Here is a 57,671-nt window from a genome sequence, read left to right as displayed (position 1 = left end):
AAGGGCAGAAAGAGCATCATGCTCGGTATTGAGAATGGTCTTGCCCTGGAGCACGATTTGAGCAATGTGAAGTACTTTGCCCAGCGAGGCGTGGTATATATCACCCTCTGCCATAATGGCGATAATGACATCTGCGACAGTGCCCGTGGCTGCAATACCCACAATGGCGTGAGCAGTTTCGGAGCCAAGGTAATTCAGGAGATGAATCGCCACGGCATCATGGTGGACTTGAGTCATGCAGGCGAAAAGAGTTTCTATGATGCATTGGAAATCAGCCAGACTCCTATCGTATGCAGCCATAGCAGCAGCCGTGCGCTCTGCGATGTACCCCGTAATCTTACCGATGATCAGATGCGTGCCCTGGCAGCCCGTGGAGGTGTGGCTCATACAACGCTCTATCATGGATTCCTGCGCAAGGAGGGCGAGGCAGACATCATGGATGCCATTGCCCATCTGGAACATGCCATCGAGGTGATGGGCATCGACCATGTAGGTCTGGGTACTGATTTCGATGGAGACGGAGGCATCCGCGGACTTGCTGATTCTTCCGAGCTGATTAATTTCACTCTCCAGCTGTTGCGCCGCAAGTACAGTGAGCAGGATATCGCCAAGATCTGGGGAGGCAACTGGCTCAGAGTGATGACGCAGGTGCAGAACTTTAAACAATAATGTTATGACGAAAAAAATGAAGATCATATTAGGTGTGGTGGTAGCTGCCGGACTGGTGGCTGGTACCATCAGCTATAAGAATGCCAGCAGCGCAAGCTCGCCTGATGTTCAGGAGGTAGAGGAAGCGGAGAAGCTGAATCCCGTAGGTCCGGCTTTCAATGCCGATTCGGCATTGGCTTATTGTGCAGCGCAATGCGATTTCGGACCTCGCGTGATGAACAGCGAGGCGCACGATAAGTGTGGCGAATGGATTGTGAGCAAGTTCAAGCAGTTTGGCTGCGAGGTAGAGACCCAGAAGGCAGACCTGAAGGGCTATGATGGCACGATATTGAAGAATACCAATATCATTGCCCATTACAACCCGAAGGCTGAAACCCGTATCTTGCTCTGTGCCCATTGGGACAGTCGCCCTTGGGCGGATAACGATCCCGACAGTACCAATTGGCGCAAGCCTGTAATGGCTGCCAACGATGGTGCCAGCGGAGTAGCCGTCATGTTGGAAATTGCCCGCCAGTTGCAGGCAGACAAGAAGTTGAATCCAAGTATCGGTGTAGATTTCGTATGTTTCGATACCGAGGATTGGGGCGTACCGCAATGGTCTGATGCACAGGATGATGGCAACAGCTGGGCTTTGGGTGCCCAGTATTGGAGCGAGAACAAGCCAGAGGGTTACAATCCTCGCTATGGCATCCTCCTGGATATGGTAGGCGGTCAGGGAGCCAAGTTCTACCGCGAAGGAATGTCTATGCAGTATGCTGGTGGCATCGTGAAGCGAGTTTGGGCTGCAGCCCGTCAGGCTGGTTACGGCAGTTTCTTCCCTAAGAGTGATGGCGGTATGATTACGGATGATCATATTCCGGTAAACGAGAAGGCGAAGATTCCTACCATCGATGTGATAGCCTACTATCCTGATTGCCAGCAGAGCAGTTTTGGTCCTACCTGGCACACCGTGAACGATGATATGGCTCATCTGGATAAGAACGTATTGAAGGCAGTGGGTCAGACTATGATCCAGGTGCTTTACACCGAGGAATAAAAAGGAATGTCCCTAGAGGAAAAAGCAGTTACCTCTAGGGGCATTTCTTTTTTTCATTAGGAGAAATCTCCGTTCAGCGTCGTTGAACGTATGTTCAAAGCTTTTGAACGTACATTCAAAACTTCTGAACGCACATTCAAAACTTATGAACGGAGATTTCTCCTAATAGTATAGACTTTTTCTTCTAATAGTATAGACAAATACTCCTAATAGTATAGCTAAATACTCCTGATAGTATCCACAACTTTCCCTTGTTCCATCAAAAAATACCCTTAGGAATGGAAGCCGTTTCCTGCTATCAGATTACCCGTTTCGATGATGCTCTTTCCCATCTCCTTGGCTATCGGCTGTACCTTTCCTGTCTTTCACCATCGGGGCGAAGGTAGGGGCATCCATATCGACTTCCTTTAGAGGATGATACCCGCCGTCCCCATCCATTGTGGTAACTAAGAAATCTCGAGCTTAAAGCCGATTTTAGGAATTGTTATGATATGAATACTCTTATCGGCAGTAAATATTTTGCGGAGTTGCGAGATGTAGTTGTCGAGACTAGCATCCGAATCATTGCCATCTGGCCAAAGTTTATGCTTTAAAGTTTTACGTGGGATAGTTTCGTGGGGATATTCCAAGAAGAGACGAGTCACTTCAAACTGTTTTGTAGTTAATCTACAAACTCTTTCTTGTCGTAAGAAAAGTTCCCTAGTATTAATGCATAATGAATAATTTCCAAAAGAAACAATTGTTGAGTTATCTTGATGTTTTTCAACCTTTGCAAATCGTTGAATATATGCAGCAAGTTCTTCTATTTCAAAAGGCTTCTTAAGATAATTGACAGCTCCTTCACCCATCGCCCTTGTCAAATATCCTACATCTGCATGAGAAGACATGAATATGACAGGAATATTTGGCGCATAGAGTTTAAGTTGTTGCATTTGGTCGATACCATTATCTTCTCCGATTTCAACATCAAGGATTATAATGTTAGGATTTATTGATTGCACAACAGATTGTAAACCTGCCAAAGAAGTTTGATAGCTAGGCTGCATTCCAAGTGCATCCAAACCAAGTGTAAGCGTTGCGCCAAGTGTGGCATCGTCATCTACGATGAGAACTCTTATTTCGTCCATGATTTTTTGTGATATTTTTTATTTGAAAGGAATATTAAAAATGAATTTACTGCCTTTTCCAAGTTCGCTGTTGACGGTGATATGACCACCATGCGATTCGATGACATATTTTACGAGTGCCAGTCCTACACCATGTCCTCTAGGTCCATGTTCATGTGGAACTCGGTAGAACTGGTTGAAAATCATCTTTTGGTCTTTCTTGCTGATTCCCCAACCATTGTCAGATACGCAAACTTGTAGCTCATTGTTGTATCTTATAACGGAAATATGTACCATGACTCCTTTGTCGGCGTATTTGATGGCATTTTCGATGAGGTTTCTGATTGCGTTGAGCAAGTACATCTTGTCTGCATCAACGATTTGATTTCCTCTAGTTTTATCATCGATAGTAATTGTATGTTCTTTGCTTTCGTAGAGAATATCGACATCTGACTTAGCTAGACTGATTAGCTTCATGATGTTAACCTCTTCACGATTAAGAATCATTCTAGGTTTATTGTTGGCTGTAGATAGAATAGTCTCAATATCGTGTACTAATAGTTTTGCTTTGTCAATTATTTGCCTAGCTAGTATTTTAGTGCTTTCATCCGTAACCTTTAGCTTGATAACTCCCATGAGCGCAATGATGCTATTTATTGGAGCCTTTAAGTCATGAATGATGCTATTGACTGTTAATTCCCTATTTTTTAGTAATTCATCTCTGTTTCTAATCTCTCGTAATTGATAGCCTATGCAAATAGAGGCAATCAATACAAATAGAAGCGACAAGACTAAAGTCCAAATGAATTGGATGATAAACTGGGAAGGGGTGATAAAAACGGCAACTCGAATAAACCGAGGATTGGCGAGGTTGACGGCTATATCCTTGGAATATACCCAATAGCTGGGAATATTCTTTGTGCCAACTGTCTTTATTACATTCTTGTTTTTGTCAACCAATATCATGCTATGCTCATATTGTATGTTGAGATTTCTTGTAAAAATAGTATCAAGTATAGTGATGTCTAAAGGATGGCCTTTTTGTATTTGTTGATCTTGAGATGCAAGCTGGATAAGTTCCTCACTAGAGCTGATAAGCCCTTGTGCTTTTAACAGTTTTACATCATATCCTCTTAGGTCTGTAATCTCTTCTTTAGGAGTTTCCTTTGGAATTTCTTTTGCGATTTTGAAATAACAGTGTTGTTGTCCTAAAGTGTCAGGACTATAATCCCTTCTAGAACGGAGGCTAAGTTCTTCGTCTATTGAAGATTTTAAAGTTGTTGTTATATAATTGGCTTGTTCTTGTGTATAATTCTTGTATTGCAAGTATATATTATAGACTTGCAAACAATCTATCATAATGATAGCTATAATTGATATAAAAAATACTTTTTTCATCGTAATTTATACTATTTGAGTGCAAAAGTAACGAAAATAAATGGAATAGCCAAACTTTAGTAAGATTTTAACCTGAATATTGCGTATTAATTAAAAAATGAAGGTTATTTTGTGTTTGCCCAGTGTGCGTAAAACTTCTTTTGTATGAAATATGCAGGTTAAGCTATTATAATAATGTATAATTGCTTCTAATGAAAATGCTAATAAAATATTAGAAAAGCATTAGGTTTATATTAGAAATCTTTAGCAAAAATGTTTGTACCTTTGCAGCCGTAAAACAAAAACAATTAAAAAGTAGAAAAATGGAAGCATTGGACAAAGAAGGAATGGCAAACATCATGGGAGGTGGATGGTATTATTTACCAGATGGCACAAAAGTATATTTGCCAGATGATGAAGGTGATGATGACGATATTATATTCGTGTAATCGCTAGTTTTAAGAATAGAGTTAATGAACATTTATTAATTTAAAAATAAAAAATATGGTTAAAGAATTGAACAAGTCTATTGATCTAAAGTTCGAGGAGCTTGAGGATCGTTTAGAAATGGCACAGATTGCCGCTAGTGATGTGATCCGTTGCAACTTGGGTGACGTTCAGCGTTAATGTTAACGAAGTAAGTTGAAAGATATGGAAAGAATTTATGATATGATTGAGGTTTCTCATAGAGAACAGCAGTTTGTTGCAGTAGCTAATGGAAAGGCTTACGCTATTAACGAATGTTTCTATCTTATATTATCATCTTTGAAAAAAGATGCAACATTAGAAGAGGCTGTTGGTAATTTGGAGCAATTCTATAATCTAGATTGTAACGATAAGCAAAATATCGTAGATTCTTTCCAGTCTTTTATTAGAAAGATATCTACTACAGTTAGCACTGTGAATAATAGTTATATTAAGTTTCAGCATACCTTGTTGAGAAGTTCATTGGTGGTCGCAGTATCACGGTTGTTTAAGGTGCTATTTGGGGTAAAGATATTTTGGTTAGTTTTTGTACTGGCTTCTATCGTAAACATCCTATTCTTTGTATTGATAGATAAGGATGGGATTAGTTTAAGTTTATTGTCCTTTTCGTTAGGAGACTTCCTTATTTTGTTTATGTTGAGTAATGCCTTTGTCCTTTTGCATGAACTGGGGCATTCCACAGCCTCGCTTCGGCATGGAATACAACCTGGAAAAATAGGGTTTGGTTTTTATTTAATATTTCCTGTTCTGTTTAGTGATGTGACGAAATCTTGGTTGCTACCGAGGCGAAAAAGGCTAGTTGTAAATGCAGGAGGTGTATATTTTCAACTCATTGTTAATGTGCTGCTTATGAGTGGATATGTTTTGGGGGCAAACTCCGCTTCGGAAAACTATTTGAGATACTTAATACTGTCAAATACGTTGGTGATATTGTACTCATTGCTGCCATTTTTTAGAAATGATGGCTATTGGGTGTATTCTGACCTCTTTGACATACCTAATTTGATAGAAAAGGCAGATAATTTTAGATGGAAAGACAAGCAGGGGCGGTTTAGCTTGCCAATTCTGCAATTTGCCATTTTGAATTGGTTCTTTAGAGGGTATATTGCGCTAAAATTATTAGAGTATGTTGTGAGTTTTATTATGGACTTGCATTCTCCATATTTTACGTTGCAATATTTAAAATCTTTTATTGTGAGTGTGGCTTGTTGCTATGGTTTTTACAAGTTAGTTTTGTCAATGTTTAAATTGTGTTCTATGAATAAAATTAAAGAAGGTTATTAGTATGGAAATATTCGAAAAACTAGAATACCTGAATGGGGTCGACACAGATTTGAACCATGTTCAGCGAGAGAATTATTTGCTTTTCTGCTCTAATATAAAGAGGTGCGTAGGAAAAGAAGGAACTGTCGATATGTTTAAGCGGTTGTTTTTTGCAGAGCACGTGGGTGACATGTACGATGCTTGCCATGCTCCAATTATGACTTGTAAAAATGGAAATGTTGAAGTCGGTACGCCCTGCATTTTTGCAACTATGCATTATGGTCCTTACAAGGCTATAGGTCGTTATTTGCTTTCTAGGGGGATAAGTTTGTGTGTTCCTGTCACGCAAAGAGTGTATGATACACAAAAAGATAGTTTCGAGCAATCTTTGTCTGATTTGGTTGACGATAGAACGAATTTAGTATTTGTAAATGTCGAAAAACGTTCTGGGCTTATATCCTTATTTAAATATGTTCGGTTTGGGTATTCTTTGTTGATATACTTGGATGGAAATTCAGGAATAGGGGGAATGAGTCGGAATGATGAAAAGTTGGAGGATTTTCACTTCTTTCATGAGACCATAAAAATACGGAAAGGTGTGCAATTCTTGGCGGATAAATTGTCTTTAGATGTAATGCCAGTCTTGGCGACTTTAGGAGATGTTTGTAATAAAGAACCCTATATAGAACTCTTTCCTGCAATCTCTTCTAGGGAATGTGGAATAAGGAATATGTGGAGTTTTTTTTGTGAGTATATGAAAAATGACATTGCTCAATGGGAAGGTTGGTGTTATGTTAATTCTTTTTTCAAGTATAAGCATAATGAGACTAAGGTTACAACTAGCAGTGAGCCGATTAAGCGTTTTAATAGTGAGCGATATGATTTTGTGATTACAGATACTCAGTATTTATATGATAAGGCAAACTCAACAAAGGTTAAGTTGTCAAAAGGTCTTTTTGATCTGCTTTATACTTTACATAGTCATGATTGCTCAATTGATGTATCTAATATCGGCAAGCCGATGTTGGCACTTGATTTACAGAAAAGTCAAATTTTGATTTAGTTACGTTATGGAAAGTAGTATTAAATATAAAAAATCATTTGCTTTTAAGGGCCAATTAAAAAATGGTTCTTATGAGATGGTAAATGTCATTTCTGGCAAGAGTTTCCGCATATCTGCGTACTTGCATGATTTACTGGAGTTCTGTAGTGATTGGAGACAGAGAGAAACCTTAGTGGAAAGGATGTTGAAGGACTCTTTGGATAAAACGCAGGTAGAGCTAACTTTGCAAAACTTAGTGAATAGTAAGATGATTGTGTCTAAGTTGTCGGATGTTTTTTGTGAATTAGTACCTCAACATCCAACTTTCTTTGGAATAAAAAGTGGATGTTTATACAGCAAACAACATCAAATATCTCTGATAGGAATTCCTTTTGGAGGTGGTAATGATGTAGATGCAAGGTGCAAAGACGCTCCCCGCACATTAAGAAAGGCGACAAGTAGTTTTTTCCCATTAGGGATAAAACACAAAAAAGTCAATAGTTCGTTTTTCCATCAGAGTTTTCTTAGAGATATTTTCTACAACAATATGGAAAAAATGTATGATGTGGGGGATGTTTTTTATGCAACAGGAGATAGTTGCGTGAGTTATTATGATAGAATAACGAATGTTATTTCTAGAGTTGTAGAAATGGGGAATGTTCCTTTTTGTATAGGGGGAGACCACTCGATAACCTATCCCATATTGAAGGGCATTAGTACGAACAATCCATCTTTCTTGGTGCTGCATTTTGATGCCCATTCAGATTTGAGTGATTCTGACTATCTTCAGGTTTATCAAAGTTCTGAAAGTGAGATGTTGAATCATGCAACGGTCATGTCTTTTTGTGCAGGATTGGATAAGGTTAAGGAAATTATCCAAATAGGAGTTAGGGAGCCTTTCTTTGTGGAGAACCCAAAATGCAAGCAAATTTCTTTATCTGAAATGCGATCCGAGAACGCTGCTTGCCAATGTTTGATGGAAAGAAAAGATTATGTCTATCTTTCGTTTGATGTAGATTTCTTTGATCCAAGCATAGCTCCAGGAACAGCTTCTAAAATGATTGATGGAGGATTCTATGAAGAGACTTTTGCATTCTTATCGAAAATATTAAAAAACAAAAAAATATTAGGAATAGATATTGTTGAAACCAATTTATATCTAGATTCGTCATATATGACAACGCAGTTGGTGATGAAACTTATGCTGCATTTATTAGGATTGATAAAACTATAAAATAACATTTGAAATGGAAAAGCGAATTTTTGCAGTACTGTTGATGGCTGTTTTTGTATTACAAGCTATGTCTCAAAATCTGAAGGGTAAGGTCGTTGATAATAAGGGGATACCTATTGCTTTTGCAAATGTACTTCTGATATCCAAGGGTGATTCTGCTTTTATTGCAGGTTCTGTGACGAAAGAGGATGGAAGTTTTGAATTGCAATCTTCTAATAAAGATATGATGTTGAAAGTGTCTTCTATAGGGTATAGAACAATTTATGAAGAGCTGAAAAATTATCAAGGTAAGCCGATTTGCTTGGAAGAAGATGCCAAGATTTTAAATGAAGTCGTGGTGAAAGGTCTTCGTTCTCAATACAAAATGACCAATGAAGGCTTGTTGACCCATGTTGATGGTACCGTGCTCAGCAGAATGGGTACGGCAGAAGATGTATTGAAGCATGTGCCTGGAATTATCAAAAGAGGGGATGTTTATGAGGTGTTGGGAAAAGGTACTCCGCTCATTTATATCAATAACAGAAAAGTGCTTGATGTGAATGAATTGGACAACCTAAAGTCTAGTGCTGTTAAAAGTATAGAGGTTATCCAGGCTCCTGGTGCAATTTATGGTGCTTCTGTCAATGCTGTCATCAAGATAAAGACAATACCAGCGAAAGGTGATGGATTTAGTTTCGATACTCGCTCTCTTTATTCGTATAATAAATATAGTGGTACTATTCAGGAGTTGAATACAAACTATCGTCATGATGGCTTGAATGTGTTCGCAACCTATAAGTTTTCTAATACGAAGACCATACAGGATGCGACTTTTGAGCAAATTACCTATGTTGGTGAAATTTGGAAGCAAAACAATAGTAACTACCAGACACGTCGTTCGGAAAATCATCTTGTTATAGGTGGATTCAGCTATGACTTCAGAGCCAACCATTCTATTGGTGCAAGGTATACATTGAATAGTCCTGGATATAGAAGAACGCATAGTATATTTAATAGTAAAATAACTGTAGCTGAAAAATTCTATGATAACATAGCGACTAATAGTGCTATAGTGAACAAAGACAATCCTGACCATCAGTTGAATTTTTATTATAATGGTCGAGTTGGTAAGACAACCATAGACTTTAATACCGACTTGTATTTTGCAAAAAAACGCATGTATAGTTATTTTACAGAGATAAGCCAAGAGCAAGACTCTCGTCTGATAGATTCCGAGAATAAGGTAGATAACAAGATGGTAGCCTCTAAGTTGGTTTTGACATCTCCTGTATTGGGAGGATGGCTTACTTATGGTGCAGAGTATATCAACACCCATAGAAATGATGACTATGAAGTGAATCGAACGGATTTACTTGCTAATTCTTATGGTAAACTAGAAGAGCAAACAGTAAGTCCTTTCTTGCAATACTCACATCTAACTTCGATAGGTAATGTTACGGTAGGTTTGAGATATGAGGATGTGAGATTCAGATATTATAATGATGGAATCTATCACCCAGAGCAGAGTCGTTCTTTCAATAATATTTTCCCTAGCTTGACTTATGGTGCTAAAATAGGAAAGGCAATGTTGCAATTGAGCTACTCTATCAAGACCAAGCGTCCAACATATTCTCAGTTGAGCAACAACATTGTTTATATGAATCGTCTCACCCTACAAAAGGGTAATCCGCAGCTGAATAATGAAACGAACCATATGGTTGAGGTATCTGGAGTTTGGAAATTTATTCAGTTCATGGTCAACTACAAAGATTCTCGTGATGCCATTATTTATTGGGCAGAACAGATTCCCGACAATGAAGCAATCACTATGGTGAATCATAAGAACCTAAAGAGTGTAAAGAGTGCGACGGCTTATGTCAGTTTGGCACCAAAGTTTGGCTTCTGGTCTCCACAAGCTAACTTGGCAATGTTGAAACAATGGTTTACTCTTCATACAGATGTGGAGTCATATAAACTCAACCGCCCTATTTTTATGGCAACCTTTAATAATGCTTTTAGATTGCCTTGCGACATAGTGTTTAATGTGAATTATCGCTATCAAAGCAAGGGTAATGTACAGAATGTATTTATGGCAAAAGAACAGCATGTATTGGATGTTAGCATCAGTAAGTCTTTTTTGCAGAACGCTCTGACATTGGAATTGCAAGGTAATGATTTGCTATATAAGAATTGGGATGCGGATTTGCTGTATAATCAGAAAATGACTTTGCTGCAAGTTGCGAGAAGAGGAACAAGAAACTTGAATTTGACTCTTCGATATAAGTTTAATTCCACTCGTAGTAAGTATAAAGGTACAGGTGCAGGCAACTCTGAAATCAAACGTTTATAATGAAATTTCCAATAACTCTTCAACATGACAATATGCAATGTGGTATTGCTTGCATGCAAATGATATGTAAGTACTTTGGCAGGAAATACTCTTTGAATTTTCTGTCAAAGTTTTGTTCTGTTACACCGCAGGGTGTTTTTATGCTTGGACTGAATGAGGCGGCTAAAACGCTTGGCCTTCATACACATTGTGCAAGGGCTTCTGTCTTTGAAATGAAGGCTAATGTCCTTCCGTGCATCTTACAGTGGAACCAAAATCATTTTGTAGTATTATATAAAATAAAGAAGGGGCGCAAGTTTTATGTCGCCGATCCTGGCAAGGGGTTGGTAACTTATTCTCGTGCTGAATTCGAACGTCATTGGGCAAGTATGTTGACGGATGGCACGCTTAAGGGGATTGCCATTTTTGTGGAAACTACTCCTGATTTCTTGACTTACAAGATGCCAGAGGAGTGGGAGAATGAGGGGGAGCAGCACTTTTTCCGTTTCCTCTTGGGCTATTTCAAGAAGTATCGCAAGTCTTTTGCATTGATTTTCTTGAGCTTGGTTCTTGGTAGCTTCATTCAGTTGGCTTTTCCTTTCTTTACCCAGTTGATAGTGGACAAGGGCATTAAGTATAAGAGACTCGACTTAGTTTGGCTCATCTTGCTTGGACAGTTGATGCTCGCTGTTAGCCGTACGGTCATTGATTTTATTCGTAGTTGGGTGTTGTTGCGCATTAACATGAAGATCAACATATCCTTGCTCAGCGACTTCTTTAAGAAATTGTTGAAGTTGCCGATGTCGTTCTTCGATACCAAGTTGATGGGCGACTTGATGCAGCGTATGGGCGACCATGACTGTGTCAATAGCTTCTTGACCCAAAAGACGCTCAATGTGGCTTTCTCTCTCATCACCTTCGTGGGCTTCGGTGTGGTGCTCTTCCTTTATGATAAAGTAGTGTTCTTCGTGTTCCTTTTGGGAAGCATCGTATATGGATTGTGGATGCAAAGGTTCTTGCATCGCAGGAAGTTGTTGGATTATGAGTTCTTTGAGCAACAATCCATCAATAAGAACAAAACTTACGAGTTTATTACCTCTATGCAGGAAATTAAACTCCAGGATTGTGAACAGCGCAAATGCAGGGAATGGGAGCATGTGCAGGAAAACCAGTTGGGCGTTGAGGCTAAGTTGCTTAAACTTCTGCAGACTCAGCAGGTTGGAAGCATCCTTATCAACGAGGTGAAGAATATCCTTATTACTGTGGTGGCTGCCACCTCTGTCATCCATGGGGAGATGACGCTGGGTATGATGCTTGCTGTGCAGTACATCATCGGTCAGCTCAATTCGCCAATAGAGCAGTTGATGGTGCTCTTCTATTCACTCCAGGATGTGAATATCAGTTTGGAGCGCATCAATGAGATACATCTCAAAAAGGGCGAGGACGACAAGTCTGGACTTCTTACCTCTATAGAGGACAAGACTGATGGAATGGATCTGTATCATGTGGACTTCAAGTATGAACCTCACTCTAGCCACAAAACCCTTGACGACGTGAGTGTATTCATACCCTATGGACATACTACAGCCATCGTGGGAGAGTCGGGTAGTGGCAAGACTACGCTCTTAAAGTTGTTGCTGGGATATTATCCAGTCTCAAATGGAGAACTTTCCATCGGTGGTACCAACATCAATAGGCTCAACAAGAAGTGGTGGCGCCGTCAGTGTAGCGTCGTGATGCAAGATGGCGTTATCTTCTCAGATACCATCGCTCGTAACATTGCCGTAGGGGATGGTGACGTAGATATGGACAGGGTGAAGGTGGCTGCACGAGTAGCTTGCATCGAAGATTATATCGTGACTCTTCCGCTTGGATATGACACCAAGATAGGTAGGGATGGAGTGGGACTGAGTCAAGGACAGAAGCAGCGTATCTTGATTGCAAGAGCCTTCTACAAAGATTCTTGCTATGTATTCTTGGACGGGGCAACTAATTCGCTCGATACCTTCAATGAACGTATGATAGTTGAGAATCTCCATAGTTTCTACGAGCATCGTACTGTTGTCGTGGTGGCTCACCGACTCAGTACCGTAAGACATGCCCACCAAATCATCGTGATGAACAAAGGCAGGATTGTGGAAGTGGGTAAGCACGAAGAATTGGTCAAATTGCGTGGATACTATTACAACCTGCTAAGACAGCAAATTGAAATCGGAACTTGATTTTTCCTACTAAGATTACTGTTGGCATCAAGCAATGCTCATGGCTTCATGCTCGTGGGCTTTGCTTTTTTCTTTTTATATCTGTCCTGATTCTACCTGTCTCACCACTCTTTCCGTGAGCCTATCCACTCCGTTCGGATCATATTTCTTGTTGAGGCTGGCACCGAAGAGGGCGGCGAAAGCCTGATAGAAGCCGGCACGGATAGGGCCGAGGAATGCCTGGATAAGGTGATAGGAGGATGAATTGCACTCACGATACACCAGTTTGATGCAGAGCTTGCCCTGTGCATAGGTGAGTTTCTTCATTCTCGGTGTATATTCCTGCTTGATGCTTTTCTCCACCAGCTTCATGTGCGCATCCTTCGCCTTCTTGTTGGGCAGGGTTTCCAGATAGTCACCCGTTTCGATGATGATCTTTCTCACCTCCTTGGCTATCGGCAGAACTTTCTTGATGTTATATACCAGACGGTTGTACGCCATTCTTTCCTTGGCGTTCTTGAACACCGGCTGTGGATAAACATACACGTTGTTCACCTGTACATACTGTATGCTGTCGTGGTCGAGCAGCACCTTTCCCACCTTCACCATCGGTTCGAAGGTAGGAACATCCATATCGACTTCCTTGTTTTCAGGCTTGTCGTCATCCGTCTGTGCCATTGTCTGCAGCGTGATGCAGAAGAGCATCGCCAGCAAAAAGAATATCTTCTGTTTCATAAAAATCTTCTTGATCCAATTTAAATAATCCGCTCCCTGTCCGGAGCATCTCTTATATATATAAAGAGGTGTAATCCTCTTCTATTTCTAATTATGCCGCAAAATTACAGATAATTTCCCATTTAGAGAAAGAAAGTTACTCTTTTCTTACTCATTTTCAGAATTTCGCAGTATCTTTGTGGAAATTTAATAATTCTTTTGCCTGTCTATGAAGTATTGGCAACCTATCATCCGCTTTTTGTTGAAACTGTTTCTCATAGGCAGCTCCCAGTTATTCTATGACCCTTCTGTTTGTGCCCAGGACTCCTCTTCCCGGTCGGAAGAAGATAGGGAGAAGCATGTCTCTTCGCGTCCTTGGCAGGAATATCTGATGGAACTCTCGGAGATGGAGGATTTCGAACAGACTGCCTGGGAGGATTATGAGGAGGAACTGGAGGAGCTGGCGCAGCATCCGCTGAATCTGAATACGGCTACCCGCGAAGAGATGGAGCATCTGCCTTTCCTCACCCCTTCGCAGGTAGAGGATATCCAGGCATATCTCTATCGCTATCATGGGATGAAGACGATGGCAGAACTGGCTCTCATCCCCAGTATCAGCTGGTATCAGCGGCAGTTGATGAACAGCTTCTTCTATGTAGCCGACGAGACTCCCCGCCAGCAGTTCCCGAGCCTGAAGAATATCCTGAAGTATGGCAAGCACGAGGTGATGGGAATGGTGAAAGTGCCTTTCTATGAGCGCAAGGGCGATGGCAAGGGAGCCGATGGATACCTGGGATATAAGTATAGGCACGGGGTGCGCTATCAGTTCAGGTATGGCGACTATGTGAAGATGGGATTCGTTGGTGCCCAGGATGCGGGCGAACCTTTCGGAAGCGGCAGGAACAACCTGGGATATGATTTCTATTCCTTCTATCTGCAAGTCAGGAAATTAGGCAGATGGAAGAATATCACTCTGGGCAGGTATCGGCTGCACGAGGGAATGGGACTGATTCTCAACAACGACTTCAGCTTCGGCAAACTCTCGATACTGTCCTCGCTGGGCAGAACCACCAGCCAGATCAAGGTTCATTCCTCCCGCTCTTCTGCCAACTATCTGCAGGGAGCAGCAGCCACCTATACCTTGTTGAAGGGACTTGACCTTACCGGATTCCTCTCTTATCGCAAGATAGATGCCACGCTGAGTGATGAGGGTGGCATCAAGACTATTCTCAAGACCGGTCTGCACCGTACACGCAGGGAGATAGCCAGGCAGGATATAGCCTCCAATACGCTGGTGGGTGGCAATATCAACTATCGCCATCAGGGCTGGCATATTGGAGCCACCGGTTTCTATACCTCTTTCTCCCTTCCGCTGATGCCAGAAAAGGTGCAGTTGTACAAGCGGTTTGCTCCCGAAGGTGATGCCTTCTGGAATGTGAGTGTAGATTATGGCTATATTTCCCATCGCTGGACGATAGGTGGCGAAACGGCAACGGGTGATTGTGGAGCCGTCGCCACGCTCAATGCAGCATCTTATCTGGTTTCCGATCATTTCTCGCTCACGGCTGTGCAACGGTTCTATTCTGCCAGATACTATTCCCTGTTCAGCAACAGCTTTGCCGAGGGAAGCAGCGTGCAGGATGAAAACGGCATGTATGTGGGGGCTACGTGGTCGCCAGGCAGTCGCTGGACCATTACCGCCTATAGCGACTTTGCCTATTTTGCCTGGCCTAAGTATCATACCCGCCAGAGTACGCAGAGCTGGGATCATCTGCTGAATATCCTCTATCTTCCTGCCCGTTTCTGGACACTGGGAGCCCGGGTCCGCTATAAGGAAAAGGCGGGAAACGCTACCGGGCGTCTCCGTTTCTATGCCAGCGTTACCACGAAAAACTGGAGTTCCAAGACGAGTGTGGATTATACGAAGTACCGGGAAGGAAATGCGGGCAGCGGTACCGGGAATGCTTCCAGTAGCGGCACCCAGAATGCTTCCAGCAGCGGTTATCTGCTGAATGAAAACATCGGATATCATTGGCGGTGGCTGAGGCTGCAGGGCAGTTTCGGCTATTTTCACACCCAGGATTTCGACAGTCGCATCTATGCCTATGAGCCGGGCTTGCTCTATCAGATGAGTTTTGGCAGTTACTTTGGCGAGGGCATCCGCTATGCCCTGGTGGCGCGTTCGGAGATCAGCCATCATCTGCTGGTTATAGCAAAGCTGGGCAGCACCGATTATTTCGACCGCACCCACATCTCTTCCGGCTTGCAGGAAATCGCCGGTTCTCATCAGATGGATCTAGAGGTACAGGTGAAGTGGAAGTGGTAAAATCTGGGGTTTATCCTGCTTTCCCAGTCCTTCTTTTCAGGAATATGATGCAAGATTATAAAAAAACTGGCGTTTTATTTGTGTATGTAAGAAAATCGGGGTATTTTTGCAATTGATAAGTATCCATGCTAACGACGAAAAAAAGAAAAGTGATGAAGATATTCATAGTGATTCCTTGCTATAACGAGGAAGCGGTATTGCCGAAGACCCTGGAGGTGCTTGGCAATCTGATCAAGAACATCAAGGTAAAAACAGATGCCGACACGGAGTTGCTCCTTGTTGACGATGGTAGTCGTGACCGTACCTGGCAGATGATTTCCGATGCTGCCAAGGAGCACAGGTATGTACACGGCATCAAGTTATCTCATAACCGGGGACATCAGAATGCACTCTGGGCAGGAATGGAAGCGGCGGTAGATCATTGTGATGCGATGGTAAGTATCGATGCCGACCTGCAGGATGATGAGAATGTCATCATCGATATGGCTCAGCAGGTGCAGGAAGGCAAGGATATCATCTATGGTGTGCGCAAGGAGCGTAAGACCGATACCTTCTTCAAGCGATTCACCGCTCAGGCTTTCTATAAGCTGATGCAGAGCGTGGATAAGGATACGGTGTATAATCATGCCGATTTCCGCATGATGACCAACCGCACGCTGAAGGCTCTGATGCAGTACTCCGAGCGCAATCTCTTCCTCAGGGCCATCGTCCGCCAGTTGGGGTTCCGTGAGGGATTCGTCTATTACGACCGCAAGGCACGCGAGGCAGGTGAGAGCAAGTATCCGCTCACCAAGATGCTGAGCTTCAGTATCGATGGCATCACCTCGTTTTCCGTGGCACCATTGAAGTTTATCACTTTCCTGGGCTTGGCGATGACTTTAGTAGCCTTCATCATGATTATCTTTGCCTTGGTGGAGCATTTCCAGGGCAAGACCATCCAGGGCTGGACCTCCTTGCTCGTTTCCATGTGGTTTATCGGTGGCATCATCACCACGGGTGTGGGCATTACGGGTGTCTATATCGGCAAGATTTATACCGAGGTGAAGCGCCGTCCTCGATATTTTATAGAAGAAAGAGTATAATCTTATCGAAGAAAGAAAATAAGAAGAATATCAATTTGATAGATACAAAAAAGCATCGGGATTATGAGTTCCGATGCTTTTTTTGTATCTAATCACTAATAATTAATCACTACTCACTAATCATTTGTTCTGTGCGATGTTGGCACTTGTCTTCACAAACTGATAGAAGCCTACCGGATGATGCCATTCTACGAGTCTCTTTACTTCCCAAACCTTCTGTAAGGTATAGTCCTTGCCGAATTTCTCCTTGAAGTCTGGCATATCTCCTTCCGGAATCATCAGCACGCCATCCTGCGGCAATACCTTGTCAAACTGCTGGATCTTATCGCCCAGATAGAAGTTGAGGCTGAAGAAATGCATCATCTCTATCGACATATAGGAGTAAAGCTTACCTGTATCAAACTTCTTTTCGATAACCGGCGCCAGATGCTTGTCTGCCTTGGTGTTGAGCACGGCAGGCTGCAGGGTGGAGTCGAGTGTGATGAAAAGTGCGATAATCATCACCAATGTATATCTCATCATTTGGCTTGTCTCTTTTTTCTTGAGTGCCTTGAATATATGATAAGCTCCTATTATAAGAAACATATAGCATACGTAGAATAGGATACCATGAGTAGATTCCCTTATGGCATGGAGCATGGCGATGTTGTCGGCAGCATGCTTGCCATGGAAAATGGTATCTGGTATGCCGCCTGCTCGTATAACAAGCGTAGCAATCACGAGGATAACTGCCAGCGAGGCAATCACCCCTGCATATACCTTGATGGCTCCCACCTTCTCCTTCATCATCCAGACGATGTATTCAGCTATGAGATAAGCCATGAACGGATAGCATGGCAGCAGATAGACACTGCGCTTGCTCTTTGGGATGCAGTAGAAGAAGAGCACCAGGAGGAAGGCGAGCCAGGTGAACACCTGCAGCGGAGTAGCCTTCTTCGCATTCTCAAGGAATCGGGTCTTGGAGAACTTCTTCCAAGGCAGGATGAAGAGCGAGAACAGTAATAATAAGGTATAAGGAGCCCAACCCATCACGAGTGTGAGCAGGTTGTACCACGCCGGGTTCTCGTGCGATTCGTATGCCATCTTGCCCATGAATCGGTCGATGTTCTCTTCCTTCACCAGGCGCAGGAACTCGTCGCCACCTTGCAGGTAAGCAGCATAGTACCAGCAGAATGGGATGATGAGCGAGAGCAGGGCGGTTAGAGCCATGCGCCATACGATGCCCCAGAAGTTCTCGCGCTGGGTAAGCATGAATACGCCCATCACGAAGCAAGGCAGGATGATGCCCACAGGACCCTTGGTCAGCGTGGCGCCGCTCATGCAGAGGATGGCAAGCCAAGGCAGCTGGTGCTTTCCCTTCTCCCACCAGCGGTAGAGCAGATACATAGCTCCCACCATCAGGGCAGAGTTCACCATATCCACACGGCAGTTCATTCCGGCACGGTGCACCTCGAAGGCGGTGAGCGTGAGGATGGCAGCGATGAGGCTGGTCTGTGTATCCTTGCGCTTGGCATAGAATACGAAGCCGCCAATGGTCATCAAAACCAGCGATACGGCGGATGGCAGACGTGAGGTATATTCATTCACGTGGCCGGCGATGAGGCTGAAGAAGGCGATGCACCAGTGGAAGAAAGGTGGTTTGTAAGGGATGTCGCCACCATTGTTGATGGGCAGAATCCAGTTGCCATGTTCCAGCATGGTGTAGGCAACCACCGCCTCGCGAGGTTCTCCCTTGGTGTTGAAATCAGAGAGTCCGAGGAATGGAATCATCATCACGATAGCCAGGATGATGATGAGCCAGAATGCTTTCTTATATGTCTTGTCCATATTATTTTACTATCTTGTTGTATCTTATGAGTAAGTCGGATATGCGATGAGCCTCCGAGAGTCTTTTGATTTCTTGGTTAGAGACAATTCCAGTCTTCTCCACGTTCATATTGTCTGAGCCCACGGCGGCAGGTTGTTTCTTCGGGTCGAGAATGCTCTGTCCCATACCCTTCCATGTGTAGCTATCCAGATGCATCAGGTTCAGGATGGTAGGGTATTGGTCGACTTGCCCCATCACCTTATTATATATACCCCCTACAGGAGCATTGACCACGATGAATGGTGTGAACTGCTTGTCGCTCACGATGCCCTTGGCGGCAGGCGAAGCGCAGATAGGCTTGCGATCGGCTGCGAGACCCTCATGGTCGCCGATGAGCACTATCATCATGTCCTTATAGTCTGGTCGGCTCTTCAGATAGCGGAGCAGGATGCCCAGTCCGTGGTCGGTATAATTGGCCATCGTCATATAGTCGCACATCTTCTCGGGATAGGAACCCTTGAAGTGGATGCGCTTCAAGTTGTCTGGCAATACGAATGGGTTATGACCAGAATAGGTGACTATCTGGAGGAATGTGCTCTGCCCATTGCTGAGAATGTTGCTGCTTTTTAGCTTCTTGACGATTTGCTTCATAAATGAGACATCGCCCAGTTTCTTTCTGCTACCTACTTTCTCGTCATTGATCCAACTGTCATTGCAGAACAGGGTATCTATCCCAAAGTTGTGAGCCACGATTTCCTGGTTCCAGGTTACTGGCTTGTCAACCGTCATCAGATATGACTTAGCCTGATGTTGCTCTTTGAGCGCTTTGGCAAGCGATGGATAGGTGGTGTTCTGGCACTGCATAGCATAGCAACCATTCATCAGTGGCAGAAGTCCTGTGTTTACCAGTAGTTGTCCATCAATAGAGCGACCACCTTTCACCTGTGTCAGTACATAGGGGGCATATAGGGTATGGCTGTCAGCAATGGCAGCATTGAGGTTAGGGGTGATTTCTTTGCCCTCCACCTTCTTGTTGATAACCCAACTTTCCAGCGATTCGCAGAAGATAACGACCAATGTTTTTTTCTTATCGATGCTATCTGGCAGGGCTTTATAAGATGGCTGCTGTTTCTGCCAAGCCTCTATTTCCGCCTTCATTTGGGGCGTAAATGGAGTCTGAGTTTGCATTCCTTGGTGTATCAAGTTGCCAAAAATGGTATACATTGGCACGGCGCAAGTATAGTAATTGGCATTTTGCAAACGGGTAAATGCTTGCTGCCAACCGCCTCTTGTCATCACTTGCATTGCGGATACAAGGAACACCACGAGCAGGGTGCAGAGGTATTGCTTGAGTCGCAATCCATAGCTGGCTTGGGATGTCTGGGCTATTGAAGCCTTTCCTGCCTGCTGTTTTTTCACCTTATTATATATGTATAGGATGCTGGCGATGGTAGATAGCGGCAGCAGGATGTCGATGAGTCGCATGGAGTCTATGACGCTGGCGGTGAAGTCGCTCAGGTTGCCTGCCAGCAGATAGCTCTCCAAGGGTATCGCCGAATTATATGTGCGGCTATACATCAGATTGCTTATCAGCAGTCCGTCCACGATGAAGAGCAGCAGATACTCCGTCCATTTCTTGCCCGTGAGCATCAGTGGCAGGAGCAGGATGAGTGCTACCAAGATGGAGTTGACATACACCTCGGGCAGCGAGAACGAGGTAAAGGTGGTCTGTAGGCACCAGATGATGTCAAACAATATGAGTTTTCCGAAGGCGCATCCCCAGAGGGTTGTCGTCTCTCTGTTCCACAGCGTATGTGGAAATAGTCTATGAATAATCTGTTTCATGGGTGCAAAATTATAAAATAAGCTCGAAGGTAACTATAAATGAGCTGATTATTTATGAAACTTTATCATAATGAGAAATAATAGTAGTATGACGGTTTGGCAATTCCCCACCACGCTTTGGCTGCGTGATGGGGGATTAACTGTTTATATAGTTTTTCTATATCTTATTGAGGAAAAATGTTGCAGTATTCCCGTTTGAACCACAGTTCGAAAACGGGGTCAACCATCTTGAAGCCATCGCCCGATTTCTCAATGAAGTCTCTTTCTACAAGAGTCTTTTTGTTCTTGGTGATGGTGCGTGGAGCACCGAGTCCATATTCTGCTACAACCTGTTGGGCATTGAAATGAGTCTCTCCCATGCAGACGGCACGCAGGAATGCTATCTGTGAGGCAGGCATGCCATCAATATCGGTAATGAACATATCGGCATTGATATCCAGAAGTTTGGTAAGCTGTGACTGATAGATTTCCTCTGTCACCTCTGTTGCCGTACGTGTCCAGATGAGAAAGCAGAATTGCTGCATATACCAGGAGTGGCATTGCACGGCATTGCAGATTCGCTCTATCATATCATCGCTGATAGACTTGCCGTGATTGTAGAAACTGTCGTGAATGAAAGGCTTCCAGTATTCCTTGGCTATCTTCTTCAATGTCATCGTCTGTCCAAAACGGTAGAATGGATTCTTCGAGTTGCCGAATATATCCATCATCATGTGGCGTTTACTGCCATAGAGACAATAGGTCGTACTGTGTTGTCCCTGCCACACCGAACGCATGGTTCCTTCCAGGCGCTTCCAGTCGGGCAGGTTTGCCAATTGTTGGAACTCATCAATGCACACGATGACATGGATGCCTTTAGCCTTGGCAATCTTTTCTGGAAGATTGAGAATTTCCTCGGCACTTTCTTTTAGGGGCTTGAAGTTCAGATTTACTTCTAGGGCATTCACTGGATCGCTGTTGATGGTGAGGCTTGGAGATATGGATTGGATGAACTTTACGATGTCGGCCCATCTCTTTTCCATAGTGGAAGAAACGCCCTGGAGTACTGCACTTGCAAACTTGTTGTAGAACTCTTCCTCAGAGAAAATCTTGAAGGCATCCAGATAGCATACTCGCACATCCTTCTGTTCTTGCTTCAGCTCTTCCATTGCGGCTTTGACAAGTGAAGACTTGCCCCATCGTCTTGGAGAAATCAGCATCACGTTGATGCCTCCTCCAAGAAAAGTCTTGAGGTCTCTTCTATCTTCGATTCTATCAATGAAATATTCATTTTCAGCGATAGAACCATATTCGAATGGTATCTTGTTCATATACTTAAAGTCTTGATTCTCTGCAAAGTTACAAAATTATACCCAAAGGTATTATACCCTAGGGTATAATTTATGAAACTTTATGTTTTTATCAGACGAAGAATCGCTGTTTCTGCAAAAAAAGATGGCTTTAAACAACATTGTTTTAAACAACCTTGTTTAATTTGTTTTTTTTTGCTATCTTTGCAGAAGAAAAGCTGCACTCGGCAATTTGAAAGCCAGCTTTCATTGCGCTCGTTTGCATTTTTTTTGCAGAAGAAAAGCTGTATAGTATAAAATAAGGTAGTAATTATGAGAAAAAGTAAAGAAGCTCCGTAGCGTATGGCAATTGCAGAGCCATGTATCTTACTGCCTTTATGGAAGCAAGAAACACATGATGGAACAAATGTTCCAGAATGCCAGTTACCCATTTTATCGCTTTGGAGATTTCTTCTATCTGAACAAGATAAGCGAGAAAGACTGGGTGGAGTATATCTGTCAGCGATTCGAATCTACCGGCAAGCATATCTCGGAAGAGTTGGCTCGTGAAATCTGTCAGGTAATAGATAGGTATTCTTCTTATGTACAACAGTTGGCATGGTTTGTATGGTTGCGTGTACAGGATGATTCTGTAGCAACAGAAGAGGACTTGAAATATGGAATAGACCGGTTGCTGGATGCCAGCGAGCCTTTGTTTATTCAGCAGACCGAAGACCTTTCTGCCTATCAGATGAATTTCCTGCATGCCATCACCAATGGAGTACATACCGGTTTCACCCAGACGGCAATATTGGAAACTTATCGCCTGGGTACTGCCGCCAATGTAACCCGCCTGAAGAAATCCTTGATGGTGAAAGATCTGATTACGACTCCTGCTCCTAAGCATCTGGAAATGAGTGACCCCATTTTGGCGTTGTGGCTCAAGAGAAGAGTTTGGAAATGATGCTCCCTGGAGTACCAAAGCGTCCTAGGCAAAAATATAAAAGTATAGTAAACAAATGAAGATAAAGATAAACCCAAAATACGAAGAGATGAGAAGTTTCATCGAACGCATCCCGGATGTGTTCGAGAAGGAAGGACGTGTGATTTACACGGGTCGCAATCTCATTAAGGTGATGGAGGCTCCTGATGGAACCATTATTAATGTAAAGCGCTATCATGTGCCAAAGGGACCTAACAGTCTGGTTTATTCCCTAGGCATCAGAAAGCCTAAGGGGGAGCGTGCCTTTGAATATCCGATGATATTGGAGAAGAAAGGCATCGGAACCCCTGCGCCTATTGCGCTCATCGAAGAGCGTAATGCCATCGGACTCCTGGGATATACCTATCTCATCACCCTGCAGTGTGACAACCTGCATACCCTTTACGAAGTGGGTGATGCAGCCCCTGGTACTTACGAAAAGCTGGCTAAGGCGTTGGCACGTTTTGCCGCAGATATGCACGACAAGAAAATTCTGCATAAGGATTTTACGCCAGGCAACGTATTGTGGAAACAGGATGATGAAGGCTTCCATTTCATCATCGTGGATATCAATCGCATGAAGTTTGGAGAAATCAGCGTCAAGGAAGGACTCTATAATCTCCGAAAGTTCTGGGGACCTAAGGAATTTATCCGAATCCTGGTCTCTGAATATGCCAAGGTAAGAGATTACAACGTGGATGAGGCTGTGGATTATGTGATGAAGGAACGCGCCAAGTTCTGGACCCGCTATGGCAAGAAGCATCCTATCAAGTTTAAGCTGGAGTTATAGGAAACGAATTAAGTTTAAGCCATAAGCAATTTCTCAAGTTTAAGCCTGAGCTATAAGTAGCTAAACTCTTGCAAGTAAATTCCATACGCCCTGGGCTAGGAGCTTCTGCCCTTTCAGGGCGTGTGGAGCTTACATGCGAAAGTTCAATTATTTTATATATACAAATTTCAAATTACCTGGTCCTACGTCTCTTTTGCAACGTGCAAGAAGCATGGTTGGAGATTCCTGCATGTTTGCGGCAGGTGAGGCAACAATCTTATCTTTGCCGTAGTATCGGGCCATTCCCTGATTGATCCAATATCCTGGATAAATCATGATGTCATTGAATGCATCCGAAGGCATTTTTACCGTAAGAGGCTTCAATGTTATGGCACTTTGGGTATTCGTCTTCAGTGCCAGTTCACGCTCGTTCATTTCCTTGTCAAATTTCACGGCAGTTCCTTTCAGCATAAGTGAAACGGTTCTGTTGGTTGTCCTTTCCTTGAGACTTACGGATAATATCAAGATGACAATGGCACAATATGGCGCATACTGCAGCGAGTTGGCATATTTCTTCTTAGATACCGTTACGAAATCTATAATGGCAGAGCTTAATGGCGCTTTTGCCTCAGCCTTTCTCAGAACAGCTCCAGAAAGATAATAAATATTGATGCAGATGAGCCACAGGTGTATATACGAATAGATGTTCTGTACTCTGCCTGGTCCTCTTGTTCCCATGGCATAGCTGTGGGCGAAGAAGAATGAACTGTAAAGCGTAACGGTAATCAGGATGCATAGCCAAGGGTGAGAGAACTTGAATCTCGAGCTACTTGCCGCCTTGACAAGGGTAGGGCTAAGAAGCATCAACATCAGAATTTGAGCGATATTGATGGATTCTGATAAGAACTCGAAGCTCTTTCCTATTGCCATGAAGAATGCAACGACAACATTTGGCTTGCTTTCTATGGTAACTTGTCTGAACGCATTACCAGGAGCCAACACGCTGAAAAGGAAGGCGATGCCATAGATGGTGAGAATAGTAATATATAAACGTGGCCATCTTCTTTGTTCCATCTTCATGATGAGAATGGCTGCAAACAGAATCGCTCCCATGCCAAGTCCTGACACGAAGTTTCCGCCGGCAATGATGATGGATAGAACGATGGAAGCCCCTCTGATAAGGGCTTTCTTGAACTTGGAACTACTTAATTGATATCCTATGAGCAGAGATGCTAAAAACAGAGACATGCTATAGAATAAAGTGTAGTACATCGCCCCGTTATACCAATAGAATGCATCGTAGTATGACCATGTAAACTGGATGGTCATCAGAACGAAGAGGGTAGATACGAAGAGATATTCCAATCTGGACGAATGGAGTAATTTTCGCATAACCATATATAATAAGGTGTAAGTGGAGGTCACCAAACTGGAAATCAAGATGAATGTTCCAAGCCAATATTGGCCGAATACTCCTGGTTGTAGAGCCATGAGAAAGCAGGCGGAATAGGTGCCCTGCCATGTATGATACATCGTCATTGCTACATTCCAGGCTGTCTGAACGCAAGCCGGAAATGAATGGGTCTCATTCCAAATCTTATATACTTCTGCACCAAAGACATAATCATCCGCAAATGGATGAAGATACTGGCTTATCCATAACATGGGAATGATGGATACGATTAGAACTGCAATAGCTACTCCTGTTACAATTTTCAATTGCTTCTTATTCATAACTGCTTTTATCCTTTTATATTACTTTCTTTTGACTTTTTGTTCTTTCTTTACTTCTTACTTTCTATATATTATAACATCCTTGTTGCCATTATCTTGCATGCAAGATAAACAATAAATGTTAAAGCTTATATTGTGTATAGGTGCAAAGGTACTAAACATAATTGAGTATGGCAAATATTCCGGGATTTTTTTTGCTCTTTGGATAGTTTTTCGTACCTTTGCAGAAAAAGAGAATAATAGAGATGACACCAAAACTCATTCACCTTTGCTGGTTTAGCAATGACCCTTATCCTGTAGAGATAAAGGTTTGTTTGGATACATGGAAGTGCCTGATGCCCGACTATGTAGTTAAAGTTTGGGATTATGCTGCGGCAAAGTCTATTGGCTGTGCCTTTATCGATGAGGCCCTGGAGGCCCGAAAGTGGGCTTTCGCTGCCGATGTTGTGCGATTCTATGCCGTTTACAAAGAAGGTGGTATTTATATGGATAGCGATATCTATCTGCATCGTCGTTTTGATGAGATTCTTCCAGAGGATGGCTTTGCCACTTTCAACGAGAAGGATAAAGAGGAGTTTGGCTTGCAGGCAGCCTTCTTTATGGGTACTGCGGGCAATGCGTTCTGCCAGAAGATGTTTGAATATTATCAGAACCGCCATTTCAAGAATCCGGATGGCTCTTTCAATGATACGATTTCACCTTATACGATGTCGGCTGTGGCGAAGTCTTTCGGATGGCAGATGAAGGACGAAAAGCAGGTGATGCCTGGCTTGACGGTTTATCCTACGCATCTTGTTGCTCCCAACAATCATTATCCGGTGGATAGCGAGACGATAGGAGTGCATCGCATTGCGGGTAGTTGGCGAAAGAGAAAACTGGGACGATTCATCGAGATTAAGATCAAGCATTTATGGCATGTAGTAAGATATGCCCTTTTCAAAAAGTGAGAAGGGCATATCTCAGTACATGCCATATCTTATATGTCATATCATATATCTTATATGCCTAACATCTTCTTATACAGGTTGATGTAGGTTTGGGTATATTTGCTGTAAGTATAGCCTAGCGAATATTCCCTGGCAGCTTTTGCCTCTTCCGAGTCTTTGCTCCATTGGGCGATACCAGCCTTTACGGTAGCCGCCATCTCTTCCGGAACATAGGAGTCGAAATAGGTGGCATGGTTCTTACATACCTCTGGCAGACTGGTGAATCTGGAAGAGAAGACCTTGGCGTTGAATCTCATGGCTTCCAGTACCGGGAGTCCGAATCCCTCTAAAAGGCTAGGGAAGAGGAAGGCTTCACAGTGGGCATACATCCAGTTTTTCTCGGCATTGCTGATTTCTCCTGTAAAGATTACATTCTCCGTACCCCATTCTTCCTTGATTCTCTGCAGTTCGTAATAGTGCTTGCTATAAGGCTTTCCGCAGATATAGAGTTTATATTCCGGAAGGAACTTCATCATCGGAATCAGAGTCTTGAAATTCTTCTTGGCTCTGGTCTGACCGATGGTAAAGAAGAACTTCTTGTCGTCTTTGATGTATTCCGGCTTCTTCTGCAGCTCCAGATCCGTATCTTTGATGCCATTATAAATCACATCCAATGGTTTGTTGCCTATATCGATATGGTTCAGCAGGTCATCTTTTACATATTCAGAGATGACGGTGATATAGTCAGAACGTCTGATATGCCATTTCATCTTCCAGAGGGTTTTCAGGCGATGGATACCTTTCTTCTCGTGCAGGAAGTTGAGGTCATGGATAGTCAGGATGTTCTTCATCCCCTTTTTGTGTTTGCGCTTGATGAACAATTGGTCTGTGGAATGCCACAAATCAATTTTCTTGTTGAGCTTCCTTAAATCATGTGCCAGATGTTCCACTGATACATAATCCACGTTGTTTCCGGCAAATCCTTTATGCTTCTCCTTTACCAGGAAGATGAAGTGCATATCCTGTATGTCGGAAATGCTGATGAGCTGCTGGCTGTAGTTGTCTGCGATTTCACCAAAGCCGCACTTTTCCGCTAATCGTGTAAAGTCTATTAATATATTCTTCATTGTTCATCGACTTTTTATGTTAAAAACTTACTGTTGAGGATTTCTAAAGCGAACATTCCTGAATAGCGTTTTTCAGATTCTCGCCATTGTTAATAGCTATCGCCATCTGCTTTGTTTGGGCAAGCATACCGGCATATTCTTCTTCCGAAATGCCGGCTAGGCGCCCTGGAAGTTCTTTCAGGGAGTTGATGGCAAATCCCACTCCCCTCTCTTCTACAAGCGGAGCAATGGCAGATTCTTTCCATACGATGATAGGTAATCCGGCACGCAGGTAGAAGGATGCCTTGTGCGGGGTGTTGTATTTCAGATAGCTTCCGAAGTCGCCATGGCATTCTTCCAGGGAATCTCCATCCCATACCAAACCGAAGTTTCCATGCACTTGCTTGATGAAATCGTCGGCATTCATAAAGCCGTGCCATACGATGTTCTTGTCTTTTGCCACGGCATCATAATCTTCCATGTTTCCATAAAGATGAAACTTAAACTGGTAATCCAGTTCCTGCATCTTCAGGATAAAGGCGTTTTTGCGCAGGTTGAGTGAGCCGGCATATACGATATTCCATACCTTGTTGGGCTGGTGCTTCTTGTCTGCTGCAACGGATGGCGACAGATAATCATGGAATCCCAGGGCTCCGATAGGCTTTTCCAAGCCTTGCTGCTCAAGCCACAGTTTCATCGCCTGGTTGGTGGCGATGATATAGTCGGTGTGGCTCAGGCGTTTCAATTCCTGGGCTACGGTTAGTTTCTTTCGTCGAAAACTGCCCAAATCATGAATCAGGGAAATGGTCTTGGCTCCTTTGAGGTGTGCCATCTTGCAGATGAAGGAAAAATATTTCTTTACAGGATATTGCAGTACGATGACATCTCCTTTCTGTATGCGAGAGCAGGCGATGAGGGTACTCGCCAGGTTATAGAAGAAGGCCAGGAATTTATTGTTGTCGATTTTGCAAGGCAAGCCGATGCTTGCTGCCCCCATCGAGTGCAGCACCTTTTCGTAATCTGTCTTTGCCTTGTTGCCAGCACTTGTCTGATTGTAATAAGTGCGGCTGATATAACATAATCTTCTTTCCTTCATATAGCCTATTGATTAGATGTGCAAGTTTATACTTCTTCCATTCGTTTCATTTCCCATCCGGCAAACTGGATGATGATTTTATGCAATGTCGTGCCTTGGCGCAAGACTTCTATTCTTGGTGCTGCGGCATAGCGATTGATCTGTTCTACTGCTTCCTGCCATTGTGCCTCGGCTTTTGTCTCGAAATCCTTGGCTGGCAACATCTTCAGTTCGATGATGTAGCTATGCTTGGTAGGATAGTGGGTCAGGTCGGGTAAGAGGAAGAAATCACAATAGCCGTGATTCAACTCAAGCTCGGGAGCCGTAATGTAATAGCTGCTCAGGTAGAGATATGCCATAAAGAAACCTTGCAGGTTGCGCTCGGCTTCGATGCCATCTCTTACTGATGCCACTTCGGCGTAAGCCTTCGACATAAAGCCCAAGACATCTTCCCATTTTCCATAAAACGCCATGCAGGTGAGCATATAACCAAACTCATTCAGGTTGATATGGTTGATTTCCTGATATTGCTCCTGCAGATAGCCATAATATTGACGGCGGACGTTGTTGTTCGGGATTCCCAAGAGCAACTGGTCGCCGAAAGTATCCTTGATGGTAAGCATGCCGTAATAGAACAGCAGGCTTGGGAAGTATTCCGGCTTCACGATTTCACTGGCAGGGAAGGTTTCGTAAAGATTCGATACGATGCTGCCTTCCTCCGTAATCCTGCGGATGATGCCCTTGCGGTTGCCGTCTAGCTTGTCGAGCTGGAGCAGTCGCTTCATCTTGTTGTAGTCGGTCTTCGTGTTTGGGTCTATCATCTGTTTTGGGGCTTTACCATCGTCCATGTAATTACGGAGATAATATAACACCATATCGCAATTGAAAACCCTGACCTTGCTGTTTAAGCATGCCTCTGAGAAGCAATAGTTGTCATACCACGGCTTAATCTCTTCTATCATTGCCTCGATATCGCTATCTGCCGGTATCTGTCCCGCATCACGATAACGGGTAAACATGGCTCGCACATCTTCTGTGCTGAAGCCCAGCATCTTGTCAAACTCAGGCTTGGTTGATATATGCCAGCCGATGTTGAAGCCGCTGGTAACATCGTCTAGTGTTACAGGACTTACACCCATCATGAATATCTTGGCGAATGAACCCTTGAACTTCTTGAAGTAGTCGCGGTAGAAACCGCTGGCATGTGTCATCGCATGATACACTTCTTCGCCTTGCTCGTTGAGCACGGTATTGGTGAAGTTGTCGTATTCGTCAATGATGAGATACAGCTGATAATTCTGTTCTTTTGCGTATTTTTGGATAGTAGCAAGCTTATTGGATGCTACATCCTCTGCAAGAACGGCCTTTCTGGTTGCATCATCATAGAATTGTGCATATCTGTTGATGAAAGCGTCAAAGCAGATATTGCAATATGAATTGAAGCGCTCCTCCAGGTTGTCGATGTTTCCTCCTACCTGCGAGAAATCGAGTGTCAGTACTTGATACTTTCCCTGTAGAGGGGTAGGCTGCCTGCCTATCCAGAGACCTCCGAAGATTTCCTGGAACTGGTCTTTTAGCTTGCAATCATAGTAAGCTTCGAGCATACTGAGAAACAGGCTCTTGCCGAAGCGGCGAGGGCGAATGAATATCAGATAGTCGGGTTGAGCCTCCAACAACGGAATATACATAGTCTTATCTACGTAATACTGATTTTCTCTGATAACTCTCAGGAAATCAGTGACTCCATAAGGTACTCTTTTGGCTTCTATCATCTTGTAACCCTTTCTGTTATTAAGATAAACTCTAGTCTTTTGGAACAACTCTATTCTCTTGGCACAACTTTCCCCTTCACCACTTCATATCGCTTGTCAAACTCCTCCTTGGTTCGCTTCCATCTGTTATGCGTCCATAAATAATAAGGTGGATTCTGGCGAATGGTGGCTTCCAGCATCTGGAAGAAACGACGGGTAATCTCGTGCTCCGGCAGAGTGTTTGGCTCACGGGTGATGAGCTTGTAGGTTGCCGTATAGTAGCCTCGCTTCGGGCGCGACATCTCTACATAGAACACGGCATCGTTCATCTTTCTCATGATTCTCTCGCCGCCAGTAAACACTGGGGTTTCGGGATGGTTGAGGAAAGGAAGCCACAGGTGGATGTTCTCCCACTTGGGTCCCTGGTCGCTGATGTAGCCGAAGATGCTCATGATACCCTTGCGCTTGTAATCCACCAGATAGCGGAGGATTTCTTTCTTGGGCACCACCACGCCATTCTCCTCGTGAGAACGGATGCGCTTGAAGAGTTCGTCGAAGGCTTGGTTGCGCAGAGGATGATAGATGAGGCCTATCTTGCGTGACTTGGGCAGTTCGATACCCACGCATGAGAGCCACTCCCAGTTGCAGTAATGGCCCAGGATAGCTGCCACGTTCTGACCTTCCAGGAAACATTGCTCCACTTCCTCACTGTTGATGACCTGGAATCGCTGGTGCAACTCCTTGTCACTGATGCTGAGTAACTTGACTGCCTCGAAGAAGTAATCGCTGAACCAGCGATAGAACTTCTTCTCGATGTCGATAATCTCTTCTTCTGATTTCTCAGGAAAAGAGGTGATGAGATTCTTACGCACAATACCCCTGCGGTACTTGATGACGCGATACATCATGAAGTACTCGAAATCGGCAATGCAATAGAGCAGCCTGAATGGCAGCAGCGATATCGCATAAAAGAATGCATAAACAATCTTAACCATCTGTAAAACTATAAATTCTTAACTATTAACTCTTTACTCAATTACACCTGCTGCATGTCGTGCAACTTCTTGTAATATCCGTCTTTTCTAATCAGTTCATCGTGGGTACCACGCTCCACAATCCTGCCCTCGTGCAGTACGCAGATTTCATCGGCATGCTTGATGGTACTCAGTCGGTGGGCTACTGCCACAGTGGTACGGGTCTTCATCAATCTCTCCAGGGCATCTTGTACCAGGCGCTCGCTCTCTGTATCAAGAGCCGATGTTGCCTCGTCGAGGATAAGGATAGGAGGATTCTTGAGGATGGCACGGGCTATGCTCACACGCTGGCGCTGACCGCCGGAGAGTCTGCCGCCACGATCACCGATTCCGGTATCAAAACCATGTTCCGACTTGGTAATGAACTCGTAGGCATTGGCTATCTTTGCCGCATTGGTGATATCTTCATCGGTAGCATCGGTCTTGCCGAAGCGGATATTGTCCTTGAAGCTGGCATTGAAGAGGATTGCCTCCTGGTTTACATTACCTATCAGCTGGCGGAGATCGTGTACGGCAAGGTCTTTCACATTGATGCCGTCGATGAGCACCTCGCCCTCCTGTACATCGTAGTAGCGAGGAATCAGGTCGAGCATCGTACTCTTTCCGCTACCGCTCTGTCCCACCAGTGCGATGGTCTTTCCCTTAGGAATCACCAGGTTGATATCCTTCAATACATAAACCAGCTCATCGTTCTGATGGTCGGTATAGGCGAAGGAAACATGGCGGAACTCTATCTGATGCTCGAAGCTGCTGATATGTTCAGGGTTCTCCTTGTCCTTGATTTCGATCTCGGCTTTCAGAATCTTGTCGATACGCTCCATACTTGCCAATCCCTTTGGGATATTGTAACTCGCCTTGGAGAATTCCTTCAGTGGGTTGATGATGCTGTAGAGCATCACGAGGTAGAAGATGATGGTAGGACCATCGATTCTGCCGTAATCCAGAACCAGGATACCGCCAAACCACAATACTACCACGATGAGGATGGTTCCCAGGAACTCACTCATCGGGTGAGCCATCTGCTGACGGATGTTCACGCGCATGATGTTGTCGCGATAACTGCTATTCACCTGGTTGAAGCGCCAGTTCATCTTATCTTCAGCACAAAAAGCCTTGATGATGCGCAATCCGCCCAAGGTCTCCTCTACCATACTCATCGTATCACTCCAGAGCGACTGTGCCTCGGTGCTTTGTGCCTTCAGTTTCTTTCCCACAACACCCATGAACCAGCCGAATGGTGGCACAAAGAGGATGGTGAAGAGGGTGAGCTGCCAGCTGATGCAGATGAGCGTAATGAAATAGAAGAGAATGAGAATAGGATTCTTGAAGAGCATATCGAGCGACGACATGATGCTGTTCTCCACTTCCTGCACGTCACCGCTCATTCGGGCGATGATATCGCCCTTGCGCTCTTCGCTGAAGAAGCCCAGCGAAAGCGAGGTAATCTTCTGGTAGAGCTGGTTGCGGATATCGCGAACAATACCCGTACGGATAGGGATGATGGTGGCTGAAGACAGGAAATAGGCTCCCGTCTTGAGGAATGTCATGAAGGCAAGGAACAAGCCGATAACCAGCAGAGCCAGTGATGCACTGTGCGCCACGATGAACTCCTGGATGTAATAATACAGGTTGTTGGTTGCCACTTCCTTGATGCTGCCCAGCGTTCCGTCCCATTCCATATAGTCGTTGGCACGGATTCCGCCATCTACCTGGAAGAGAATCTGCAGGATTGGTATCAAGGCTGCAAACGAAAAGATGTTCAATACCGCAGACAGGATATTGAACAGAACAGAGAGCCCCAGATATTTCTTGTAGGGAGGGACGAATCGTCGTAAGATTTGCAAAAATTCCTTCATAGGTGCAAATATAGTGTTTTTAAGGAAGACCGCCAAACTTTTGGCGGTCTTTCTTGACTTTTATTCAGTTTTTTCTTATAGAAGAGTCGTTTTGGCTCCGTTTTTTCTTCTTCTGGGAGTAATTGGGTATATTTTCACTTCTTTTTCTAAAGAAGCATTCTTACTCTTTTAGAGGGAGCATCCTTACTCCTTTACTTCCTCTCCGAAGAGGGTAGCAGAGGTAGAACCGGTGATGCGGACCTTTACGAACTCTCCGATGTGGTGGTTACCCTTGTCGATGACCACTGCCTTGTTCTGCTCGGTACGGCCCATCATCTGCTCACGGCTGCGCTTGCTGAAGTTCTCGATGAGGATGGTGAATTCCTTGCCCTCATCCTTCTTGTTCTGCTCAGCACTCACCTCGGTCTGCAGCTTGATCAGCTCGTTGAGGCGGGCTATCTTGGTTTCCTCAGAAACGTTGTCTGGCAGATGCTTGGCAGCGTAGGTGCCAGGGCGCTCTGAATACTTGAACATGAAGGCGCTGTCGAAGCCTACTTCCTTCACCAGCGAGAGGGTTTCCTGATGGTCTTCCTCGGTTTCGTCGTGATAACCCACGAAGATGTCGGTGGTGATGCCGCAGCCCGGGATGATGCGCTTGATGTCAGCGATGCGCTGCAGATACTCCTCACGGGTGTATTTGCGGTTCATCAGCTTCAATATCTTGTTGCTTCCGCTCTGTGCAGGGAAGTGGATGTGCTTGCAGAGATTTGGCTCTTCGGCAATGGCGTGGAGAATGTCCTCGGTCATATCCTCTGGGTTAGAGGTGGTGAAGCGTACACGCATATCCGGCACAGCCTGGGCTACCATGTGCAGGAGCTCGGCGAAGGAAAGGCTGCCTTCCTCGCGCTTGCCCGATGGTGAGAGACCGTAGCTGTTCACGTTCTGTCCCAGCAGGGTAACCTCCTTGAAACCACGGTCGTGCAGGTCGCGCACCTCACGCAGGATGCTCTCGGCATCGCGACTGCGCTCACGTCCACGGGTATAAGGCACGATGCAGTAGTGGCAGAAGTTGTTGCAACCACGCATGATGCTTACGAAACCGCTCACTCTGTTGCCACCGATGCGCTGAGGCACGATGTCACGGTAGGTCTCGGTCTTTGAAAGTTCAATGTTGATGGCATTGGTACCCATCTCGCACTGCGCAATCATATCCGGCAGATTGAGATAGCTGTCTGGTCCACAGACCAGGTTGGCATAGTGGTTCTGGATGAGGTCATCCTTTACTCGCTCTGCCATACAGCCCAATACGCCGAGAATCACCTTTCTTCCCTTCTTCTGCTCAGCATGGAGGGTGTCGAGGCGATGGTAAATCTTGTTTTCCGCATTCTCGCGGATACTGCAGGTGTTCAGGAAGATGGCATCAGCCTCTTCTTCTTTCTCACAAATCTCGTAGCCTGCCATCTGCATCACAGAGGCAACTACCTCACTGTCTGCCACGTTCATCTGGCAGCCATAAGTTTCAATAAACAGTTTCTTCATTGTTCTAGATGAATTCTAATTTATGTTTGATGTATTAATATGATTTCTTTCCTGTATCTTCCATGCCGCATCATTTCATGTTCTTTGAAACTGCCATCAGCATGAAGTAGATGACTACGGCAGAGATCCATCCGGCGATGGCATCGATGAGATAATGTGCCTGGATATACACGGTTGCCATACACAGGAAGATGTAGAATGGCAGCATGGTGAAGAGCAGCTTGCGGTTTCTGCTGTGCCAGGCAAGGAGCATGCAGATGGTGCTTACGCCCACGTGCGAACTAGGGAAGGCGGCGGTAGGTCGCTCTCCTGCTTCCTTGGCATTCTCTACGAGCTGGTAGAAGATTCCGTCGGTATAGCCTGGGGTTGGCAGACAACTGGTATGGGTACTAAAGTAATCGCCCATTGCCGGGAAGATGCCCTTGGCAATATCCTGTACTCCTACGGCGTCGAAGTAGAACGTCGGTCCTACCACCGGCACGTAGATGTAGATGAGATAGTAGATGAAGAAGCTGGCAAGCAGTACAAAGCTAACCCGTTCTGCCTCATAGTATCTGCAGAAGAAATAGTAGAGTACTACCGCTGCTATCATCGGATAATACATGAAGTAGCCCATCGACATCAGTTCGCTCACCACCGCCCATGGCAGTGCCTTGGCAAAGAGCAGGGCGGGCTGGCATCCAAAGAAATCCTGTTCCCATCCCGCAAAGATATGGTCGAGGTTGGGGAACATGCGGTTGATCTCGTAAGTATCTGGATACCACCAGGCAAGCAGGGCAATCTGCGCTATGATGCGTACCATCTTCGTTATCCTGCATGGAATCATGCGATATACGCCCCAAAGGGCGAGGGTCATGACCAGAATTCTCAATCTGCCCCAAAGCATCGACTCCGGATTCACTACCTTGGTAAAGGTAAAGAGCATGGTGAAGACTGTTATCGCCATATAGCCCAGCATCACCCATTCCAGTGGCAGGAGTCCCTTCTTGGGGTTCTTTTCTATCTTAAAATAATCTTTTATCATTATTGATTTTTAATTTTATTACAGCCATCCGTTATCCTTGTACCACTTGATGGCAAGCTTTACACCTCTTGACAGAGGGTAGTGGGGATGATAGCCCAGCTCGTCCATGGCAGGCTCGATGTCACAACGCCAGTTGCGCTGTTTCAGGATGTTATACTTGTCATTGTTCAGTGCCGACATCCTACCGGTCATTCTGCCGAGATACTCGCCAAAGAAGGTTACGATGCGGAGCACCCAGATAGGAGCCTTGATGCGCAACATCCATGGATTGCCCAATTCCTTATGAATCAGGTCGCTGAAAGCTTCCGACTGGTAAACTTCGCCATCGCTGAGGAAGTATTTCCTGCCGTTCATACCATGGTCTAGGGCAAGGAAAACAGCCTGCACCACATCCTGAACATACACGAAGGTGATGTCCTGACGCTTGAATCCTACAGCAAAATCCATGTGCTGCCTGATGCTCTGCGCCATGAGGAAATAGTCTTTTTCTCTTGGACCATATACGCCGGTAGGGCGCAGGATGATATAAGGGAAGTTGTTGCCGATGCTGTCGAGATAGCGCTCTGCGGCAAGCTTACTCTTGCCGTATGCCGTGTTAGGCTTAGGCACATCGTTCTCACAGATCTCCTGATAAGGCTGCTCCTCGCGGATGGCTCCGAAGATGCTGAGCGAACTGACGAAGACAAATCGCTTGATAGGCATTCCCAGATGCAGGATGGCATTCACCAGGTGCTTGGTGCCCTCGGTGTTAACCTTATAGAAATCCTCTGCATGCAAACACTTGGTAGCGCCAGCTGCATGCACTATATAGTCGAACTCGTGCGGAGCGAGTTCCTTCTCCAACTCTTCCTCTGAAGAAAGATTGAGATTGATGAAATGGATGCGCTCGTCTTGCAGATATTTTCTGGAACTGGTAGGGCGAACTGCCGCCCAGGTTTCCATGCCTTGTCGCAAGGCTTCTTCTACGATGTAACTGCCGATAAAACCCGACGCACCCGTTACTAGAATCTTCATGAATTATATATAAAATTGCAATTTCGGCTGCAAAGATACGACTTTTTGATGATTTATCACCATGATTCTGTTCAAAAAGGAGATAAAATTTGAAAAAATAGTGTAGGTTTCTATAAAATGTTGTATCTTTGCATGCATGGAGCAAGTATCGGGTTTTTATTTCCCTCCCTCAGAAACGACTTCTGCGCAGTTCAGCAACATGACAGAAATCTCGGCTAGTGGCTTTAATATCCTTATCCGTGCCAAGCGTGATGGCAGGTGGTGGATCTTGAAGGCGCTCGCTCCCGCTGTGCGCAATAGCGAGGTGTATCAGAGCTTGTTTCAGAAGGAATTCGATATCATGAAGCATGTCCAGCATCCCGGAGTTGCCGAGGTAATGGGTATCGAAGAAGTGGATGGATATGGCAAATGCCTCGTGATGGAATGGATAGATGGAGTGACTCTGGAGGAGTGGCTCCAGCAACATCATTCCAAGGCGGAAAGGGTGCATATCGCCAACCAGCTGCTCGTGGTGCTTGAGTTTGTACACGATATGCAGGTGGTGCATCGCGACCTGAAACCTTCCAACATGATGGTTACCCGCAATGGAAGTGTGCTGAAGCTGATAGATTTCGGATTGGCTGATGCCGACAGTTATGCCGTACTGAAGGAACCGGCGGGAACAGATGGATATGTTTCTCCCGAACAGCAGAAGGGCGGACCTACCGATGTGCGCAATGATATCTACAGCGTGGGCGTTATCTTGGATAAGATGAGGCTGAATTTCTCTTATCGCCTGGGATTGAAACGTTGCCTCCGTCCGTTGGAGGAACGATATCCCAACATGACCGCCATGCGCCAGCATATTCATTCTCTGCATCGCAACCTGCTTGCCTTCTGGATTTCTTCGGGAATATTGGCTGCATGTACTACGGGAGTGGTTATATATAATAAGGTGAATGAGCCTCCTCGTGGATACGATGTGGTGGCAGATTTTAAGGTGGGGAACCTGGCTTATAAGTCGTGGGGTGGTGGAGTCGTATCGGTCAGGGCTGCCAATTCCAAGGATTCCTGCATCGAGGTACCTAAAACGGTGAACTTCCAGGGAATGACCTATAAGATAGATGAAATCGAAAAGAAGGCGTTTGCCAATCAGCCCGATCTGAGGAAACTGGTGTTCCCGGATACCAAGTTCCATGTGATGAAGCAGATGGTGGAGAACAGTCCGAATCTGCACAGCATCTGTTTCCGAAGCGCCTTGCCGCCAGTCATCGGCAATGCCATCTGGAAGACCAGGATTCAGGATGTCTTCAGTGAATCTGATTTCAAGCGTGTCATCCTGTATGTTCCCAAAGGCAGCTTCGATGCTTATCGCAATTCTGTATGGAATCAGTTTGAGAATATCATTGAATATGAATAATAATGAATAGCCGCATCTCATGTGAGATGCGGCTATTTGCATTATTATATGTATCAATACCATACTTCTATCTGAGGTGATTCCTTGGCATAGCTAGGCATGCACTTACCGATCTTGGCTCCGATGTAGGTTGGGTCGCAGATGTAGAACTTCTTGCCCTTGTACTCGTATGAGGTTCCGTTCTCTACCGGCTCATGGAAGGCTACGGCTGTACATTCGTGTCCTGGGAACTGGATGAGATGTACATCGAGTCCGAGTATCTCGTGTACCAGATAGGCATAGAAGATGGCGCGGTCTTCGCAGTCGTTCTTAGGATAGTAGAGACTTTCCTCGAAGTAGAAATACTTCTCGCGATGGAACTGCTCATCATCGGTAGCGTATGGGAATCCCATCTGTATGAATCGCAGGATGCGGTTGGCTGCTTCCTGTTCGCCGAGATCCTGTACCTGTGCTCTGATCTGCTTCACCACATCGTCGCGCAGACTCTTATCTACTACAGATGCGGCTACGGTAGGAATATCTATGATAGGGTATTCATCGAGCAGCGGCATGACGCCGGTTGGTACTTCACCCTGCAGGGTGATGCCCGCAGCTTCGTATCTGAACGGCTTGGCTTCATCGCCAATTACGGTCTTGCCGGTGAATCTCAGTCCCATGTCCTTGCCCAGTTCTGCGCCCTTAGGCAGTTCGCAGGAGCGGAAGGAACCTTCATCCTCTACATTTGGATAGATGTAGTAGCGCTTGCCGTCGATGTTGAGATAAGATTTCTCGAATACGTGCTCCACGTAAGGGATGAGCATCACCACGTGGTTGCCGCACAGGGCAAGGCGTACGTTGTAGCCGCAGTTGGCAAGCACATACTGCGAAGCGATGATCTTCTCATTCTGGCTGGCGTTTGGCATGGCGGTATCGATGTATTTCTCTACGAGCATGGCAGAACCCCAGTCGCTGAGTCCCATCTTGCGTGATTCGGTGGCGAAAGCCTGGGTTACTTCCTTGAGGTCTGATTGCTTGAGATTCTTCCAGTAGTTCACCACATCATCGGTAGAGCTGATGCTCATGGAAGCGAGTCGGGTTGCCTTTTGCATCTGCAGGGTTGCACCATAGAAGTTGACATCAATGGTCTGCTTGCTTGCCGGAATGCTGACGTGAGGCACGTTTGGCAGGGCAGGCATGACTGGCACGGCTGCTACGGCAGGCATCAGCGGCAGTTCGATACCCGAACCGGTATATTCGATGTCTGGAATATCAGGCTTTACCTCTGGCAGCTTCGGCTTCTTCACCGGTTCTATTTTTGGACGGACGGTAGGAGCCTTTGGATCTGGCTTCTTCGGAGTCTCCGGTTCTGCAGGAGTTTCCGGGGTTACCGGAACGGCAGGAACCTTAGCCAGCGGATCGTTTGGCAGGGCTGGTACCTTCGAGAGGTCGGGTCTGTTTACGAGATCTCCGAATCCGCCTTCCGGAATCAGGATTGGGCTTACCGGCATCTTTGGCTTCACGGTAACCGGTTTCTCTGGCTGTTTCGGAGCTGTATATGTTGGTGGCGTCTTAGGCTTAGGCACCTGCGAGCGCACATCTCCCTTAAACTTCTTGTATTCTTTCCATACGCCTTGCATATACTTATCGTAGTCGGTAAGTATGGTGTTGCGGAACTTGTTGTAATCATCCAGCATCGCCTGTCTTGACTGCTGGAACTGTTTCACAAAGTCATCGTTCTGCGAAAAGCTTGGTGTTGCATGCAAACCGAGCAGCAATATGAAACTGAGAGTAGGATAAATTCTATTCATAATCTGTAATTTTAAGATTTCTACTTTCCGTATTGATAGATATGGGGCAAAGATACGATTTTTTTCTTAATCGCCCAACTTTTTTAAGGAAAAAGGCTCTCCTACCTTAAAATTTTGGGAGGAGAGCCTATCTATGTACCGTTCTTAGCGAAGATTCTGTCCCGGAATAGGAGTTGTTTCCTATTTGGTTATGTTTGATAGATGGATTGTCATATCCTAGTTTTTCTATTTGTGCTGCAAAATTACGAAAAACTTTTGAGATAGCATTGGTTCAAATTGGTTCATTTTCAAAGACTGATGAAGAAAATGAAAAAAGAATGATTGAGAGTGGGAAAAAATGTGTATCTTTGCTGCAAAAAAAGAAAGGAATAGAAAATGACAGATAATTATAATCCAGAAGATTTCGAGCGCTTGAAGCAGGAAGTGGAAACCTTGGTGGGAAGATCCGTCAAGACACCTAAAGACTTTGAATTTCTCTCCCGCCAGATAGAGGGCTATACCAACGAGACCATCTCGGTGAGTACCCTGAAGCGTATGTGGGGATATGTGGCTTCGCCATGCAAACCGAGCAAGTATAATCTTAATTTGCTTTCCCGTATGATAGGTTATTCCGACTGGGAGGCTTTTTCGGGTGGAAACGAAGTTATGTCTTCCAGCCGCTTCTTCGTGAAGAGTAAGCTCATTGCGGATGCCCTGCAGAAGGGGGAACTGGTGAGATTGACCTGGTGCCCGGGCAGAGTGCTTACCATCATGTACAAGGGCAATGATACCTTCGAGGTGGTGGATAGCATCAACAGCAAGCTGGCAAAGGGGGATACCTTCACCTGCCCGCAGTTTGTTGAGGATCAGCCGCTTTATCTTTCCAACCTCAGCCATCCCGGCATCCCGCTCTGCAACTATGTAGCAGGTCAGAATGGAGGAATCAAGTGGAATCTGGGGGGGTGATTCTGGACCTTCCTGAAACATAAAGACAAAAAACAAAAAGCTTGGAATCACGAATGCGATTCCAAGCTTTTTTCATTAAATTCATTGGGGGTTAGCCTCATGCAGCTAATTTCATTGAGGGTTAAGCCTCATGCTGTCTTACGCCCATACGAGCCTCTACTACGTTTACCACGTAGTCGCCGAGCTTCTCGCATTCCTGGATGATATCCATGTACATGGTACCGATGGCATAGGTGTAGAGATGGTTGTTTACATCGTTGATGTTCTGACTCTTCAACTGGTTGCGATAGTTGTTGATCTCGTTCTCGATGTTGAAAGAGAGGTTGGCATCATTATCTACCTTATGACCCACCAGGGTGATGTTCATCTGGGTGAGGGCATTATCTGTAAGCTCCATCATCTGGTGCATGTGCTCATACTGAGAAGGAATGAAGTCTTCCTTGCCACGGATGCGGCGGTTGAGGGTGCGGGCTATGTTGAAACAGCTGTCGCCGATACTCTCAATCTCTGAAATCTCACGCAGCATGGCGCGGATCTTCGCCTTGGTCTCATCAGAAAGATGAGAATCGCTCACCTGGTCGAGATACTTCGCAATCTCAATCTCCATGTTGTCGGAGATTCCCTCGTATTTCTCGATGCGGGTATAGAGCTTGATAAACTTGTCGTCGTTGGTCTCGCCCAGGAGTTCCTTCACCATACCGAACATACGCTGGATGCGCTCGGCGAAACAGTGGATCTCCTTCTGAGCCTCGAGTACGGAGATTTCCGGAGTCTTCATGATACCACTCTGGATGAAACGCAGACGGAAATCATCCTCGTCGGCATTCTTCTTAGGACGGATAATCTTGCATACCAGCTTCTCTATCTGTGGGATAAACCATACCAGGATAAAGGTGTTGGAGAGGTTGAAGGTGGTATGGAAGGCGGCGAGTACGAACGACAGCTTTGCTGCATTGGCAACGAAGTGAGGATCATTCTTTTCCATGGCATCGTCGAAACCTACCCAGCCGCAAACCAGATGGATGAACGGACGGAATACGCAGAGTATCCACAGCACACCGAAGATGTTGAATACCATGTGCGCCATCGCCGCTCTTCGCGCCTGCGTGTTGGCGGTGAGTGCTGCCACATTGGAAGTTACGGTGGTACCGATGTTCTCACCCATCACGAGCGCAATACCCTGATAGATAGGCAGTACGCCGGTAGAACAGAGAATCATCGTAATCGCCATGACGGCAGCCGAACTCTGCACACACATGGTCAGGATACTACCAATGATCAGGAAGGTGATGGTGGTCTGGAAGCTGTGGGGGTCGAAGCTGGAGAAGAACTCCAGAACCGGCTGGTTATGAGCCAGATCCATGTCGATGCCGGTTTGGCGAAGTGTACCCAAGCCGAGGAACATAAAGGAGATACCGAAGATGAAGTCACCTATGATCTTGCGCTTCTTGCTATAGATGAGGATGATGGCGATGAAGAACGCCAGCCACACAAAGTCGGTGATGTTGAATGAGAATCCTGCACTCATGATCCAGGCGGTGAGCGTGGTACCGATATTGGCACCCATGATAACCGAAATAGCCTGGGCAAGGGTGAGGAGACCGGCATTTACGAATGATACCGTCATCACCGTCGTAGCAGTAGAAGACTGTACGGCAGCCGTGATGAGCGTACCCGAGAGTATGCCCGTCAAACGATTGGTGGTCATAGTTCCTAACACATGGCGGAGCTGTGGTCCGGCCATCTTCTGCAAACTGTCGCTCATGGTCTTCATACCAAACATCAGTAAGGCGAGTGCTCCGATAAGCCTAAAAAATATCCAAATCGACATATTATAACTTAATTAATGTTGTCAAAATCATCAAGTTTACGTTTTTTTTCGTAACTTTACGCTCTGTAAGCAATGCTCCGCTTGAGGGCTTGCTCAGGCCCGGTGAACGTCCTCCTGGGAGGTCTTCGTTAGGCTGTAGATTATTAACTTTGTAACATAGTTTTAACACAAATGAAACAGAAGATACAAATCCGTTGCAAAAATAATAAAAAATCTCAGAAAGTCGAAATCGGAAGCACACTTTTTGATGTTTTTTCTTCATTTGACCTTAAAATGACCCATGGACCGGTGTCTGCGAGGGTAAATAACAAGGTGGAAGGCATGCATTACCGTGTTTATAACTCCAAGGATGTAGAATTCCTGGATATGAACTCTGCGTCGGGTTCGCGTGCCTATACCCGGACGCTTTTCTTTGTATTGTGCAAGGCGGTGCAGGATATTTATCCGAATACGGATGTGGTCATCGATATTCCGGTATCCAACGGATTCTATGTGGATATCCGTCTGGGGCGCCCGGTAGTAGATGAGGATGTGAACATCCTCCGCCGCCGCATGCAGGAGATCATCGACTCCAAGATGCCGATACGCCGCTTCACGGTGCCTACCGAGGAGGCTATCGCCCTCTTCCAGGAAAAAGGCGATGTGGAAAAGGTGAAGCTTCTCAGGACTTCGGGTTCCATCTATACCACCTATTATAAAATAGGTGAATATGTGGATTATTATTATGGCACCCTGCTCACCAATACCTCCCAGCTCTATCTCTTCGGGTTGGAGAAGTACTATGATGGCATGTTGCTGCGCATTCCTTCGGTCAGCAACCCGGATGAGCTGGGCGAAATGACCCGACAGGACAAAATGTTTGATATCTTCAAGGAGCATCATCGCTGGCAGGAAATCCTGGGTATCAGAACCGTGGGGGACTTCAACCAGGCTATCGATGCGGGACATGCTACGGATATCATCAATATCAGCGAAGCGCTGCAGGAGAAGAAGCTGGCGAAGATTGCCGAGGAGATTGCCAGCCGCAAAGGGGTGAAGCTGGTGCTGCTGGCGGGTCCGTCTTCTTCGGGCAAGACTACTTCCTGCAAGCGTCTGAGCATCCAGCTTGCCGTAAACGGATTGAAGCCTCTGCAGATTTCGCTCGATGATTACTTCGTGGATAGGGATAAGACCCCGAAGGATGAAAATGGTGATTTTGATTTTGAGAGCATCTATGCCCTGAACCTCGATTTGCTCAACGAGCAGTTTAATGCGCTCTTCCGTGGCGAGGAGGTGGAACTGCCGAAATACGATTTCCCTTCGGGCAAGAGTGTGAAGAGTGGAAAGAAGTTGAAGCTGGAGCCTAACAATGTTCTGGTGGTAGAGGGAATCCACGCCCTGAATCCGGAGCTTACGGCGCATGTTCCTGAAGAGCAGATCTTCCGTGTGTATGCTTCTGCGCTGACCACCATTCTGCTGGATAATCACAATTATATCCCTACAACGGACAACCGTCTGCTGCGCCGCATCATTCGCGACTATAAATATAGAGGTGTATCTGCCCAGGAAACCATCCACCGCTGGCCATCGGTAAGATCCGGAGAGAACAAGTGGATCTTCCCGTTTCAGGAGAATGCCGATGCCATGCTGAATACGGCGATGCTCTATGAGTTGTCGGTTCTCAAGATGCAGGCAGAGCCGTTGCTCCAGCAGGTGCCGGAGAATTGTGAGGAATTTGCTGAGGCTTACCGCCTGCTGAAGTTCCTGAAGTATTTCAAGGGAATACCTTATAATAATCTGCCTCCAACCTCCCTCTTGCGAGAATTTCTGGGCGGCAGCTCATTCCATTATTAGGTACTTGTGTTTTTTGCCTCACTATGGCACAATATTGCCCTCTGCCAGGGCAATATCTTGCCGTGGTGAGGCAAGATTCGTTATGTCGTGAAGGAGTTTTGAAGATAAGCGCTACTGCTTCATTTTCTTGAGTATCAAGCGCCACTCTCGCTTTTACTCTTCACTCTTCACATTTTGAGCGTAAGTTACTGATGTTCAATGAGTATTGTGGGTGAAGAGTAGGGGTTGACTCTTCACCACTCTTCACCACTCTTCACCCTGACTTTTTTTGAGTGCGAAATCATTTCAGGAACAACGTTTGGTCTTCAATGATGACCTGCTTCTGTCTTCAATGATGACCAGCTCCAGGCTTCAATGATGGCTGGGCTTACTGCGATAAGGTGAAGAGAGGTGAAGAGTGGTGAAGAGTGAAGCTTGACTCTTCACCTGTTTAATGTATTGATAATTAATGGATTAATGCCAAAGTGTGAAGAGTGAAGAGTAAAAGCGAAAGTGGCTTTCTATACAGCCGTTTTTCGCTTTAGAGCTTGCTTCCGTAGCAGAGGTCTCCGGCATCGCCGAAGCCAGGAATGATGTATTTGTGCTCGTTCAGTCCCTCATCGATGGATGCACACCAGATGGTAGTCTTGTCTTCAGGGAAGGTCTTCTTGACATGCTCGATGCCCTGTGGAGCGGCAAGCACGCAGGCTACGTGGATGTGCTTAGGGGTTCCCTTGGTAAGGAGCGCCTTCATACCCATCTCCATGCTGATACCGGTGGCAAGCATAGGGTCTGCGATGATGAGTGTCTTGCCGGTAAGGTCTGGAGTTGCCAGATACTCGATATGAACCCCCACCTCGGTATGCTCCTTGTTGGTATATTCGCGATAGGCACTCACGAAAGCATTGCCGGAGTGGTCGAAGATATTGAGGAAACCCTCATGGAAAGGCAGACCTGCACGGAAAATCGTACCGATGACAATCTTGTCGGTAGGGAAATTAACCTGGGCTACACCAAGAGGGGTAGTCACGTCTCTGTTCTCGTAATTGAGGGTCTTTGAAATTTCAAAAGCCTCATACTCGCCGATTCTCTTGATGTTGTTGCGGAAGAGGAGTCGGTTCTTTTGATACTCGCAGTCGCGCATCTCAGCCAGATAGCGGTTGATGATGCAGTTATGCTCGCTCAGATTATTAATTTTCATAAGTCGTAGTATTTATTTTCTTGTTATTTCAATCGATGTTTATTCCTGCTGAAGTCATCTGTCGAGATGCAGCAAAGGTGATGCAAAGATAAGGCAAAATCCGGAAACCGCAAAATGTTTTCCGTTATTTTTTCCATCCGGCTTCTTCTGGTGCCATCCATGGGCTTTTATGTGCCTTCTGAACCCCTATATATATAATTAGGTGGAAAATGAATTTGGATGAAGCAGATTTGCGGCGAATATTTGCAAAGTCAATATGGCAAATTATAGATGAATGGGTCGATTTTTTAATTCTTTAACCTAAAAAGGCTTTAAAAAACAAGAATATTATCTAAGAATCTTTGCTATAAAACATATTTTTTGTAACTTTGCGGCGGTTTTGGAGAATGATGATTTCTTCTGTCAACCAAAGTAAAGAGAAATTATTCACAACTTAAATACATTTAAAATAAAATGGCAAAGTTTGATAAGTCAGTTTTAGCAAAGTACGGAATCACAGGTACAACTGAGGTTCTCTACAATCCTTCTTATGAGGTATTGTTCAATGAGGAGACTAAGGAAGGTCTCGAGGGTTTTGAGGTTGGTCAGGAGACTGAGCTCGGTGCAGTTAACGTAATGACTGGTATTTACACAGGTCGTTCTCCTAAAGACAAGTTCATCGTTGACGATGCTACATCTCACGACACTGTATGGTGGGATTCTGAGGAATATCACAACGATAACCACAAGGCTACTCCAGAGGCTTGGAATGCCGTTAAGGAGATCGCTAAGAAGGAGCTTTCTAACAAGAAGTTGTTCGTAGTAGATGGTTTCTGCGGTACACACAAGGATACACGTATGAAGGTACGTTTCATCGTTGAGGTAGCATGGCAGGCACACTTCGTAACAAATATGTTCATCCGTCCTCAGAACGAGGCTGAGTTCGATCAGGAGCCAGACTTCATCGTTTACAATGCTTCTAAGGCAAAGGTTGAGAACTGGAAGGAGTTGGGTCTCCACTCAGAGACAGCCGTTGTATTCAACGTAACTTCTAAGGAGCAGGTTATCATCAACACATGGTATGGTGGTGAGATGAAGAAGGGTATGTTCTCTATGATGAACTACTTCTTGCCATTGAAGGGTATGGCTTCTATGCACTGCTCTGCCAACACAGATATGAACGGTGAGAACACAGCTATCTTCTTCGGTCTTTCTGGTACAGGTAAGACTACATTGTCAACAGACCCTAAGCGTAAGTTGATCGGTGACGATGAGCACGGATGGGACGACGAGGGTGTGTTCAACTTCGAAGGTGGTTGCTACGCTAAGGTTATCAACCTCGACAAGGAGTCTGAGCCAGACATCTACGGTGCTATCACACGTGACGCTCTCCTCGAGAACGTAACTGTAGCTAAGGATGGTAAGATTGACTTCGCAGATAAGACTGTTACCGAGAATACTCGTGTATCTTATCCTATCTACCACATCAAGAACATCCAGCGTCCATTCTCTCAGGGTCCAGCTGCTAAGCAGGTTATCTTCCTCTCAGCAGATGCATTCGGTGTATTGCCACCAGTATCTATCTTGAACGCTGAGCAGACTAAGTATTACTTCCTCTCTGGCTTCACAGCTAAGTTGGCTGGTACAGAGCGCGGTATCACCGAGCCTACTCCAACATTCTCTGCTTGCTTCGGTCAGGCATTCTTGGAGTTGCACCCAACTAAGTACGCTGAGGAGTTGGTAAAGAAGATGCAGAAGTCTGGTGCTAAGGCATACTTGGTTAACACAGGTTGGAACGGTACAGGCAAGCGTATCTCTATCCGCGATACACGTGGTATCATCGACGCTATCCTCGACCACTCAATCGACGCAGCTCCTACAAAGACTATCCCATTCTTCAACTTCGTAGTTCCTACACAGTTGGAAGGCGTAGATCCTAAGATCCTCGATCCACGTGATACATACGCTGAGGCTTCTCAGTGGGAGGAGAAGGCTAAGGATTTGGCTGCTCGTTTCATCAAGAACTTCAAGAAGTATGAGACAAACGAGGCTGGTAAGGCTCTCGTTGCTGCTGGTCCACAGCTCTAATTCGACATTTCGAATTTATACTAAATATGGAATCCCGTCTCTCGCAAGAGAGGCGGGATTTCTTCGTTTTTACGCCTCGAAATCACTAAAAAACTTAAAAAATGCGCCTAAAATCAATAAATTGCATAATAATAAGGAGAAAAGGTCGAGTTTTTAAAGAATTCTCAGTAAATTTGCAGCTAAAAAGAAAAATTGGATAGAATGAAAAGTAAATTTTTAGCTTTTATAGCACTTGTTGCAGCTACTTTGTCGCTCTCTTCATGCTTGAACAGCGACGAGACGGTAGTAGAATATACAAATGATACAGCCATCACGAGTTTCTCTTTGGGAAAGCTCGGTAGATACACGAAGACTACTGCAGGCAAGGATACTCTGATCGCTGATAAAGTGAATGGAGCTAACTATCATTTTTATATAGATCAGGTTAACCGCCAGATCTATAACGTAGATTCCTTGCCTACCAAGACAAGGACCGCTGCCGTATTGGCTACCATCAGCAGCAAGAACAGCAGCCCTATCTTCATCATGCACAAGAATTGCCCTGAGAAGATCGACTCGGCAAAGTATTATTCAAGCACCGATTCCATCGACTTCTCTCAGCCACGAATGGTTCGTGTATATAACAACTCGCTCAATGCCTACGTTACTTACACCGTAAAGGTGAACGTGCATCAGCAGGAAGGCAATGAGTTCAACTGGCAAGCCAAGGCTCAACTCAATGAGCAGCTCGCTGCACTCAGCGACTTGAAGGTGCTTGCCCTGGGAAGCCATATCTATGTATTCGGCAAGACCCTCGGGGGAATGAAGATATACAAGAGTGCTGCAAGCGATGGTAACAACTGGGCGGAGATAACAGCCAACCAGACTTTCGCAGCTGTCGATTATCAGAACGCGGTGCAGATGGGCGATCAGCTCTACATCCTCTCTGATGGCAAGGTGTATGCTTCTGCCGATGCTGCAACCTGGAATCTGGTAGGCGAGGACAGCCAGCTCAAGCAGTTGGTAGGTGCCAGCAGCAAGTATCTTTATGCCTTCACCGCTACAGGTATCTCAGTGTCTAAGGACAATGGTGCAACCTGGGCTGCCCAGAAATTGGATGCAGCTTTCTCACTCCTGCCTACCCAGAACCTGAGCATGAATGTTTCTACCATCGCTTCTGTGAAGAATGTAGAGAATGTTCTCCTGCTCGGTACCCGTGATGCAAGCTATCGCGATACCATCGCTACGCTCTGGAATCATGTGGCTGATTACTCTGCCAATGCTCCAGAAAGCGCATGGAACTATATAGAATATGATTCTCTCCAGAGTGGCAAGATGCCAATGATGGATCAGGTGCTCGTCTGTGGTGCTGATTCTGGCTTCGTAGCTCTCGGAAGCAACGGCAAATGGTATAAGAGCAAGACCAACGGACTGACATGGGGTGTAGATTCACTCGTAACCATGCCAGCCGGATTCTCTGCTGCCACCCAGCGCTTCGGCTTCTGCCGCGACAAGGACAACTTCTACTGGGTAGTAAGAAACGGCAGCGTATGGAAGGGCCGCTTCAACAAGGATGGCTGGATCAAGGACCAGACTATCTTCGAATAAGACCCTCGGGAATCATATTCATATCGCGTAAGGTATAGACATGAGGAGAAACTTGTGTAAATGCTTGTTGCTGCCGGTCTTGTTCCTCTTGCCGTTGCAGGTGATGAGGGCACAGGACGATTACCAGTATCGTATGGAGATGGGTGCCGGCGTGGGACTGGTTGCCTACGAGGGCGACCTGAACGGCAATATCCTTGCCCACCAGCAGCCGATGGCAGCCATCGTGGGAAGATACAGCTTCGACCCCTACAAGGATCTGCGGTTCAACCTGGGGCTGGGCAAGCTGAAAGGCTCTAACGACAAGGTGAAGACCGATTATCCCGACCTGGATGGGAAAGCCTACTCCTTCAGCAATACCCTGGTGGATATGAGCCTCGTCTTCGAGTACAACTTCTGGCCCTATGGCACAGGCAGGGACTACAGAGGAGCCAGGAGGCTGGTGCCTTTCATCTTCGGAGGTCTGGGAGCCACCTTTGTGAAGGGAGATCAGAAGAATGTATTTACCGCCAACGTGCCTCTGGGCATCGGGGCAAAATACAAGATAAACGAACGGATGAACGTAGGCGTAGATTGGAGCATCCATTTCTCGCTGAACGATGAACTGGATGGGGTGAAAGACCCTTATGGCATCAAGAGCAGCGGACTCTGGAAAAACCAGGACTGCTATTCCATGCTGCAAGTCTCGTTCACCTACAGCTTCAGCGCAAAGTGTAAAACGTGTAATAAAGAAGAATAAGAACTCTTAATTAAGAAATAAGATATGAACAACTTGGATATGAACAGAATACCTGAGCACATCGCTATCATCATGGATGGCAATGGACGCTGGGCAACAGAAAGAGGTAAGGATCGCAGCTACGGCCACCAGGCTGGAGTTGACGCAGTGCGTTGCATTACATCAGAATGTACTCGCCTCGGTGTGAAGTACCTTACTCTCTATACTTTCTCTACTGAAAACTGGAATCGTCCTGCCGATGAGATTTCTGCCCTGATGGGACTGGTGCTGACTTCTCTGGAGGATGAAATCTTCATGAAGAACAATGTGCGGTTCCGCGTGATCGGCGACTTGAAGCGTCTGCCACAGGCTGTGCAGGACAAGTTGCAGGAGACCATGGACCATACCGCCAAGAACGATGCCATGACCATGGTGGTAGCCCTGAGCTACTCTTCGCGCTGGGAAATCATGAATGCGATGAAGAAAACCGTAAAGGAGGCTATGGAGAATGGCGTCAGCTATGAGGAGGTTGAGAAGATGCTTACCGAGGAAAACTTCGAGAAGCACCTGGAGACTAACTTCATGCCAGACCCAGAGCTCCTGATCCGTACAGGTGGCGAGTTACGTATCAGCAACTACCTGTTGTGGCAGATTGCCTATTCTGAGTTGTATTTCTGCGATACCTATTGGCCAGACTTCAACGAGGAGTGCCTGCATAAGGCTATCGAGAGCTACCAGTCGCGCCAGCGCCGTTTCGGCAAGACCGAGGCTCAGGTAGAAGCAGAGGAAGAGAAGTAAAAGGGGGAAAAAGGACGAAAAATAGATACTATATATATAATAAGGTATAAATGAACAAGCTAAGAAAGATTTTCATCCTGCTATTCGGCATCATGGCGAGTGTGCAGGTTATGGCACAGGACAAGATAGTACATCCAGATATCTCGTATGCCGGAACCCCTCGCACCTTGACCCTTGGAGGTATCAATGTGTCGGGTGTGGAAGGATACGAAGACTATGTGCTCACTGGTATCTCGGGCCTGACAGTGGGAGAAGAGATTGAAGTGCCAGGCGACGCTATTACCAATGCCGTCAAGCGCTATTGGAAACATGGACTTTTCTCTAAAGTCGCTATCGCTGCCGACTCTATCGTGGGTGAAAAACTTTATCTTCACATCTATCTCGCAGTAAGACCTCGTATCTCTGACATCCACTACGTGGGATTGAAGAAAAGCGAGCGTGAGGATATGGAGCAGAAGCTCGGTATGGTCAAGGGTACTCAGGTAACACCTAACATGCTCGACCGTGCCAAGATTCTTGCCAAGAAATACTTCGATGACAAGGGTTTCAAGAATGCTGAAATCCAGATCAACCAGCGCGACGATGTGGCTAACAAGGGCCAGGTCATCCTGGACGTGATCGTAGATAAGAAACAGAAAATCAAGGTTCACCAGATTACCATCGACGGTAACGAGAAACTCTCGGACAGAAAGATCAAGGGTGGACTCTTCTCGAAGGGAGCCTTTGCCAAGACCCACGAGGCTGGCAAGTTTGCTACTTTCTTCAAGTCGAAGAAGTTTACTCCTGAGAGATGGAAGGAAGACAAGCAGAAACTCATCGACAAATACTACGAGTATGGTTATCGTGATGCGCAGATCCTGGAAGACAGCGTAAGCAACTTCGACGAGAAGCACGTCAACGTGTATGTCAAGGTAGATGAGGGTAAGCGCTACTTTATCCGCAATATCAACTGGGTGGGCAACACCGTATATGCTACCGACTATCTGAATGCCGTGCTCGGCATGAAGAAGGGCGATGTGTATAATCAGAAACTCCTGGGCAAGCGATTGCAGGAGGATGAAGATGCTGTGGGCAACCTCTATTACAACAATGGTTACGTGTTCTCTAACATCAATCCTGCCGAAGTGAACATCGACGGCGATTCCATCGACCTGGAGATGCGCGTGACAGAGGGACCTCAGGCTTACCTGAGCCACGTACGTATCAACGGTAATACCCGTCTCTATGAGAACGTAGTACGCCGTGAGCTCCGTACCAAGCCAGGCGACCTCTTCTCTAAGGATGCCCTGATGCGTTCGGCTCGTGAGTTGGCTTCCATGGGTCACTTCGATGCTGAGAAGGTTTCACCAGATGTAAAGCCTAACTACGAGGACGGTACTGTGGATGTAAACTGGAACCTGGAGCAGAAGAGTAACGACCAGATTGAGTTCTCGCTCGGTTGGGGTCAGACGGGTGTCATCGGACGTGTGGGCTTGAAGCTCAACAACTTCTCTATGGCAAACCTCTTCAACAAGAACAAGGAGCATCGTGGTATCATGCCTATCGGTGACGGTGAGGTGCTGAGCATCGGTGCACAGACCAACGGTACCTACTATCAGAGCTATAACGTAAGCTACTCTACCAACTGGTTTGGCGGCAAGCGCCCTATCCAGTTCAGCGTAGGTGCATACTACAGTAAGAGTACAGACGTGTCAAGCAACTATTATAATAGTGCCTACATGAACAACTACATGAGCTACATGTATGGTTATGGTACGGGTTACTATAATAACTACGAGAATTATTACGATCCAGACAAGTACATCCAGATGGTGGGTGTGAGCCTCGGTTGGGGTAAGCGCCTCCGTTGGCCGGATGATTACTTCACCTTGTCTGTGCAGTTGGCTTACCAGCGCTACATGATGAAGAACTGGAGCTATATGCTGATGACCAACGGTAATGCGAACAACTTGAACTTGACCATCGCATTGAACCGTACATCAACCGACAACCAGCTCTTCCCACGTCGTGGTTCAGAGTTTGAGGCAAGTGTCAACCTTACTCCACCATGGAGTGCGTTCGACAACAAGGATTACAAGAATCTCGCCAACAACTCCCAGTCTCCAACCTACTCTGCAGAGCAGCAGGAGAAATACCGCTGGATTGAGTATCACAAGTGGAAGTTCAAGGCAAAGACCTATACCGCACTTACAGAGGGTCAGAAGTGCTTCGTATTGATGACCCGTGTAGAACTCGGTTTGCTCGGTGCTTACAACAAGTACAAGAAGAGTCCATTCGAGACCTACTATGTGGGTGGTGACGGTATGAGCGGTTATTCATCCTATTATGGTGAGGAAACCATCGGACTCCGTGGTTACGAGAACGGTTCCGTATCTTACGGCCGTACCACCGGTTACTATGCTTATGCATACGACCGCTTCTCATTGGAGCTCCGTTATCCATTCCTCCTGGGCAATACCACTATTTATGGTTTGACCTTCGTAGAGGCAGGTAACGCCTGGTATGATACCAAGGACTTCAATCCATTCAGCATGAAACGCAGTGCCGGTGTCGGTGTGCGTATCTTCCTGCCAATGGTGGGTCTGATGGGTATTGACTGGGCTTACGGTTTCGACAAGGTATGGAACGGTAGCCAGTATAAGAAGGGTGGAAGTCAGTTCCACTTCATCTTGGGTCAGGAATTCTAAAGACGGATTTTATGAAGAAAATAGTATTGATGCTGATGATGGCTGTAGCAGCCATCTCAGCACATGCACAGAAATATGCATTGGTGGATATGGAGTACATCCTGCGCAATATCCCAGCTTATGAGCGTGCCAACGAACAGTTGAACCAGGTGAGCCGCAAGTGGCAGGCCGAGGTAGAGGCGCTCAATCTGGAAGCAAGCACCATGTACAAGAATTATCAGAACGAGGTAGTATTCCTCTCACAGGAGCAGAAGAAGGCCAAGCAGGACTCCATTATGCAGAAGGAGAAGGAAGCCAGCGACCTGAAGAAGAAATACTTCGGTGCCGAGGGAGAGCTTTACAAGAAGCGCGAGGCACTGATGGGACCTATCCAGGAGGAGATTTACAATGCCGTGAAGGAGATTTCCAACCTGCGCGGCTACTCGCTTGTTCTCGACAGAGCCAGCAACAATGGAATCATTTTTGGTTCGCCAAAAATAGACATCAGCAACGAAGTACTCCAAAAATTAGGCTATTCTAACAAATAATAAGTGTTATTCCAGGAAATAATCTAGGTTATTTCAAGAAATAATTGTATATTTGCAGCCGATAAGAGAGGATGCGGCAGGAAAATACCGCCCTCGGCATAACCAATTAAGAATAATAATTAAAAAAGAATAAACAGAAATGAAAAAGCTTATTTTAATGTTGATGCTTTGCGCACCAATGACAATGATGGCACAGAAGTTCGGTAAGGTAAATACTCAGCAGATCATGCAGTCTTTGCCAGACGTAGCTAAGGCCAACGGCGAGTTGGAAGCTCTCCAGAAGCAGAAGGAGAACGACCTCAAGTCTATGCAGGATGAGTTCCAGCGCAAGGCAGATGAGTACCAGAAGGGCGCAAGCACAATGAATGCTACTGCCAAGCAGCAGAAGGAAACAGAATTGCAGGGTCTTCAGCAGAAGATTCAGCAGGCTTACCAGGATGGTCAGCAGGAGTTGCAGAAGAAGAGCAGTGAGCTCATGCAGCCTATCATCGCTAAGGTACGTACAGCTATCGAGGCTGTAGGTAAGGCTGGTAACTATACATACATCATGGAGGAAGGCACAGCTATCTATACTGGCGCCAACGTGGTAGATGTTACCAAGGAAGTACAGGCTAAGATCAAGTAATCAAACGTAAGTATTTCTATAAAAAGCTAAGGGCAGGCACAAGTGCCTGCCCTTATTTATCGTCTAGTATATTCATATCATATATAAAAGGTATCACGCATTATGAAAAAGAATCTCCTATTTTTGGCGCTCGCTCTTGTTGCCCTCTCGGCTTCTGCACAGCAGAACCAGACTCCGGCGGAACAACCAGCAGCCATCGTTGCACAGCCAGCACTGCGATTTGGCTACTTCAGCTTTGAGCAGGTTTTTCATACCATGCCTGGTTATGCAATAGCCAAGCATAATATGGATGAACTCCGCGCAAAGTATGATGAGGAAACCAAGCGCGTGGAAACTGAGTTTAATACCAAGTATGAGGAATTCCTTGACGGTCAGCGCTCGTATGCCAAGACTATCCTGGAGAAGCGCCAGGCTGAACTGCGTGAATTGATGGAGAAGAACATCGCCTTCAAGGCTGAGGCTGCCAAACTCCTGAGTCAGGCAGAGACCGATGCGTATGCTCCTCTCAAGACCCAGATCAACGAGGCTGCCAAGCAGATTGGCAAGGAGAAGGGATTTGCCTTCATCATCAATACCGACAACAACGCCACACCTTATCTGAGTGAAGAAATGGGTGAGGATATTACAGCAGTGCTGGAGGAGAAACTGAAATGATTCTGCCATCTAATCCCGGACCTATCGGAATCTTTGATTCCGGATATGGTGGCTTGACCATCCTGCATGGTTTGCGCCAGATGTTGCCGCAGTATGACTATATGTATCTGGGCGACAATGCCCGTGCGCCATACGGTTCGCGCTCCTTCGAGGTGGTGTATAAGTTTACCCGCCAGGCTGTGCTGAAGCTTTTTTCCATGGGTTGCCATCTGGTAATTCTGGGTTGCAATACGGCTTCGGCTAAGGCGCTGCGCTCTATCCAGCAGAGAGACATCCCGGAACTGGACCCTGACCGCCGCGTGCTGGGCATCATCCGTCCTACTGCCGAGGTGATAGGTACGCTGACCAAGAGTCGCCACGTGGGCATTCTTGCCACCGAGGGAACCATCAAGAGCGAGAGCTACAAGATGGAGATTGGCAAGCTCTGGCCGGATATTCAGGTAAGCGGAGTGGCTTGTCCGCTCTGGGCTGCTATCGTAGAGGCTAACGAGGCTGATAGTCCTGGTGCTGATTATTTCGTCAAGAAGCGCATCGACCAGTTGATGCGTATGGATGAGGACATCGATACCATCATCCTGGGTTGCACCCATTATCCACTGCTCATGAGCAGCATCGTGAAGAATCTTCCCGACGGCGTGAGAGTGGTGCCACAGGGACAGTATGTGGCCAACAGTCTGCAGGATTATCTGCAGCGACATCCGAATATGGAACAGATGGTGACAAAGGGTGGTAGCTGCAAGTATCTGACTACAGAAAGTGAGGAGAAATTCAAGGAGTCGGCGTTGATATTCCTGCATGAGCAGGTGGACGTTACACACGTGGACCTTGAATAGTTTATAATTAATAGTTTATAGTTAATAGTTATGCAAGAAACAAGACAAAACCGTATATCAAGACTGCTCCAGAAGGAGTTGAGTCTTATCTTCCAGTCACAGACCCGCATGATGCATGGTGTGATGGTAAGTGTTACTAAGGTAAGAGTAAGCCCGGATCTTAGCATCTGCACTGCTTACCTCAGCGTGTTCCCATCTGAAAAGGGTGAGGAAATTCTGAAGAATATCAATGCCAACGAGAAGACTATCCGCTTCGACCTGGGCAGAAAGGTGAGAAATCAGTTGCGCATCATTCCAGAGCTCCGTTTCTTCCTGGACGACAGCCTGGATTATCTGGAGCGCATTGATGAACTCTTGAAGAAGTAAAAAAGTAAAAAGACAAATGAATTTTCCATTCTTTATTGCTCGCAGGTATCTCTTTTCCAAGAAGAGTACACACGTTATCAATGTGATCAGCTCCATCTCTGTGATTGGTGTGGCTGTGGCAACGATGGCACTCGTCATCGTGCTGAGCGTATTTAATGGTTTCCACGACCTGGTGGCTACGCTCTTTACGAGCTTCGACCCGCAGTTGAAGGTGGTGCCGATGGAGGGAAAGACGGCGCCTGCCGATGACCCGATATTGACGCAGATACGTATGCTGCCACAGGTAGATGTGGCTACAGAAACCGTGGAAGACCAGGCGCTGGCAATCTATGACGACCGTCAGGCTATGGTGAGGATCAAGGGCGTGGACGACAACTTCTCTGAGTTGTCACATATCAACGACATCCTTTATGGTGATGGCAGTTTCTCGCTCCATGCTGCCAATCTGCAGTATGGAACCGTGGGTATCCGTCTGGCGCAGACCTTGGGTATCGGGGCAAAATGGGATGGTTTTATGAAGATTTATGCTCCGCAGAAGGAGGGACAGTTGGATATGATGAATCCGGATGCCGGCTTTGTGGTTGATTCGCTGAATTCTCCGGGTGTGCTCTTCGCCGTCAAGCAGTCGAAATACGACAAGAATTATATCATCACTTCCATTACCTTTGCGCGCAATCTCTTCGGTCAGCAGGGTATGCTCTCTGATCTGGAGATCCGCCTGAAGGAGGGTAGTGACCTGCAGGCAGTAAAGGCTGAGATGCAGAAGATTGCCGGCACCAAATATAAGGTGCTGGATAGATTTGAGCAGCAGGAAGATACTTTCAAGATCATGTCGATAGAGAAGCTGATGGCTTACATCTTCCTGACTTTTATCCTCGTAGTGGCATGTTTCAACATCATCGGTTCGCTCTCGATGCTCATCATCGACAAGAAGAATGATGTGGTGACGTTGCGGAATCTGGGTGCCAATGACAAACAGATTACGCGTGTCTTCCTCTTCGAGGGAAGAATGATTGCAGTGATTGGTGCGGTGATTGGTATCGGACTGGGTCTGTTGCTCTGCTGGCTGCAGCAGCAGTATGGCTTCGTAAGACTGGGCGACTCCGAGGGTTCCTTCATCGTAAATGCCTATCCGGTAAGCGTTCACTATTCTGATGTAGCCATCATCTTTGTAACGGTTATCGCCGTAGGCTGGCTTGCCGTATGGTATCCGGTGAGAGCATTGAGTAAAAGACTTTTGAGTTAATAGAAAGAAATAAGCATAAAAAATCCTGCTTGTGTATG

48 protein-coding genes (1 of these 48 running past the window's edge) are annotated in these 57,671 nt (G+C 45.7%); 29 read left to right on the top strand and 19 right to left on the bottom strand.

Annotation, left to right across the window (positions count from 1 at the left end):
• Together CFT61_RS12575 and CFT61_RS12570 are read left to right on the top strand one after the other, a co-directional pair.
• Positions 1-669 carry the final stretch of a membrane dipeptidase gene (locus CFT61_RS12575; RefSeq protein WP_089544770.1) on the top strand. It extends 1,080 nt beyond the left edge of the window, so the window shows 669 of its 1,749 coding nt (coding positions 1,081-1,749); its start codon lies beyond the left edge, outside the window; it ends in the stop codon at positions 667-669.
• A 4-nt stretch (positions 670-673) separates the two neighbouring features.
• The gene (locus CFT61_RS12570) at positions 674-1,705 is read left to right on the top strand and encodes a M28 family peptidase (protein WP_089544769.1); all 1,032 of its coding nucleotides are present in this window, start codon (positions 674-676) and stop codon (positions 1,703-1,705) included.
• Positions 1,706-2,008: 303 nt separating this feature from the next.
• On the opposite strand, the gene CFT61_RS17330 is transcribed toward CFT61_RS12570, so the two are convergent.
• The 3 genes from CFT61_RS17330 to CFT61_RS12560 are packed head-to-tail and all read right to left on the bottom strand — an operon-like array spanning position 2,009 to position 4,209.
• A complete protein-coding gene (locus CFT61_RS17330) occupies positions 2,009-2,143 on the bottom strand; it encodes a hypothetical protein (protein WP_254918975.1) in 135 nt (44 codons plus the stop codon).
• 8 nt (positions 2,144-2,151) lie between these two features.
• Entirely contained in the window at positions 2,152-2,832 is a 681-nt protein-coding gene (locus CFT61_RS12565; RefSeq protein WP_089544768.1) for a response regulator transcription factor, read from the bottom strand.
• An 18-nt stretch (positions 2,833-2,850) separates the two neighbouring features.
• Positions 2,851-4,209 carry a sensor histidine kinase gene (locus CFT61_RS12560; RefSeq protein ID WP_089544767.1) on the bottom strand — a complete coding sequence of 453 codons (1,359 nt, stop codon included), beginning with the start codon at positions 4,207-4,209 and terminating at the stop codon, positions 2,851-2,853.
• Between the two features lie 302 nt (positions 4,210-4,511).
• On the opposite strand from CFT61_RS12560, the gene CFT61_RS17325 reads away from it, so the two are divergent.
• Genes CFT61_RS17325 through CFT61_RS12535 form a run of 7 tightly spaced genes read left to right on the top strand, consistent with a single transcriptional unit; the run spans position 4,512 to position 12,743 of the window.
• Complete coding sequence (locus tag CFT61_RS17325) at positions 4,512-4,637, top strand: hypothetical protein (protein WP_254918974.1); 126 nt, start codon at positions 4,512-4,514, stop codon at positions 4,635-4,637.
• A 55-nt stretch (positions 4,638-4,692) separates the two neighbouring features.
• A complete protein-coding gene (locus CFT61_RS17320; RefSeq protein ID WP_254918973.1) occupies positions 4,693-4,815 on the top strand; it encodes a hypothetical protein in 123 nt (40 codons plus the stop codon).
• 24 nt (positions 4,816-4,839) lie between these two features.
• Complete coding sequence (locus CFT61_RS12555; RefSeq protein WP_089544766.1) at positions 4,840-5,958, top strand: hypothetical protein; 1,119 nt, start codon at positions 4,840-4,842, stop codon at positions 5,956-5,958.
• 1 nt (position 5,959) lies between these two features.
• Entirely contained in the window at positions 5,960-7,000 is a 1,041-nt protein-coding gene (locus CFT61_RS12550; RefSeq protein WP_089544765.1) for a hypothetical protein, read from the top strand.
• 7 nt (positions 7,001-7,007) lie between these two features.
• A complete protein-coding gene (locus CFT61_RS12545) occupies positions 7,008-8,213 on the top strand; it encodes an arginase family protein (RefSeq protein WP_089544764.1) in 1,206 nt (401 codons plus the stop codon).
• Between the two features lie 13 nt (positions 8,214-8,226).
• Positions 8,227-10,542 carry an outer membrane beta-barrel family protein gene (locus CFT61_RS12540; protein ID WP_089544763.1) on the top strand — a complete coding sequence of 772 codons (2,316 nt, stop codon included), beginning with the start codon at positions 8,227-8,229 and terminating at the stop codon, positions 10,540-10,542.
• Positions 10,542-12,743 (top strand): peptidase domain-containing ABC transporter, encoded by a 2,202-nt coding sequence (locus CFT61_RS12535; RefSeq protein ID WP_089544762.1) that lies wholly within the window; start codon positions 10,542-10,544, stop codon positions 12,741-12,743. Before CFT61_RS12540 ends, CFT61_RS12535 begins: the two co-directional genes overlap by 1 nt.
• A 75-nt stretch (positions 12,744-12,818) precedes the next feature.
• On the opposite strand, the gene CFT61_RS12530 is transcribed toward CFT61_RS12535, so the two are convergent.
• Positions 12,819-13,457 (bottom strand): DUF4294 domain-containing protein, encoded by a 639-nt coding sequence (locus CFT61_RS12530; RefSeq protein WP_089544761.1) that lies wholly within the window; start codon positions 13,455-13,457, stop codon positions 12,819-12,821.
• A 208-nt stretch (positions 13,458-13,665) separates the two neighbouring features.
• On the opposite strand from CFT61_RS12530, the gene CFT61_RS12525 reads away from it, so the two are divergent.
• Positions 13,666-15,762 (top strand): helix-hairpin-helix domain-containing protein, encoded by a 2,097-nt coding sequence (locus CFT61_RS12525; protein WP_089544760.1) that lies wholly within the window; start codon positions 13,666-13,668, stop codon positions 15,760-15,762.
• Between the two features lie 152 nt (positions 15,763-15,914).
• Entirely contained in the window at positions 15,915-16,844 is a 930-nt protein-coding gene (locus tag CFT61_RS12520; RefSeq protein ID WP_089544778.1) for a glycosyltransferase family 2 protein, read from the top strand.
• Between the two features lie 120 nt (positions 16,845-16,964).
• Here CFT61_RS12520 and CFT61_RS12515 read toward each other — a convergent pair whose 3' ends face one another.
• The 3 genes from CFT61_RS12515 to CFT61_RS12505 all read right to left on the bottom strand — a co-directional run bounded on the left by CFT61_RS12515 (position 16,965) and on the right by CFT61_RS12505 (position 21,806).
• Positions 16,965-18,671 (bottom strand): ArnT family glycosyltransferase, encoded by a 1,707-nt coding sequence (locus tag CFT61_RS12515; protein ID WP_089544759.1) that lies wholly within the window; start codon positions 18,669-18,671, stop codon positions 16,965-16,967.
• 1 nt (position 18,672) lies between these two features.
• A complete protein-coding gene (locus tag CFT61_RS12510; RefSeq protein ID WP_089544758.1) occupies positions 18,673-20,496 on the bottom strand; it encodes an LTA synthase family protein in 1,824 nt (607 codons plus the stop codon).
• A gap of 164 nt (positions 20,497-20,660) precedes the next feature.
• Positions 20,661-21,806 carry an AAA family ATPase gene (locus CFT61_RS12505; protein ID WP_089544757.1) on the bottom strand — a complete coding sequence of 382 codons (1,146 nt, stop codon included), beginning with the start codon at positions 21,804-21,806 and terminating at the stop codon, positions 20,661-20,663.
• 373 nt (positions 21,807-22,179) lie between these two features.
• Between CFT61_RS12505 and CFT61_RS12500 the strand changes: the two genes are divergently transcribed.
• Positions 22,180-22,728: a hypothetical protein gene (locus CFT61_RS12500; RefSeq protein ID WP_254918972.1), complete on the top strand. Its 549-nt coding sequence runs from the start codon at positions 22,180-22,182 to the stop codon at positions 22,726-22,728.
• 55 nt (positions 22,729-22,783) lie between these two features.
• Positions 22,784-23,536, top strand: a complete 753-nt coding sequence (locus CFT61_RS12495) for a lipopolysaccharide kinase InaA family protein (RefSeq protein ID WP_089544756.1) — start codon at positions 22,784-22,786, stop codon at positions 23,534-23,536.
• A 147-nt stretch (positions 23,537-23,683) separates the two neighbouring features.
• Here the strand turns inward: CFT61_RS12495 and CFT61_RS12490 are convergent, their stop codons facing one another.
• The gene (locus CFT61_RS12490) at positions 23,684-25,249 is read right to left on the bottom strand and encodes a DUF6056 family protein (protein ID WP_142990637.1); all 1,566 of its coding nucleotides are present in this window, start codon (positions 25,247-25,249) and stop codon (positions 23,684-23,686) included.
• 245 nt (positions 25,250-25,494) lie between these two features.
• Between CFT61_RS12490 and CFT61_RS12485 the strand changes: the two genes are divergently transcribed.
• Complete coding sequence (locus CFT61_RS12485) at positions 25,495-26,196, top strand: glycosyltransferase family 32 protein (protein ID WP_089544754.1); 702 nt, start codon at positions 25,495-25,497, stop codon at positions 26,194-26,196.
• 50 nt (positions 26,197-26,246) lie between these two features.
• Here the strand turns inward: CFT61_RS12485 and CFT61_RS12480 are convergent, their stop codons facing one another.
• The 8 genes from CFT61_RS12480 to CFT61_RS12445 form a co-directional block, all read right to left on the bottom strand.
• Entirely contained in the window at positions 26,247-27,302 is a 1,056-nt protein-coding gene (locus tag CFT61_RS12480; protein WP_089544753.1) for a glycosyltransferase family 4 protein, read from the bottom strand.
• Positions 27,303-27,345: 43 nt separating this feature from the next.
• Positions 27,346-28,377: a hypothetical protein gene (locus tag CFT61_RS12475; RefSeq protein WP_089544752.1), complete on the bottom strand. Its 1,032-nt coding sequence runs from the start codon at positions 28,375-28,377 to the stop codon at positions 27,346-27,348.
• A gap of 26 nt (positions 28,378-28,403) precedes the next feature.
• Positions 28,404-30,128, bottom strand: coding sequence for an ATP-binding protein (locus CFT61_RS12470; protein ID WP_089544751.1), 1,725 nt, complete (start codon positions 30,126-30,128; stop codon positions 28,404-28,406).
• A gap of 50 nt (positions 30,129-30,178) precedes the next feature.
• Positions 30,179-31,102: a lysophospholipid acyltransferase family protein gene (locus CFT61_RS12465; protein ID WP_089544750.1), complete on the bottom strand. Its 924-nt coding sequence runs from the start codon at positions 31,100-31,102 to the stop codon at positions 30,179-30,181.
• Positions 31,103-31,143: 41 nt separating this feature from the next.
• Positions 31,144-32,997: an ABC transporter ATP-binding protein gene (locus CFT61_RS12460; protein ID WP_089544749.1), complete on the bottom strand. Its 1,854-nt coding sequence runs from the start codon at positions 32,995-32,997 to the stop codon at positions 31,144-31,146.
• Between the two features lie 183 nt (positions 32,998-33,180).
• Positions 33,181-34,515, bottom strand: coding sequence for a tRNA (N6-isopentenyl adenosine(37)-C2)-methylthiotransferase MiaB (gene miaB / locus CFT61_RS12455; RefSeq protein ID WP_089544748.1), 1,335 nt, complete (start codon positions 34,513-34,515; stop codon positions 33,181-33,183).
• 70 nt (positions 34,516-34,585) lie between these two features.
• Positions 34,586-35,539, bottom strand: a complete 954-nt coding sequence (locus tag CFT61_RS12450) for a phosphatase PAP2 family protein (protein WP_089544747.1) — start codon at positions 35,537-35,539, stop codon at positions 34,586-34,588.
• A gap of 18 nt (positions 35,540-35,557) precedes the next feature.
• Positions 35,558-36,553: an NAD-dependent epimerase/dehydratase family protein gene (locus CFT61_RS12445; RefSeq protein WP_089544746.1), complete on the bottom strand. Its 996-nt coding sequence runs from the start codon at positions 36,551-36,553 to the stop codon at positions 35,558-35,560.
• Positions 36,554-36,752: 199 nt separating this feature from the next.
• On the opposite strand from CFT61_RS12445, the gene CFT61_RS12440 reads away from it, so the two are divergent.
• A complete protein-coding gene (locus tag CFT61_RS12440) occupies positions 36,753-37,952 on the top strand; it encodes a serine/threonine protein kinase (RefSeq protein WP_176425603.1) in 1,200 nt (399 codons plus the stop codon).
• Positions 37,953-38,005: 53 nt separating this feature from the next.
• Here the strand turns inward: CFT61_RS12440 and CFT61_RS12435 are convergent, their stop codons facing one another.
• The gene (locus CFT61_RS12435; RefSeq protein ID WP_089544744.1) at positions 38,006-39,739 is read right to left on the bottom strand and encodes a hypothetical protein; all 1,734 of its coding nucleotides are present in this window, start codon (positions 39,737-39,739) and stop codon (positions 38,006-38,008) included.
• Positions 39,740-39,933: 194 nt separating this feature from the next.
• Between CFT61_RS12435 and CFT61_RS16635 the strand changes: the two genes are divergently transcribed.
• Together CFT61_RS16635 and CFT61_RS12430 are read left to right on the top strand one after the other, a co-directional pair.
• The gene (locus tag CFT61_RS16635; protein ID WP_142990636.1) at positions 39,934-40,125 is read left to right on the top strand and encodes a hypothetical protein; all 192 of its coding nucleotides are present in this window, start codon (positions 39,934-39,936) and stop codon (positions 40,123-40,125) included.
• Positions 40,115-40,684, top strand: a complete 570-nt coding sequence (locus tag CFT61_RS12430) for a hypothetical protein (RefSeq protein ID WP_089544743.1) — start codon at positions 40,115-40,117, stop codon at positions 40,682-40,684. The genes CFT61_RS16635 and CFT61_RS12430 overlap by 11 nt, the downstream gene beginning before the upstream one ends.
• Positions 40,685-40,805: 121 nt before the next feature.
• Here CFT61_RS12430 and CFT61_RS12425 read toward each other — a convergent pair whose 3' ends face one another.
• Complete coding sequence (locus tag CFT61_RS12425; protein WP_089544742.1) at positions 40,806-42,515, bottom strand: Na/Pi cotransporter family protein; 1,710 nt, start codon at positions 42,513-42,515, stop codon at positions 40,806-40,808.
• 171 nt (positions 42,516-42,686) lie between these two features.
• On the opposite strand from CFT61_RS12425, the gene CFT61_RS12420 reads away from it, so the two are divergent.
• The gene (locus CFT61_RS12420; protein WP_089544741.1) at positions 42,687-44,348 is read left to right on the top strand and encodes a nucleoside kinase; all 1,662 of its coding nucleotides are present in this window, start codon (positions 42,687-42,689) and stop codon (positions 44,346-44,348) included.
• 520 nt (positions 44,349-44,868) lie between these two features.
• On the opposite strand, the gene upp is transcribed toward CFT61_RS12420, so the two are convergent.
• A complete protein-coding gene (gene upp, locus CFT61_RS12415; RefSeq protein WP_089544740.1) occupies positions 44,869-45,528 on the bottom strand; it encodes a uracil phosphoribosyltransferase in 660 nt (219 codons plus the stop codon).
• Between the two features lie 453 nt (positions 45,529-45,981).
• Between upp and pckA the strand changes: the two genes are divergently transcribed.
• The 11 genes from pckA to CFT61_RS12360 all read left to right on the top strand — a co-directional run bounded on the left by pckA (position 45,982) and on the right by CFT61_RS12360 (position 57,633).
• Entirely contained in the window at positions 45,982-47,595 is a 1,614-nt protein-coding gene (pckA, locus tag CFT61_RS12410) for a phosphoenolpyruvate carboxykinase (ATP) (RefSeq protein WP_022121513.1), read from the top strand.
• A gap of 201 nt (positions 47,596-47,796) precedes the next feature.
• Positions 47,797-49,182: a DUF6242 domain-containing protein gene (locus CFT61_RS12405; protein WP_142990635.1), complete on the top strand. Its 1,386-nt coding sequence runs from the start codon at positions 47,797-47,799 to the stop codon at positions 49,180-49,182.
• 40 nt (positions 49,183-49,222) lie between these two features.
• Positions 49,223-49,918 (top strand): DUF6089 family protein, encoded by a 696-nt coding sequence (locus tag CFT61_RS12400; protein WP_142990634.1) that lies wholly within the window; start codon positions 49,223-49,225, stop codon positions 49,916-49,918.
• Positions 49,919-49,942: 24 nt separating this feature from the next.
• The gene (locus CFT61_RS12395; RefSeq protein WP_089544737.1) at positions 49,943-50,695 is read left to right on the top strand and encodes an isoprenyl transferase; all 753 of its coding nucleotides are present in this window, start codon (positions 49,943-49,945) and stop codon (positions 50,693-50,695) included.
• Positions 50,696-50,745: 50 nt separating this feature from the next.
• On the top strand, positions 50,746-53,382 hold the full coding sequence (locus CFT61_RS12390) for a BamA/OMP85 family outer membrane protein (protein ID WP_089544736.1): 2,637 nt from the start codon (positions 50,746-50,748) through the stop codon (positions 53,380-53,382).
• A gap of 11 nt (positions 53,383-53,393) precedes the next feature.
• Positions 53,394-53,909 carry an OmpH family outer membrane protein gene (locus tag CFT61_RS12385; RefSeq protein ID WP_089544735.1) on the top strand — a complete coding sequence of 172 codons (516 nt, stop codon included), beginning with the start codon at positions 53,394-53,396 and terminating at the stop codon, positions 53,907-53,909.
• A 139-nt stretch (positions 53,910-54,048) separates the two neighbouring features.
• Positions 54,049-54,534 (top strand): OmpH family outer membrane protein, encoded by a 486-nt coding sequence (locus CFT61_RS12380; protein WP_089544734.1) that lies wholly within the window; start codon positions 54,049-54,051, stop codon positions 54,532-54,534.
• Between the two features lie 102 nt (positions 54,535-54,636).
• On the top strand, positions 54,637-55,188 hold the full coding sequence (locus CFT61_RS12375) for an OmpH family outer membrane protein (RefSeq protein WP_089544733.1): 552 nt from the start codon (positions 54,637-54,639) through the stop codon (positions 55,186-55,188).
• Positions 55,185-56,021 (top strand): glutamate racemase, encoded by an 837-nt coding sequence (murI, locus tag CFT61_RS12370; RefSeq protein ID WP_089544732.1) that lies wholly within the window; start codon positions 55,185-55,187, stop codon positions 56,019-56,021. Before CFT61_RS12375 ends, murI begins: the two co-directional genes overlap by 4 nt.
• Before the next feature lie 30 nt (positions 56,022-56,051).
• Positions 56,052-56,387, top strand: coding sequence for a 30S ribosome-binding factor RbfA (gene rbfA / locus CFT61_RS12365; protein ID WP_089544731.1), 336 nt, complete (start codon positions 56,052-56,054; stop codon positions 56,385-56,387).
• Between the two features lie 16 nt (positions 56,388-56,403).
• Complete coding sequence (locus CFT61_RS12360; protein WP_089544730.1) at positions 56,404-57,633, top strand: FtsX-like permease family protein; 1,230 nt, start codon at positions 56,404-56,406, stop codon at positions 57,631-57,633.
• The last annotated feature ends 38 nt before the right edge of the window (positions 57,634-57,671 follow it).

This window comes from Segatella copri (genome assembly GCF_002224675.1).
GTDB lineage: Bacteria > Bacteroidota > Bacteroidia > Bacteroidales > Bacteroidaceae > Prevotella > Prevotella copri_U.
This window is presented reverse-complemented; position numbering and strand designations above follow the sequence as displayed.

What these genes read in the sequence shown, in the direction of transcription:
- rbfA (WP_089544731.1), top strand. Translation starts at nt 56,052, where the DNA reads ATGCAAGAAACAAGACAAAACCGTATATCAAGACTGCTCCAGAAGGAG.
- CFT61_RS12380 (WP_089544734.1), top strand. Translation starts at nt 54,049, where the DNA reads ATGAAAAAGCTTATTTTAATGTTGATGCTTTGCGCACCAATGACAATG.
- CFT61_RS12570 (WP_089544769.1), top strand. Translation starts at nt 674, where the DNA reads ATGACGAAAAAAATGAAGATCATATTAGGTGTGGTGGTAGCTGCCGGA.
- CFT61_RS12425 (WP_089544742.1), bottom strand. Translation starts at nt 42,515, where the DNA reads ATGTCGATTTGGATATTTTTTAGGCTTATCGGAGCACTCGCCTTACTG.
- CFT61_RS12495 (WP_089544756.1), top strand. Translation starts at nt 22,784, where the DNA reads ATGAAGATAAAGATAAACCCAAAATACGAAGAGATGAGAAGTTTCATC.
- CFT61_RS12530 (WP_089544761.1), bottom strand. Translation starts at nt 13,457, where the DNA reads ATGAAACAGAAGATATTCTTTTTGCTGGCGATGCTCTTCTGCATCACG.
- CFT61_RS12420 (WP_089544741.1), top strand. Translation starts at nt 42,687, where the DNA reads ATGAAACAGAAGATACAAATCCGTTGCAAAAATAATAAAAAATCTCAG.
- CFT61_RS12385 (WP_089544735.1), top strand. Translation starts at nt 53,394, where the DNA reads ATGAAGAAAATAGTATTGATGCTGATGATGGCTGTAGCAGCCATCTCA.
- miaB (WP_089544748.1), bottom strand. Translation starts at nt 34,515, where the DNA reads ATGAAGAAACTGTTTATTGAAACTTATGGCTGCCAGATGAACGTGGCA.
- upp (WP_089544740.1), bottom strand. Translation starts at nt 45,528, where the DNA reads ATGAAAATTAATAATCTGAGCGAGCATAACTGCATCATCAACCGCTAT.
- CFT61_RS12510 (WP_089544758.1), bottom strand. Translation starts at nt 20,496, where the DNA reads ATGAAACAGATTATTCATAGACTATTTCCACATACGCTGTGGAACAGA.
- CFT61_RS12390 (WP_089544736.1), top strand. Translation starts at nt 50,746, where the DNA reads ATGAACAAGCTAAGAAAGATTTTCATCCTGCTATTCGGCATCATGGCG.
- CFT61_RS12515 (WP_089544759.1), bottom strand. Translation starts at nt 18,671, where the DNA reads ATGGACAAGACATATAAGAAAGCATTCTGGCTCATCATCATCCTGGCT.
- CFT61_RS12545 (WP_089544764.1), top strand. Translation starts at nt 7,008, where the DNA reads ATGGAAAGTAGTATTAAATATAAAAAATCATTTGCTTTTAAGGGCCAA.
- CFT61_RS12480 (WP_089544753.1), bottom strand. Translation starts at nt 27,302, where the DNA reads ATGAAGAATATATTAATAGACTTTACACGATTAGCGGAAAAGTGCGGC.
- CFT61_RS12470 (WP_089544751.1), bottom strand. Translation starts at nt 30,128, where the DNA reads ATGATAGAAGCCAAAAGAGTACCTTATGGAGTCACTGATTTCCTGAGA.
- CFT61_RS12465 (WP_089544750.1), bottom strand. Translation starts at nt 31,102, where the DNA reads ATGGTTAAGATTGTTTATGCATTCTTTTATGCGATATCGCTGCTGCCA.
- CFT61_RS12405 (WP_142990635.1), top strand. Translation starts at nt 47,797, where the DNA reads ATGAAAAGTAAATTTTTAGCTTTTATAGCACTTGTTGCAGCTACTTTG.
- CFT61_RS12550 (WP_089544765.1), top strand. Translation starts at nt 5,960, where the DNA reads ATGGAAATATTCGAAAAACTAGAATACCTGAATGGGGTCGACACAGAT.
- CFT61_RS12360 (WP_089544730.1), top strand. Translation starts at nt 56,404, where the DNA reads ATGAATTTTCCATTCTTTATTGCTCGCAGGTATCTCTTTTCCAAGAAG.
- CFT61_RS12560 (WP_089544767.1), bottom strand. Translation starts at nt 4,209, where the DNA reads ATGAAAAAAGTATTTTTTATATCAATTATAGCTATCATTATGATAGAT.
- CFT61_RS12490 (WP_142990637.1), bottom strand. Translation starts at nt 25,249, where the DNA reads ATGAATAAGAAGCAATTGAAAATTGTAACAGGAGTAGCTATTGCAGTT.
- CFT61_RS12375 (WP_089544733.1), top strand. Translation starts at nt 54,637, where the DNA reads ATGAAAAAGAATCTCCTATTTTTGGCGCTCGCTCTTGTTGCCCTCTCG.
- CFT61_RS12400 (WP_142990634.1), top strand. Translation starts at nt 49,223, where the DNA reads ATGAGGAGAAACTTGTGTAAATGCTTGTTGCTGCCGGTCTTGTTCCTC.
- CFT61_RS17320 (WP_254918973.1), top strand. Translation starts at nt 4,693, where the DNA reads ATGGTTAAAGAATTGAACAAGTCTATTGATCTAAAGTTCGAGGAGCTT.
- CFT61_RS12500 (WP_254918972.1), top strand. Translation starts at nt 22,180, where the DNA reads ATGATGGAACAAATGTTCCAGAATGCCAGTTACCCATTTTATCGCTTT.
- CFT61_RS12565 (WP_089544768.1), bottom strand. Translation starts at nt 2,832, where the DNA reads ATGGACGAAATAAGAGTTCTCATCGTAGATGACGATGCCACACTTGGC.
- CFT61_RS12540 (WP_089544763.1), top strand. Translation starts at nt 8,227, where the DNA reads ATGGAAAAGCGAATTTTTGCAGTACTGTTGATGGCTGTTTTTGTATTA.
- CFT61_RS12440 (WP_176425603.1), top strand. Translation starts at nt 36,753, where the DNA reads ATGACAGAAATCTCGGCTAGTGGCTTTAATATCCTTATCCGTGCCAAG.
- CFT61_RS12485 (WP_089544754.1), top strand. Translation starts at nt 25,495, where the DNA reads ATGACACCAAAACTCATTCACCTTTGCTGGTTTAGCAATGACCCTTAT.
- CFT61_RS12430 (WP_089544743.1), top strand. Translation starts at nt 40,115, where the DNA reads ATGACAGATAATTATAATCCAGAAGATTTCGAGCGCTTGAAGCAGGAA.
- CFT61_RS12475 (WP_089544752.1), bottom strand. Translation starts at nt 28,377, where the DNA reads ATGAAGGAAAGAAGATTATGTTATATCAGCCGCACTTATTACAATCAG.
- CFT61_RS17330 (WP_254918975.1), bottom strand. Translation starts at nt 2,143, where the DNA reads ATGGATGGGGACGGCGGGTATCATCCTCTAAAGGAAGTCGATATGGAT.
- CFT61_RS12535 (WP_089544762.1), top strand. Translation starts at nt 10,542, where the DNA reads ATGAAATTTCCAATAACTCTTCAACATGACAATATGCAATGTGGTATT.
- pckA (WP_022121513.1), top strand. Translation starts at nt 45,982, where the DNA reads ATGGCAAAGTTTGATAAGTCAGTTTTAGCAAAGTACGGAATCACAGGT.
- CFT61_RS12445 (WP_089544746.1), bottom strand. Translation starts at nt 36,553, where the DNA reads ATGAAGATTCTAGTAACGGGTGCGTCGGGTTTTATCGGCAGTTACATC.
- CFT61_RS12450 (WP_089544747.1), bottom strand. Translation starts at nt 35,539, where the DNA reads ATGATAAAAGATTATTTTAAGATAGAAAAGAACCCCAAGAAGGGACTC.
- murI (WP_089544732.1), top strand. Translation starts at nt 55,185, where the DNA reads ATGATTCTGCCATCTAATCCCGGACCTATCGGAATCTTTGATTCCGGA.
- CFT61_RS12395 (WP_089544737.1), top strand. Translation starts at nt 49,943, where the DNA reads ATGAACAACTTGGATATGAACAGAATACCTGAGCACATCGCTATCATC.
- CFT61_RS12460 (WP_089544749.1), bottom strand. Translation starts at nt 32,997, where the DNA reads ATGAAGGAATTTTTGCAAATCTTACGACGATTCGTCCCTCCCTACAAG.
- CFT61_RS17325 (WP_254918974.1), top strand. Translation starts at nt 4,512, where the DNA reads ATGGAAGCATTGGACAAAGAAGGAATGGCAAACATCATGGGAGGTGGA.
- CFT61_RS12435 (WP_089544744.1), bottom strand. Translation starts at nt 39,739, where the DNA reads ATGAATAGAATTTATCCTACTCTCAGTTTCATATTGCTGCTCGGTTTG.
- CFT61_RS12525 (WP_089544760.1), top strand. Translation starts at nt 13,666, where the DNA reads ATGAAGTATTGGCAACCTATCATCCGCTTTTTGTTGAAACTGTTTCTC.
- CFT61_RS12505 (WP_089544757.1), bottom strand. Translation starts at nt 21,806, where the DNA reads ATGAACAAGATACCATTCGAATATGGTTCTATCGCTGAAAATGAATAT.
- CFT61_RS12555 (WP_089544766.1), top strand. Translation starts at nt 4,840, where the DNA reads ATGGAAAGAATTTATGATATGATTGAGGTTTCTCATAGAGAACAGCAG.
- CFT61_RS12520 (WP_089544778.1), top strand. Translation starts at nt 15,915, where the DNA reads ATGAAGATATTCATAGTGATTCCTTGCTATAACGAGGAAGCGGTATTG.